Genomic DNA, 54,751 nt, shown 5'->3' on the forward strand with positions numbered 1-54,751 from the left:
GCCGGCCTCGGCACACATCGCCTCGACGGCGTTGGCATCGATGTCGACGGCGGCGACGATCTCGGTCTCGCCCTCGGCGGCCAGCTGGGCGAGCGCGGGCAGATGGGAGCCGCGCCCGATGGCGCCGGCGCCTACGACGGCGACCCGGATGCGCCGGCCGGTGAAGGGAGCCGCGGAAAGGGGCGTGCGGGGCATGGACGTGATCAGCACTCCTCGGGGCGTGTACCGACGATGGGCGCGCACCGTCGCCCGAATGCGCCGTACCCACACCCCGATGTGCGGGAGCAAGCGCTTTCTCCTGGGGAAACGTAAGCGGCGGTGCCCTGACCGGTCAACACCCCATGAGTGTCGGGCGCCGGATCACGGGGGCGTACCGGGGCCGAGCAAGCGCTAGCGACACCTCTCGGCGCCCGCACCACACACTCCTCACGCCGGGCGCGGGACGGGCGCACGCACCGGTCACCACCGAGCGACCATGCCCGCCGCGCCGCCCCTTCCACCACCATGTCGGCCGCTGCCCGGCGTCCCGGCGATGGGCCCGCCCGGCGTCGGCGCACCGCCACGCCTCCCCTCGCTGCCTTGTCATCGCGCCACCACCTCTCCACCTCGCCACCTCTCCACCCCGGCGCCCCACCGCCCGGCCACCGCGCCTGCCGTCATGCTCACCGCCGCCGCACCATCCGACGGGTGGACGCACCGGGCGGTCTGCGGCGCCTTCCGCCGTCCGCCGTCCGCCGCGTGCCGTCCGCCGCGTGCCGTCCGCCTTCCAGCGTCTGCCATCGCCGTCCCGCCGCGTCATTGCACTCCCGCGCCTCCCCCGCACCCCCGCGCCACTCGATGCGTCTTCCCATTCGGCAACAGGCCAAGCCACCACCTCCGCGCTCCCTCCCCGTTCCCTCCGCACCCCTTGCGCGCTCTGTCCGCCGCCCCGCCCCGCCCCCGTTCGTCACGGGCCGTGCTCGTCGTGCCCCGCAGCTGTCCGGTCCGCCGAACGGTTCGGTCGTCGCTACGGTCCCGGCCCAACCCCCTGTGTCCGCGCTGTCATACCGGCCCGCTACGCTGCCGTTGCACACGCATGATCACGCGCGCTCGCGCGTCCGCCAGCCCCTCTCTCACCTCTGGGACGCCGTACCTTCATGTCTTGGTTTGAATCGCTGGTCCTCGGCCTCGTCCAGGGGCTGACCGAGTTCCTGCCCGTCTCCTCCAGCGCGCACCTGCGTCTGACCGCCGCGTTCTCCGGCTGGCAGGACCCGGGAGCGGCCTTCACGGCGATCACGCAGATCGGCACGGAGGCCGCGGTGCTGATCTATTTCCGCAAGGACATCGGGCGGATCATCTCGGCCTGGTTCCGGTCGCTGTTCAACAAGGCGATGCGGCAGGACCACGACGCCCAGATGGGCTGGCTGGTGATCGTCGGCTCGATCCCGATCGGCCTGCTGGGCGTGACCCTCAAGGACCAGATCGAGGGCCCGTTCCGCGATCTGCGTATCACGGCAACGATGCTGATCGTCGTGGGCATCGTGATCGGCGTCGCCGACCGGCTCGCCGCGCGCGACGAGAACGGCGGCAAGCACCGCACGCCCAAGCAGCGCAAGACGCTGGAGAACCTCGGCATCAGGGACGGTCTGATCTTCGGCTTCTGCCAGGCCTGCGCCCTCATCCCGGGCGTCTCCCGCTCCGGCGCCACGATCAGCGGCGGCCTGTTCATGGGCTACCGCCGTGAGGCGGCCGCACGTTACTCCTTCCTGCTCGCCATCCCGGCGGTGCTGGCCTCCGGTGCGTTCGAGGTGAAGGACTCGGTGGGCGAGGGCCATGTGGCCTGGGGCCCGACCCTGTTCGCGACGGTGATCGCGTTCGCGTCCGGCTACGCGGTGATCGCCTGGTTCATGAAGTGGATCTCCAACAAGAGCTTCATGCCGTTCGTCTGGTACCGCATCGCCCTCGGCATCGTCATCATCGCCCTGGTCTCGGCGGACGTCCTCAGCCCGCACGCGGCGGAGTCGGCGGGCTAGCTCAAGAGCTCAGGCGGATCGTTCCGCCCCGCTCGCAGGGCGGCCGCGCGGATTCGCTTCTCACTCGGCGGCCGGGGTGCCCTGGTGGTAGTACATGCGCCAGCCCGTCGCCGTCAGGCGCCACAGGGAGGTGCGCCAGACGCGGCGGCCCCGGTGGTCGGTGAGGTACGTCAGGTGGACGATGTCCGGGGCCAGTACGGTCCCGGACATCTCGCTCACCTCGACCGGTGAGTCGGGGGACACCGAGCCGTCGCCGGTGACCGTGAGGACCGACGTCGTGTCCCAGCGTCTGCCGGACGCCCCGACCTCGGTGAACTCCGGGTCGAGCAGCGCCAGGACGAGGTGTGGAGAAGCACGTACCCCGGGGTCGAGGAGGCGCAACTCCGCGTCGATGGCAGCCTGCACCGCCCGCTGGTCGTCGTACGTCATACGGCGACCCTACGGGTGGCCGCCGTCCGGATCAGCCCAGTTCCAGCAGCAGGGCGGTGAGTTCGCCCGGCATGGTGATCATGCAGTCGTGGCCGGTGGGCAGTTGCCGCACCTGCTCGGTGCCGGGCACCTTGCGGCGGACGATGCCCTCGGGCACGCCGGCCGTGCAGTGGATGTGGGTCCGCGGGATCGTGTCCGCCGCGGGGTTGTCCAGGCGTACCGGCTGCTGGAGGCAGCGCACCGACTGGTCGGACAACAGGCTCCGCAGCCAGGCCGTGTCCGCCGGGTCGGTGACCCCGAACAGGCCGTACGGCGGCGGGAGTTCGGGCATCGGCGGGACCCGCCACCCGCTCTCGGACGCCAGCGCGCTCTCGATCAGGGCCCGGGACAGGGGCTGGACGTCGACCGCGCTCTCCCCGTGGTCCGGGACCATCGCGTCGAGGTAGACCAGGTGGCCGACGCGGTCGGGGACCCGGTGGGCGGCGGCGGAGACGACCAGTCCCGCGTAGCTGTGTCCCACGAGGACCACCTCCGTGAGGTCCTCTTCCGTGATCAGCCGCACGACGTCGTCGACGTGCGTGTCAAGGCCGACGCCGGGACCGAGCAGATGCGCCCGGTCGCCGTGGCCGGTGAGGGAAGGCGCGTACGCCCGGTGCCCCGCGGCCGTCAGCCGCGACGTGACCCGCTCCCAGACCTCCCCGCTGTGCCAGGCACCGTGTACCAGCAGATATGTGGACATGACCGTGCTCCTCAGGGTGCTCGTGATCGTTCGCCGAGCACGCTTCCGCGTCGGACCCGGCCGAGGCAGAGCCCCGCCGATCCTGGGGGTGACAGGACCAGGCACGGGAGCGGTGGGCCGGATTACGGTGGGGGGATGACCGGTGAACCGAACCTGCTGGGCGCGTACGTGCGGGCCCGCCGCGAGCTCGTCACGCCCGAGCAGGTCGGCATCCCGGTGCTCGGGGTACGGCGGGTGCCCGGTCTGCGCCGGGAGGAGGTCGCGATGCTCGCCGGCATCAGCGCCGACTACTACCTGCGCCTGGAGCAGGGCCGCGACCGCAACCCCTCCGTCCAGGTCCTGGAGTCCCTCGCCCGGGTGCTGCGCCTCGACGAGCACGCGACGGCGTACCTGCTGGGCCTCGGCGCCGGGACACCGCGCCGGCGCCGGCGCCGGTCCCGCCGGGAGACGGTTCCGCCCGGGGTCGCGCAGCTCGTCGCCGCGCTGCCGCTGCCCGCGCTGGTCGAGGGCCGCTACTTCGACGTCCTCGCCGTCAACGCCCTGGCGACCGCCCTGTCACCGCGGCTGCGGGTGGGCTCCAACCGGCTGCGGGACACCTTCCTCGACCCCGCCGAGCAGGCCCTGTACCCGGACTGGACGGACGCCGGCGCGGGCATGGTGGCCGGCTTCCGCAAGTCCGTCGGGGCGGACGCGGACGACCCCCGGGTCATCGAGCTGGTCGGCGAACTCTCCCTGTCCAGCCCGGAGTTCAGCAGGCTCTGGGCCCGCCACGACATCGCCGCGTGCGAGGGCGCCGCCAAGCACCTCGACCATCCCGGGGTCGGAGGCCTGTGGCTGAACCGGGAACGGCTGGGCGTCAGCGGGACGACGGGACAGACGCTCGTCGTCTACCACCCGGACCCGGGCAGCGACAGCGCCGAGAAGCTGGCGCTGCTCGCCTCGGCACTGCGCACCGCGTGAGCCGGACGCGCAGAGCGAGGACGCGCAGAGCGAGGACACACAGGGCAGGGCAGGGCAGCGCAGGGCTGGGGCAGGACCGGCGGACGGCCGGTCGGGCGGGCGAGTGGTCGAGCGGACTTGCCGAGTGGCCGAGCGGTCGGACGGACTGGCCTGGCGGGCGGGCGGACTTGCCGAGCGGCCGGGCGGTAGGGCGGACTTGCCGAGTAGCCGGGCGGCTGATCTCGGCCAACCCCTGGCGGGGCCGCTCCCGTTGGTGTCCGGGGCCGTCGTCACGGCCCAGGTGGGCACGAAGGCCCCGGCCAGCGGCTCCTGCGCCCGCTCGCGGCCGGACTGCCCGCCCGGCACATGCCACGGCCCGACCGCCCAGGGACCGTGTCACCCGTGACCAACCCCATACGGTCTGCGTAGCGGCCCGGTAGCGCACCGTCAGTTCTTGCCCCTACGCTGGAACGCATGTCCCCCGATTCCCGAACCCCTGGTTCCGTGCGTTCCGCGGCCGAGGTCAACGAGCACATCCGGGCGCTGTGGCTGCGAGCGGGCGGCACCCTGTCGGCCCAGGAGCGGTCGGAGTACGAGTTGTTGGTGGTCGAGTGGGCCGAGGCGATCCGCGAGCGGATCATCGAGGCGGCCTGACCGGCGGCGGGGTTCAGCGCCCGCCGGAGACCCGGAGCACCGCGCCCGTGGTGTAGGAGGCCTCCGGCGACAGCAGCCAGGCGATCGCGGCGGCGATCTCGTCGGGCCGGCCGGCCCGGCCCAACGGCGTTCCGGCACCGACCCGTTCGGCCCGCCCGGGTTCGCCCATCGCCGCGTGGATCTCCGTGTCGATCACACCGGGCGCCACCGCGTTGACCCGGACGCCGTCCGGGCCGAGTTCCTTGGCGAGGCCCACGGTCAGCGCGTCGACGGCCGCCTTGGTCGCCGCGTAGTGGACGTACTCGCCGGGGCTGCCGAGCGTGGCCGCCGCCGAGGACACGTTCACGATCGCACCGCTCCCCCGCGGCACCATCAGCCGCGCCGCCCGCCGCGAACACAGCAGCGTGCCCAGCAGGTTGACCTCCACGACCCGCCGCAGATCCTCGGTCGCCGCATCGGCCAGCCGCCCGAACGGGCTGGTCACGGCGGCGTTGTTGACCAGTCCCGTGACCGGTCCCAGCCGCTCCTGCGCGGTGTCGAAGAGCCGCTCCACGTCCGCTTCCGCCGCCGTGTCCACCGCTACGGCGACCGCCCGCGCGCCGGCCTTCCGCGCCCCCTCGGCGACCTCCTCGGCGGCGTCGGCGTCCCGGAGGTACCCGATCACGAGATCGTGTCCGTCGGCCGCGAGCCGCAGGCAGGTCGCGGCGCCGATACCGCGACTGCCGCCGGTGACCACCGTGACGGGACGTGCCATGCGAACCTCCTGGAACCGGACGGGAACCAGGATCCTACGGCCGTGGCAGCCCCCGCGCCGCGCCGCGCCACCGTCACCACGACCGCCCTCGGGCCCACGGCTCCACCGGACCGCGGCTCCCCGGGACCGCGGGTCGACGGGCCCACGGCTCCACGGGCCCACGGCTCCCCGGGACCGCGGCTCCACGGCCGCAGATGACGGCCGGTCGGCACGGCGACCCTCCGTCCTGAGGGCGAGGGGCGGGCGTTGGGCGGTCGGGGCGGGAGAGGTGCCGCCATCGCTCCCCGTGCGCACCGGAACGGAGCAGGCAGCCGTCCCGCCTCCTGACCCGGACCCCGGCGGCCCGTCCCCGGTGGTCGGCGGCGTTCGAACATCGCCGAATATCGCGCGCACCCCTTGGCTGTGTCCGTCCCGTGCCCAACACTGTGCCGATGACGCAGCGTGTGGAGCTCGCGACCGTGATGGACCGGCTGGCCGTGGACGAGGTGGTCACCGCGTACGCGGTGGCCGTCGACGACGGCGACTGGGCGGCGTACCGCGGACTGTTCACCGCGGACGGGCGGGCCGACTACCGGTCCGCCGGGGGGATCGAGGGGGACGCCGGACGGGTGGCCGGGTGGCTCGCGGAGAGTCTCGCGCTGTTCTCGATGCGGCAGCATCTGATCGTCAACCGGCTGGTGCGGTTCGGCGTCCTGGAGCACGACACCGGGGACACCGCCCGGGTGCGGGCCGACTATCTCAACCCCATGCGCTTCGCGGACGGCGACGCCGGCGCCACGGCCCCCGATCTCGTGTGCGGCGGCCGTTACGCGTTCACGCTGCTGCGCACCGCGGACGGCTGGCGGCTGCGGCAGGTCGTCGTCGAGGAGAAGTGGCGCAGGCTGCCCGCCCCGCGCGCGGCGGCCGTACCCGACTGAGCCCGCTCCCGTGCCCCCTGTCGGAGATCCCTCCCGGTCACGCACACTGGAGGGACCCGCAGGCAGGAGGCGACGCATGAGGACCGTCGAGCGCTGGCTGACCTCCCCGTGGCGGCGGTCCTGCGCCGGGGCGCTCGCCGGCGCCCTGCCCGTACTGGCCTTCCCCGCGCCCTCCCTGTGGTGGTTCGCCTACGTCGCGCTGGTCCCGTGGCTGCTGCTGGCCCGCTCGGCGCCGACCGGGCGGCGGGCGGCGTACGACGGCTGGTGCGGCGGGTTCGGGTTCATGATCGCCGTGCACCACTGGCTGCTGCCGAGCCTGCACGTCTTCATCTTCCTGATAGCGGGGCTGCTGAGTCTGCTCTGGGCGCCCTGGGGCTGGCTGGTGCGCCGGCTGCTCGGCGGTGTGCCCTCGCCGGGGCGCGGCGTGGTGGCGCTGCTGGTGCTGCCCTCGGGCTGGCTGCTGGTGGAGCTGGTGCGGTCCTGGCAGGGCCTCGGCGGACCCTGGGGCATGCTCGGCGCCACGCAGTGGCAGGTGACTCCGGCGCTGCGGCTGGCGTCGGTCGGCGGGGTGTGGCTGCTGAGCTTCCTGGTGGTCGCGGTGAACGTGGCCGTCGCCGTGCTCCTCGCCGTGCGCGAGGCCCGGGTGCCGGCGGTCGCCTCGCTGGTGGCCACGGCCGCCGCGACCTCCGCCGCCTGGGCGTGGTCGCCGCGCCCGGAGGTGACCGGTCACGTCCGGATCGCCGTCGTACAGCCCGGGGTCCTGGACGGCGGCGACCGCCGCTTCGACCGCGAGGAGCGGCTGACCCGGCAACTGGCCGAGCAGCACCCGGACCTGATCGTCTGGGGCGAGAGCAGTGTCGGCTTCGACCTCGGGGACCGGCCCGACCTGGCGAAGCGCATCGCCGCGCTGTCGCGGGAGACCGGCGCGGACATCCTGGTCAACGTCGACGCCCGGCGCTCGGACCGGCCCGGGATCTACAAGAGCTCCCTCCTGGTGGGCCCGGACGGACCGACCGGGGACCGGTACGACAAGATGCGGCTGGTCCCGTTCGGCGAGTACATCCCGGCCCGCTCGCTGTTCGGCTGGGCCACCTCGGTGGGCAAGGCGGCCGGCGAGGACCGGCGGCGCGGTAGCGGGCAGGTGGTGATGGACGTCGGCCACGGACTGCGCGTCGGCCCGCTGATCTGCTTCGAGACGGCCTTCCCCGACATGAGCCGGCATCTCGCGCAGGACGGCGCCGGGGTGCTGGTCGGGCAGTCCTCGACCTCCACGTTCCAGCACAGCTGGGCCCCCGAGCAGCACGCCTCGCTGGCCGCGCTGCGGGCCGCCGAGACCGGGCGCACGATGGTCCACGCCACGCTGACCGGGGTGTCCGCCGTGTACGGCCCGGACGGCGGGCGCATCGGCCCCTGGCTGGGCACGGACGCGAGCACCGCGCGGGTCTACGAGGTTCCGGTCGCGCACGGTGTCACGCCGTTCGTGCGGTTCGGGGACTGGCCGGTGGACGGCGCGCTGCTGGTGCTGGCGGTCTACTGCCTCGGCGAGGGGCTGCGGGCGGTCAGGCTGCGCCGGGGCGGCGCCCGACCTCTCGTACCACCCGCTCGCACAGTTCGTGAGTCGCCAGCGCGTCACGGGCACTGAGCACCTTGCCGGCGCGGACCGCGTCGAGGAAGGTCAGCACGGCCTGTTCCATACCGCGCTGCCGGGCGACCGGCACCCAGTCGCCGCGCCGCCGGACCGTCGGCTGCCCCTTGTGGTCGACGACCTCGGCGAGGTTCAGCACCTGGCGCTTGGTGTCCTGCCCGGAGACCTCCAGGATCTCCTCGGCGGAGCCGCTGAGCCGGTTCATCACGCCGATCGCGGTGAAGCCCTCCCCGGCCAGCTGGAGGACCACGTGGTGCAGCAGGCCGTCGGCGACGCGGGCGCGGACCGTCACGTCGTCGACGGGGCCGGGGGCCAGGAAGCGCAGGGTGTCGACGACGTGGATGAAGTCGTCGAGGATCATCGTGCGGGGCTCCTCGGGCAGCCCGACGCGGTTCTTCTGCATGAGGATCAGCTCGCGCGGATGGTCGGCGCACTGGGTGTAGCCGGGGGCGTGACGCCGGTTGAAGCCGACGAACAGCGACACGTTCCGTTCCTCGGCGAGCGCCACCAGGCGGGCGGAGTCGTCGAGCCGGTAGGCGAGCGGCTTGTCGACGTACGTCGGTACGCCGGCCTCGATCAGGCGGGTGACGATCTCCGGGTGGGCGCCCGTCGGCGCGTGCACGAAGGCGGCGTCCAGGCCCTGGGCGAGGAGTCCGTCGAGGGTGGTGTGGCGGTGGCCGGCGGGCAGGTGGAGGCTGTCGGCGACCCGGGCGAGGGTGGCGGGGGTGCGGGTCTGGAGGTGGAGTTCGGCCCCCGGCAGCGCGCCGAGCACCGGCAGGTACGCCTTCTGCGCGATGTCGCCGAGTCCGATGCAGCCGACCTTCACGGGTGCTCCCCTCGCGGTGGCCCACGCGTGCGGGTGCCTACGCGTGCGTGCCTGTGCGGAAGCATACGGGCGATATTCCGTGGTGGACCGGGCGGGGCTGCACCAGAATGCCGGGTATGACCACCGAACGCCGCATGCCCGCCGTCGACGCCCCCGAACGCACCATGCTGGAGGACTGGCTGGAGTTCCACCGGCAGACGCTCGCGGTGAAGTGCGAGGGTCTGACCGACGAGCAGCTCAGGACCGCCTCCGTGCCGCCGTCGCCGCTGACCCTCCTGGGGCTGGTGCGGCACATGGCCGACGTGGAGCGGTCCTGGTACCGCAGGGTGCTCACCGACGAGGACGCGCCGCCGCTCCACTTCAGCGACGCCGACCCCGACGGCGAGTTCCACCTCGGCGGGACGGAGACCTGGCAGGAGACGTACGAGGTCTGGCAGGCCGAGATCGGGGCGGCCCGGCGCCGCGCGGCCGGCTTCGGCCTGGACGACCTCTCCGAGGGCCGGCACCGCCGTACCGGCGAGCGGATCAGCCTGCGCTGGATCCACACCCACATGATCGAGGAGTACGCCCGGCACAACGGCCACGCCGACCTGATCCGCGAGCGCATCGACGGCGCGACCGGCGACTGACGTCAGCCGCGCGGGCGCCCGTCACACGTAGGGGGAACGAGATCACCCGGGCGGGTGCCGCAACGTCCGGTCGGCGGTGCCGATCCGCCCGCGGACCCAGCAGAGTTGCGCGGGTGCATCGAACGACGACCACCGCAGCGCTCCTGGTCACCGTGACCGTCTCGGCCCTCTCCGGGTGCGTGGCGGTCCAGCGTCCGGCCGCGCCCGGACCGCCGGCGGGTACGGCGGCCTCGCTGCCGTCGGTGCCCCGCCCGGACGGCAGCACCGAGCCGAAGGTGGTGCAGGCGCCGGTGAAGGAGGCCCTGGAGATGATGGGCCCGTCCCGCGCCCCGCACCGCCCCGCGGACCCGGCCCCGCACACCCCGGCGGCCCAGCCCCCGGCCCAGCCCCGTCGGCAGGCGCGGGAGCCGCGCGCCGCCGCCCCGCACCCCCACCCGCACCGGGCCCGCACCCCGGGCGCCGGCGCACCCGACGTCACCCGGTCCGTGCCGAAGGCCCCCGACGTGTGCGCCCTCGGCAGGCAGTACGGCAGCTGGCCCGCGGACAGCCCGCAGGCACGGATCTGCGAGCAGACGTACGGCCGTTGAGGCAGCACCCCTCCCGACGGCCCGCGGCACCCCTCGGCGGCCGGCTGCACCCCGCGGCACTCCACTGCTGCCCGCCGCGGCCCGCTCCTGCCCTGCCCGCCGCGGCCCGCCGCCGGTTCTACTCGGGCCGCTGTCGCGGCGGTCCCCAGGAGTCGCCGCCGGGTGTGCCGTCGTCCCCGAGCCGCAGCTCCAGTCGGCCGATCGCGGCCCGGACCCCGTTGCCGTAGCCGTCGTCGGCGAGGGCGCCGGCCGCGCCGCGGGCCCGGCGCAGATGGGTGCGGGCGGCCTCGGGGCGGCCGAGCTTGACGTAGTCGGCGGCGAGGTTCAGATGCAGGGAGGGGTAGAAGCCGCGCACCGCGCCCGGCTCCGCGGCCGTCTCCTCGGCCTCGTCGGCCGCCGACAACGCCCTGAGGTCCCAGGCGAGTTCGTCGGCCGGGTCGTCCTGGGTGTCGGCGAGGTAGTGGGCGAGGGTGCAGCGGTGCAGCGGGTCGCCGTTCTCGCCCAGCTCCGTCCACAGGTCGAGCAGGCGCCGGCGGGCCTCCTCGCGGTCACCGCCGTGATGCAGCATCACGACCTGGCCGATCCGTGTGAGCAGGGCATCCGGTGCCGTCCGCTCCTGTCGCTCCGCCACCGCGCCCTCCGCACTCCTCGCCCGACCCGTCCGACGCTAACGGCCGCCGGTCACTTCTTCGGGCTCATCCCCCGCGGCCCGCCGTGTCCCCCGCCCGCCTGTCCCAACGCCCGGGGCCGGGCCGCCCGCACGCCCCCTCCTCCCGGCCCCGGCCGGGCCGCCCCCTCGGTCCGGCCGGGGTCGATGACGGTGTCGGGGACGGGCTCAGCCCAGGTTGGGGATGCGCCAGTCGATGGCCTCGTGACCCTGGGCCGCGACCGCCTCGTCGATCTGGGTGAAGGGGCGGGAGCCGAAGAACTTCTTCGCGGACAGCGGGGACGGGTGCGCGCCCTGGACCACCACGTGCCGGGTCTCGTCGATCAGCCGGAGCTTCTTCTGGGCGTAGTTGCCCCACAGGACGAAGACCGCCGGGTCGGGGCGCTCGGCCACCGCGCGGATCACCGCGTCCGTGAACTTCTCCCAGCCCTTGCCCTTGTGCGAGTTGGCCTCGCCCGCGCGGACCGTGAGGACCGCGTTGAGCAGCAGCACGCCCTGCTGGGCCCACGGCATCAGGTAGCCGTTGTCCGGCACCTCCAGGCCCAGCTCCTCCTTCATCTCCTTGTAGATGTTGCGCAGGGACGGCGGGGTCTTCACACCGGGGCGGACGGAGAAGCACAGGCCGTGCCCCTGGCCCTCGCCGTGGTACGGGTCCTGGCCGAGCACCAGCACCTTGACCCGGTCGTACGGCGTCGCCTCCAGCGCGGCGAAGACCTGCTCGCGCGGCGGGTAGACGGGTCCGTTCGCCCGCTCCTCCTCGACGAACTCGGCCAGCTCCTTGAAGTAGGGCTGCTGCAGCTCGTCGCCCAGAACCCCGCGCCAGGACTCGGGCAGCATGGCGATGTCGGTCACGTCAACGTCCTCACGAATTGCGGTCACTTGCGGTTCCTGCTGATGCCCAAGAACCTACAGGCGACCACTGACAACCGGTGCCCGCTCCCGCCTCACCAACTGGTCTTGCGGTGCAGCTCCCACATCATCATGATCGTCGACGGGTCGAGCGCCCGTTCGCCGCCGGAGACGTCGTCGGTGGCCGCGACGTACTGCCGCCCCTGCCACAGCGGGATCAGCCGGGTGTCGTTGACGAGGATCTGCTGGGCGTCCTCGAATTGCTTGACGACCTCGGCGCGGTCGCTCTCGCGGCGGGACTCGGGCAGCAGCTTCCCGGTGATCACGGGTGCCGGGTAGGGCGTGCCGAGGGCGTTCTGCCGGCCGACGAACGGGGCGATGAAGTTGTCCGCGTCGGGGAAGTCCGGGAACCAGCCGCGTCCGAAGACCGGGTACTCGCCCTTCTGGTAGCCGACCACGTAGGTCTTCCAGGGCCGGGTCCTGAGGGTGATGGTGAACAGGCCCGAGTCCTCCAGCTGCTGCTTGAGCTCCTGGAACATCTGCCCGGTCTCGGAGCCGTAGCGGTCGCTGGTGTACCAGAAGGTGAGCGGGACCCGCTGGGTGATGCCTGCGTCGGCGAGGATCTTGTGGGCCTTGGAGGTGCTGGGGTCGCCGAAGTCGTCGAAGAAGCCGGTGGTGTGGCCGGTGAGGCCCGCCGGGACCATGGAGTAGAGCGGGTCGACGGTGTCCTTGTACACCTTGTGGGCGATGGCCGAGCGGTCGACGAGCTGGGCGACGGCCTTGCGCACGGCGGGCTGTTTGGCCCACGGGTCCTCGGGGTTGAACACCAGGTAGCTGATGTCGGTGCCGGCGCCGTCGACCAGTTGCAGGTCGGTGTCGGTGTGCCGTTGCAGGGCGACGATGTCGGAGGCGGCGAGGCCGCGGTAGGTGACGTCGATGTCCCCGGACCGCAGCGCTTTGACCATGGTGGCCGAGTCGTGGAAGTAGCGGATGGTCACCGCGTCGTTCTGCCGGTCGGCGAAGCCCTGGTAGTTGTCGTTGCGGACGAGTTCGGCCTTCTCGCCGTCCTGGTACGACTTGAGGGTGTACGGCCCGGAGCCGTGCACCGAGTCGTCCTTGCGCAGCGAGTGGGCGGGGTAGTCGTCGGGGTCGACGAGGGACATGGCCGGGGTGGCGAGGACGAACGGGAAGGTGGCGTCGGCCTTGTCGAGGTGGAAGACCACCTCGCGCTCGCCGAGCACCTGCACCCGGTCGAGGCTGCCGAGGAGTCCGGCGGGACCGCTGGGCGCGTTGATGGCGCGGATCCGGTCGATGGAGTACTTCACGGCCGCGGCGTCGAGCGGGTCGCCGTCGGCGAACTTCAGGCCGGAGCGCAGTTCGCAGCGGTAGGTGCGGTTGCCGGAGTCCGTGAAGGCGCAGCTGCGGGCGGCGTCGGGCTGCGGGGTGGTGGCGCCGTCGGGGTAGGCCAGCAGGGTCTGGTAGATGTTCCGGAACAGTTCCCAGGAGCCGTCCCAGGATCCGGCGGGATCGAGGGTGCTGGGGGCGCTGGTGGTCCCGACGACGATCGGCCCGCTGTCCCCCGCGCCGGCGCCGTCGAAGACGCCGCACCCGGCCACCAGGGATATGGACGCGACCGCAGCCGCTCTTCGCAGGCCTCGGTTCCGGTTGAACACGCGCACACTCCTCGATCCGCCGCACCAGGGGTCGGCGGCAGACCATACCGGAGCGTTGACCGCCTGGAACCACCCCGGAAACGCGGGCGTTGATCGAATGTGCTATGACGACGTTGTCATCCGCCTGTGCGCATCTCGTACGGCCGTCCGGGCGTCGTTTCCGTCGTCCCTGCGAGGAATTGTCTGTGACGAAGACGACACCCGGCGTGACGTGCCGCAGGTCCGGTCAGGCGACACCGGCGTTGAGGAAGATGCCGCCGTCCACGACGAGCGTCTGACCGGTGATCCAGTCGGACTGCCCGGAGGTGAGGAACGCGGCGGTGCCGCCGATGTCGGAGGGCACGCCCAGCCGCTTGAGCGGGTAGCCCGCGGCCGCCTCGGCCTCGCGGCCCTCGTACAGCGCCTCGGCGAACTTGGTCTTGACGACGGCCGGGGCGATCGCGTTGACCCGCACCCGGGGCGCGAACTCGTGCGCCAGCTGCTGGGTCAGGTTGATCATCGCGGCCTTGCTGATGCCGTAGGCGCCGATGAACGGCGAGGCCGAAAGGCCCGCGACGGAGGCGATGTTGACGATGGCGCCGCCGTTGTCCTTCTGCCAGGCGTGCCAGGTCTTCTGGGCGAAGCCGAGGGCCGAGACCACGTTGGTCTCGAACACCTTGCGGGCCACGTCCAGGTCGACGTCGGCGATCGGGCCGAACACCGGGTTGGTGCCGGCGTTGTTGACCAGGAAGTCGACGCGGCCGAACACCTCCATGGCGCGCTCGACGACCTCGGTCTGATGGGCCAGGTCGTGCGCCTTGCCGGCGATGCCGATGACCCGGTCGGAGCCGAGGCTCTCGACGGCCGCCTTGAGGGCGTCCTCGTTGCGGCCGGTGATGGCGACGCGGTCGCCACGGGCGACCAGGGCCTCGGCGACGCCGTAGCCGATGCCGCGGCTCGCTCCGGTGACGACGGCGACCTTGCCGGACGGCTCGGGCAGTTCAGTCATGTCCGTGATCCTCGATAGTCCCTGATGAGTCCCTGGAGAGTTCCTGGTGCCCGCTAGTCCAGCGGCCCGCCGGCCACGTACAGGACCTGGCCGGAGACGAAGCCGGCGGCCTCGTCAGTGAAGAACGCGATGGCGTTGGCGATGTCCTCGGGCTCGCCGACGCGCTGCACGGGGATCTGGGTGGCGGCGGCGGCCTTGAACTCCTCGAAGCCCATCTTGACGCGCTCGGCGGTGGCCTTGGTCATCTCGGTGGCGATGAAGCCGGGGGCGACGGCGTTGGCGGTGATGCCGAACTTGCCGAGCTCGATGGCGAGGGTCTTGGTGAAGCCCTGGAGACCGGCCTTGGCGGCGGAGTAGTTGGCCTGGCCGCGGTTGCCGAGCGCGGAGGAGGAGGACAGGTTGACCACGCGTCCCCAGCCGGCCTCGACCATGTGCTGCTGGACGGCCTTGGTCATCAGGAAGGAGCCGCGCAGGTGGACGCCCAGGACCGTGTCCCAGTCCGAGGCGGACATCTTGAACAGCAGGTTGTCGCGGAGCACACCGGCGTTGTTGACCAGGATGGTCGGGGCGCCCAGCTCCTCGACGATCCGCGTGATCGCGGCGGCGACCTGGGCCTCGTCGGAGACGTCGGCGCCGACCGCGATCGCCGTGCCGCCGGCCGCGGTGATCTTCTCGACGGTGTCCTTGCAGGCCGCCTCGTCGAGGTCGACCACGGCGACCGCGCGGCCCTCGGCGGCCAGCCGTACGGCGGTGGCGGCGCCGATGCCGCGCGCCGCACCGGTGACGACCGCTACCCGCTGCTCAGTGGTGGACATGGGTGTGTCTCCTCGCCCTTGAGAGAACCTGGTCTGCGGGGCCCGCCCGTGGCGCCCCGCCGCGGTGAGCGACCGCTTAGTACCTTCGACAGACGAGACGCTAGAAGCCCTGGCACCCGGTGTCAACGCCGCACCGCGCGGTGTGATCCATTACCTCACCAGGAGATCCAGCAGACGCCGTGTCTCGGCGGCCGGGTCGAGGGTGAGTCCGGTGTGCACGGGACCGGGCTGGACGACGGCGGACCGGGGCGCGACGAGCCAGCGGAAGCGCCGCCCCGGGTCGTCCGCCGCCGCGTGCCCGGCCGCCGCGCCGCCCGCGCAGACGGCCTCGACGGCGCCGAGCGCGGCCCGTACCCCGGCCACGTCGGCGCCGGGGTCCAGGGCGAGCAGCCGGGCCTCGTCGAGGTGGGTGCGGGCACCGACGTACGCCTTGGCCCGGCAGTAGACGACGACGCCCGCGTTGATGCACTCGCCGCGCTCCACGCGGGGTACGACGCGCAGCAGGGCGTACTCGAAGACGTCACGGTCGCCGCCCTGGCCGGCCCGGGTGATGTGGCGCTCGGTCACATGTCCGGCCATGTGGATGTGGGTCTCGCTCACTTGGCCCCCTCGGTGCCGGGCGCGGCACCCGTGATGCGCTCGTGGATGACGGCGGCCCGGGCGAGCAGCGGCCGGGCGTAGGTGCGGCGGAGGTCGTCGGGCGTGTCGAAGCCGGGTTCGCCGTCGAGCCAGACGTCCGGGATCTCGGCGGTGACCTCGGCCAGCAGGTCCTCGGTGACCAGGGGCGCGAGCGCGGCGGCGGCCGCCCGGACATCGGGGGCGAAGCGGGCGAGGGCGTGGTCGCAGGCGTCGTAGGGCCGGGCGGCGGAGGTGTCCACCGACGGCCAGTTGTGCTGCCAGATCATGGTGGCGCCGTGGTCGATGAGCCACAGGTCGCCGCGGTGCACCAGCAGGTTGGGGTTGCGCCAGGAGCGGTCGACGTTGTTGACCAGCGCGTCGAACCAGACGATCCGCCCGGCCTCCTCGGGGCCGACGGTGAAGGCGAGCGGGTCGAAGCCGAGGGCGCCGGAGAGGAAGTCCATGCCGAGGTTGGTGCCGCCGCTGCCGCGCAGCAGGTCCTGCACCTGCTGCTCGGGTTCGCCGAGTCCGAGCACGGGGTCGAGTTCGACGGTCACGAGCCGGGGCATCCGGAACCCGAGCCGGCGGGCGAGTTCACCGCAGACGACCTCGGCGACCAGTGTCTTGCGGCCCTGTCCCGCGCCGCTGAACTTCATGACGTACAGCCCGAGGTCGTCGCCCTCGACGAGACCGGGCAGCGAGCCGCCTTCACGCAGGGGCGTGACGTAGCGGGTCGCGGTGACCGCTTTCAACATCTTCCCAGGTCACCCGTTTCCTCGACTTTGCCCCGGAGCGAAGTGAGCATAGTAACCGGGGGTGATCACGGGCGAGGACCGCCCACGGCGCCGGCGCGGACCGGTGCCGTGGGCGGCGCGTGTCAGGACTCCTGGACGAGGACCGTGCCGGTGTCGTGTTCCTCGGCGTCGGACCCGGCCCGTTCCGCGCGGGTGCGGGGGGAGCGGGCCAGCAGGACGGAGAGGAGGGTCAGCGCCTGGCACAGGATGACGAAGCCGACGACGAGCCAGGGGCCGTCGGCCGCGGCGACGAGGGCGGTGGCGATGAAGGGCGTGGTCCCGCCGAGCACCATCACGTTCAGCTCACGGGAGAAGGCGATCGCGGTGAAGCGGTAGCGGGTCTCGAACAGCTCCGACAGGAACGCGGACTGCGAGCCGAGCATCGCGCTCTGCCCGACGCCGTACGCGATCGTCATGGCGATGACGATCAGGACCGGCTGCTTCGTCTGGAGCAGCAGGAAGTACGGCGGGATGTAGCAGGCGGTGAAGATCGCGCCGCCCGCCAGTACGGGCGTGCGCCCGACCCGGTCGGACAGCCGGCCGAAGAACGGTACGGCCGCGATGCTGCTGGCCAGGGCCACGACCACGCCGATGGTCGCCGTCGTGGCCGAGACGCCGAGGGTGTTCTTCAGGTAGCTCAGCGAGAACGTGTTGACGAGATAGCCGGCGACGTTCAGCCCGGATCCGCACAGCAGGCCCACGACCAGGTGGCGGGGGCGTTCACGCAGTGCCTGCACCACGGGGATCTTGCGGGCCTCGGGCTTCTGCTCCCCGCGCTGCTGGACGGCCTGCTTGGCCTGGACGAAGTCGGGGGTCTCCTCGATCCGGCGCCGGATGAACAGCGCCACCGCGAAGATGACGATGCTGGCCAGGAAGGGGATCCGCCAGGCCCAGCCCAGCAGGACGTTTTCGGGGATGGTGGCCAGTATGGAGAAGAAGCCGGTGGAGAGCACGAAGGCGGCACCGACCGAGGCCTGCGCGAAGGAGGTGTAGAACCCGCGCCGCGCCGCCGGTGCGTACTCGGCGACGGTGGTGACGGCACCGGCGAACTCCGCGCCGGCGCCCAGCCCCTGAAGGATGCGGGTGATCAGCAGCAGTACCGGGGCCCACGCGCCCACGGTGTCGTAGGTCGGCAGCAGCCCGACCGCGACGGTCGCCGCTCCCATCAGGGTGATCGTGAAGACCAGCACGGGCTTGCGGCCGACCCGGTCACCGATGTGGGCGGCGACGAGACCGCCGAGGGGCCGGACGAAGAACGCGACCGCGAAGATCGCGAACGAGGCGAGGGTGCCGGCCACGGAGCTCTGGCTGGGGAAGAACAGCGGCCCGAAGACCAGGGCCGAGGCCACGCCGTAGAGCGCGAAGTCGTACCACTCGATGACCGTGCCGATGGAGCTGGCCACGACGACGCGTCTGATGGCCTGCTGCTCGATGACTGGGGAGGTGGGCGTGTGTGACATGAGGACTCTCTTCAGTATCGCCTTGCGGGTTTCGTCTTTGAAGTGCAGTGCGATGCCGCGATTCGGGATGTGCGGCTCTTGGGGGCGTGCCCGGGGGATGGGTCCGGTGCGCCGGGTGGTGCCGGGCGGCCGGTGGCCGGTCTCGGCCGGTGCCGGTGCCTGTGCGGCGGGGACGGGAAGGAGCGGGTCGGCGGCTGCCGACGGCCCGGTGGACGGCCGCGGTCGCGAGCCGTCGTCCCGATGTCGTCCTGGGGACGTCTGTCGTCCTGGGAACGTCCGCGCGTCGACGAGTGGGGTCGTCCTCGGCGGTGGGGGGCGGGATCGGCCCGACCGGCCGGTGCGCCCGTGACGTGGTGCGGAACAGGGTGCGGGCGTCAGTGCACGGGCGTCACCGCCTCCCGCAGCCGGGGCAGGGCGGCGGGGTCCGCCAGGGCCGAGCCGACCGCGACGGCGCGACATCCGGCCGCCAGGAACGCGGCGGCGTTGTCTGCGTCGACACCACCGGTGGCGACGAAGTTCACGTGGGGGAACGGGGCGAGATGCGCGGTGATCCAGGCCGCTCCGAGCTGCTGCGCCGGGAACGCCTTGAGCCAGGTGTGCCCGGCGGCCAGGGCGGCGGCGATGTCGGTGGCGGTGGCGACCCCGGGCAGATGGGGCAGGCCGGCCTCGGCGGAGGCCTCGACGACCTCCGGATGCAGGCCGGGGGCCACGGTGAAGGCGGCGCCGATCCGCTGCACGTCCCGCAGCCGGGCGGCGGTGGTGACCGTGCCCGCGCCGACCTGCCGGCCGTGGTCGCGGGCGGCGTCGACGGCGGCTTCGAGCGACGGCAGGGCGGCGTCGTCCTGGACCGGTATCTCCACGAGTTCGACGCCGAAGTCCCAGGCCCGGCGGCAGAGTTCGACGGTGCGAGCCGGATCCTGGCCGCGGAAGATCCCGATCACGGGGGTGGCGGCCAGGTGCCGGGCGAAGAAGTCGGAGCCGGTGGCGGTGGCGGTCATGAGGTGTTTCCTTTCCAGCCCAGCCTGGTGCTGATGCGCTGGGCAGCCGAGCGGAACTCGTCGATGTGGGAACGGAGTTCGGTGAGCGGGGCGACGGCGGACAGGGCCGTCACGGAGATGCCGTGGGTGACCTTGCCGCGGGCGTCGAAGACGGGCAGCGCCACGCAGTTGATGTAGCCCTCGTGCTCGCCGTCGTCCTCGGCCCAGCCCCGTCCGCGGGTCAGGGTCAGTTCCTCGGCGAGGGAGTCCCGGTCGGTGTGGGTGGTCTCGGTGTAGCGTTCGAAGGTCGCCTGGTCGAGGATGCGTTCGCGCACCGCCGGGTCCTGGTAGGCGGTGATGACCTTGGCGACGCCGGCGGTGTGGATCTGGGCCGGCAGGCCGATGCGCGACCCCATGGCGACCGTGCCGCGTCCGTCGACCTTGTCGATGTAGACGACGCGGTCGCCCACGAGTTCGCCGAGGTGCACCGTGTGCCCGTACCGCTCGGCGAGTTCCTGGAGGATCGGATGGGCCAGCGCCCTCGCCTCGACCTGGTCGAGGGCGAGCTGGCCGTAGGCGATGAGCTGGAAGCCCATGGCGTAGCGTCCGGTGGGGTCCTTGCGTACGAAGCCGGCCTCCTCCAGGGTCTGCAGGAGCCGCAGGGCCGTCGACTTGTGCACACCGACGCGTTCGGCCACCTCGTTGAGGGTGCGTGGGGTCTGCGAGACGAAGCCGATGATGTCGATGGCGCGGGCGACGGTTTGCGACATGGGTGTCCTCAGTTGCTGACTCGGGCGCTGCCGGCGGACTCGTCGTCCAGCAGGGCGACGACCTGACCGGCTGCCGGGAGGGTGACCAGGTCGGAGGCGGAGGCCAGGACCTGCGCGGCAGCGTAGTGACCGAGCCGCAGACGCAGGGTTTCATGCCGGCCGTCGAGCCAACCGCTCAGCCATCCCGCCGCGAAGGCGTCCCCGGCGCCGACCGGGTCGACGACCCGGACCCGGCGGGAGGGCACCCGGGTGGCGCCGCCCGGGGTGAACTCGACCGCTTCGACGGCCGCGTCCTTCACGACGAGGTGGCCGGGCCTGTCGATCAGGGCGCGCACGCTGTCCGCGTCGGTCGTGCCCCACAGGGCCGCGGCCTCGTCCCGTCCGACGAAGACGATGTCGCTGCGCTGCGCGAGGTCGTAGAGCGTCTCGGCGGCGCGCTCGGCGGTCCGCGCCCCGCCGGGTTCGTCCTCGGCGCGTCGCCACAGCACCGGGCGGTGGTTGACGTCGAAACTGACGACCGCACCGGGCCAGGGACGGTCGCGGACGATGTGCCGGACCAGGTCGGCGCAGCTGTCCGAGAGGGCGGGCAGGACGCCGGACAGATGCACCACGCGCGGCCGCACCCGGTTCCAGTGGGCGAGGTCGGCGGTGCTCATGCCGGTGGCCGCCGAGCCGCTCCGGTAGTAGAGGACCTTGGTGCCCTGGGGGGTGGGGTCCTTGAAGTAGACGGCGGTCGGACGGTCCTGATCGCGGCGTACGAGGGTGGTGTCGACGCCGTGGCCGGACAGGACGGAGGTGACGATGTCGCCGAGTCGGTCCTGGCCGAGCGCCCCGGCCCAGTGGGTGCGGTGGCCGAGTTCGGCCAGCAGCGCGGCCACGTTGGACTCGGCGCCGCCGGGGTGCAGGCCGAAGGCGGAGTCGGCGTCGAGGCGGCCGCCGTCCCGGGGGGTGACCATCACCATGGTCTCGCCGATGGCGAGGACGTCGGTGGACTCCGAGGGGGTGGTCTCCGTGGGGGTGGTCTCCGTGGAGGTGTTGTTCATCGGGCGGCAGCCGATGTCCCGGCGCGGACCACGTTGCACAGCGGTTGTCCGGTGGCCATGCGCCTGAGGTTGTCGGCGACCTCCTGCGCGCGGTCGCGGTAGGTGTCCTGGGCGGTGGCGGAGTAGTGGGGTGTCATGATCACGTTGGTCAGTTCGTGGAACGGCAGCGGGGAGGCCGGGGCCGGCACGGGCGAGGCGGGCGTCGTCCACACGTCTAGGGCGGCGGCGCCCAGGCGCCGGGTGCGCAGGGCGTCGTACAGGCTCTGTTCCCGGACGAGGGCGCCCCGGCCGACGTTGACGAGGATGCCGTCGGGTCCGAGCAGGTCGAGTTCGGTGGCGCCGATCATGTGGTGGGTGGTGTCGTCCAGCGGGCAGGCGAGGACCAGGACGTCGCTCTCCCGCAGGAGTTCGGGCAGCGCGTGCGGTCCGTCGGTCCAGGCGAAGTCGGGGTCGTCGGCGGTGCGGGCCGTGAGGGAGCGGCGGATGCCGATCGGGCGCATGTCCACGGCCGCGGCCAGCCGGGCTATGGAGCGTCCTATGTGCCCGAGTCCGACGATGCCGACGGTGGTGCCGGGCAGCGTGTGGAACGCGGGCGCGTCGGGGTCGACGAGCCGGCTGTGCCAGCGTCCCCGGCGGAGTTCGGCGTCGTGCCAGAGCAGTCGGCGGCGGGCCGCGAGCACGGTCATCAGGACGTGCTCGGCGACGGACCGGCCGTGTCCGAAGGCGTTGGCGACCGTCACCGTGCCGGGCAGTCCGGCCCAGGCGATGTGGTCGGTTCCGGCCGCGGTGACCTGGAGGAACCGCAGCCGGTGGCCCGCTTGTGCGGCGAGCTCCGAGGGGAAGAACACGCTGACGCAGGCGTCGGCGTCGGCCAGGGCGCCGTTCGGACGGGCGAGGTCGGCCAGGGGGACGAAGCGGGTGTCGATCCCGTGGTCGGCGAGGGTGGGGTCCTCGCGCAGCCAGGGCCAGACGTTCTCGTCGGTGACCAGTGCCGTCAGTCGTTCGCTCATGCCGTCGCCTCCGGGGGCGGGTAGGCGCTGGTGTCGACGTACATGCGGTTGTGGACGGGGGTCAGGACGAGTTCGTTGACGCACACCTTGGCGCGCAGGCCGGCCAGCCAGCCGACGGCCTCGGCGACGTCGTCGGGGTCGAGCATGCGGGCCATCTCCTCCTCGGGCGGCGGGACGGGGCGGGTGCGCAGGATGTCGGTGGCGACCTCGCCGGGGCACAGGTGGGTGGCCCGGATGCCGGAGCGCCCTTCCTGGTCGTTGAGGGTCTGCACCAGAGCGCCGAGCGCGGTCTTGCTGGCGCTGTAGGCGGCGCCGGCGGCCGACATGTACTGCCATCCGGCCCAGGAGGAGACCACGACGACCTGGCCGAAGGCCGCCCGCCGGAATCCGGGCAGCACGGTCAGCACACAGCGCGTGACGGCGTTGAGGTTGGTGTCCACGACCCGGTCGAAGTCGGCGGGGGTGAGGTCGGACCACCACCGGTTGCGGACGTTGGTGCCGGCCGAGCAGACCAGGAGCTCCAGCGGACCGTCGAGCCACGCGGTGATGTCGGCGTACGCGGTTTCCAGCGACTCGGGGTCGGTGACGTCGACGGGCACGGCGCGGGCCGTGCCGCCCTGGTCGGTGATCCCGCGCACGACCTGGTCCAGGAGTTCCCTGCGGCGGCCGGAGACGGCGACGGCGTATCCGTCGCGGGCCAGCCGCTCGGCCGTGGCCCGGCCGATGCCGCTGGTGCCGCCGACGACCCAGGCGCCCACGGCTCTGGAAGGAGTGGAGGGGGTGACTGTGGACATCGTGCTCAGCTTCCGTTGCGGTTCGGGTCGATGAGGATCTTGACGCTGCCCTCGCCGCGGCCGGCGGCGTGGAAGGCGTCCTCGCTCCGGTCGAGGGGGAAGGTGGCGACGGGCAGGGCGGCCAGCCCGAGTTCGTCCTTCTCCAGCAGGTCGATCGCGGTGAGGAAGTCCTCGCGGGAGTACACGCGGGTGCCGACCAGGCGCTGTTCGGCGAAGTTGATCCCCCGCAGGTCGACGGCCGGGGGCTGTTTGTGGACACCGGCGATCACGACGGTGCCCTGGATCCGCGCGGCGTCGGTGATCTGGAGAGGGACCGACGCGTGGCCGGCGGAGTCGAAGGCGATGTCCGCGCCGTCGCCGCCGGTGAGTTCGCGGACCCGCCGCGGGGCGTCGGGCCCGGCGGGCAGCACGGTGAAGCCGCGTTCCTCGGCCGTGCGGCGGCGCCAGTCGTTGGGCTCCACCAGGATGACCTGTCCGGCGCCCCGGTGCCGGGCCACCAGAGCGGTGAACAGGCCGATGGGGCCCGCGCCGAAGACGGCCACGGAGTCCCCGGCCCGCAGGCCGGAACGGGCGACGGCGTGGACGGCGACGGCGAGCGGTTCGGCCAGGACGGCGAGCTCGGCGGGGACGGAGGCGTCGACCGGGTGGGCGGCGGCCGCCCGGACCAGGACGTACTCGGCGAGACCGCCGGGCTCGTCCACCCCGTAGAGACCGAGGTGGGCGCAGACGTGCGAGTTGCCCGACGCGCAGGGCCGGCAGGGCGGTGTGACGTCCCGGTCGGGGCAGGCGATGAGCGGACGGACGGCGACATGGGTACCCGGCCGGAGCCCGGTGTCGTCGGCGGCCCGCGCGACGATCCCGGCGAACTCGTGGCCGATGATCACGCCGGGCCGGGCCCGGGCGTGTTCGCCGCGCCAGATCGCGAGGTCGGACCCGCAGATACCGACCCGGGTCACCTTGACCAGCACCCAGCCCGGTCCGACCGGAGGAACGGGCACCGTGTCCTGGGCCAGTTCACCGGGTCCGGCCCACCTGATGGCTTGCATGGTCTGTGTGTTCACTGCCAACCGCCTTCTTGATGTGCAGCCACCACGTGATCGGGGATCCGGAGGACCCGGAAAGAAATGATCATGTTGCAATATTTGCAACGCTGTAGCAGCATATGCAAAAACTAGGTTGCTTCTGCTTAACATGTCAACGGGCCGAACGCGTGGATCCACCGCGTCCCGCGTCACCGGTCCCCTCCCCCGTCACGGCACAGCCACCTAGCAACGAGGTTTCACGTGGAGATCGCCAGCGTCGAAGCACGTCACGTCCCCCGCTCCATGTGGGGCAACTTCTGGCAGCAGCAGAAGAGCGTCCGCGGGCCGAGCCCGATGAACGAGTTCCCCCGCCGGGGCGACGGCTGGTCCTGGTACACCTGGCCGCAGGGCATCGTCGTCGTCCGGGTCACCCTCGCCGACGGCACCTCCGGCATCGGCTACTCCGAGGACGGCATCGGCGCGGCCACGCTGATGGTCAACGCCCACCTGGGCCGCATCGCCACCGGTCTTGACGCCACCGCCACCGAGCAGATCTGGGAGCAGATGTACCGCTCCTCGATCGTGTACGGCCGCAAGGGCGCCGCGATCGAGGCGATGAGCGCCATCGACATCGCGATCTGGGACGCGGTCGGAAAGTCCGCCGGCCAGCCGGTGTACAAGCTGCTCGGCGGCCCGTCGGGCAAGAGCGTGCGCGCCTACGCCAGCAAGGTGCAGCCCGATGACGACCTGCGCGAGGTGCGCCGGATGGCCCGGGACTACGCCGATCGCGGCTACACCGGCGTCAAGGCCAACTTCCCCTTCGGCCCCGCCGACGGACGCGCCGGACTGCTGGCCAACCTGCGCTACGTCGAGGCGATCCGCGACGAGCTCGACGACCACATCGAGCTGATGAGCGACGCCTACATGGGCTGGGACCGCCCCTTCGCCACGGCCATGCTACGAGGCCTCGCGGGCCTGGGACTTCGCTGGGTGGAGGAGCCGCTCATCCCCGACGACATCTCCGGCCACGCGATGCTGCGCGATCTCGGACTGGTGCCGATCGCGACCGGCGAGCACGAGTTCACCCGGCACGGTTTCCAGCAGCTGCTGGACGCCGGTGCCGCCGACGTCCTGCAGCCCGACGTGCACCGGGTCGGCGGCATCACGGAACTGCGCCGGGTGTGCCAGATGGCTTCGGGTTCGGGCATCGAGGTGATCCCGCACGTCTACTCCGCCGCCACGCTGCACGTGGTGCTCTCCCAGCCGAACTGCGGCTGGATCGAGCACCTCACGAACCCGTCGCACTGGGGCCTCGACCAGCGTGTCGACTCCCTCTTCCTCGGTGAGCCCGCCGTGATCGACGGTACGCCGGAGCTGCCCTCGGCGGCCGGCATCGGCCTGACGATCAACCCGAAGGCCATGCCGGAACTGGCCGACTGGCAGGACTGACCGCGCACGCCCGGTCGCGGGCGCCTGACGGCAGTCGGTCTGCCGCATGCGCCCCGGGGCGCCGGTCCGGCCGGTCCGGCGCCTTCATTTTCCCGCTCCGGTGCCGGTCGGTCAGGGCCTCGTCCGGGCCGACAGCGAATCGACAGCGCTGTTTTACCGGGGTCTCATGTCGGGGTGGTCACTATCTGGATGCCGTCTGAACAGGTGGTGCGTGAAGACCGTACCCCTGGACGGATCAACCAGAAGCCCCGCGGAAGGGAACCCCTCACATGACCAGCGCACCGCTCAACCCCTCAGCCGGACCGGCCCGCCGTACCGTCATGGCGGCGGCCGGGGCGGCGGGGCTCGCCGCCGCGCTGACCGCCTGTGGATCGTCGGACGACACCTCGTCGGACACCACGAACAACGGGGCCGGCTCGACCACCCAGGACAGCAACGGCTCGGGCGGTGCCGCCGACACCTCGACCGCCGCGGCCGGCGGCACCGCGCTCGCCAAGACCACGGACATCCCCGAGGGCGGCGGCACGATCTACAAGGACCAGGCCGTGGTGGTCACCCAGCCCACGGCGGGCACCTACAAGGCGTTCGCCACGAAGTGCCCGCACGCCGGCTGCCCGGTGACCAGCGTGGCCAACGGCGCGATCGTCTGCCCCTGTCACGGCAGCGAGTTCTCCATCGAGGACGGCAGCGTGAAGAAGGGCCCCGCGACCACGGGTCTGGCGGCCACGAACATCACCGTCTCGGGCGACCAGATCACGCTGGCCTGACGCTCAGGCCCGCCGACGCGGGCGTTTGAGGCAGCCGAGCACCTCGTCCGTGGTCGCGACCGTGGCGACCAACGCGAGGGTGTTGCGGACCATCGCGGGCGTGTAGTCGGAGGGCACTCCCGCGATGGCGTCGGCCGGGACGACGGCCGTGTAGCCCCGGTTGACCGCGTCGAACACGGCGTTGGGAACGGCCACGTTGGCCGAGACACCGGTGACGATCAGAGTGCGGCAGCCGAGGTTGCGCAGCAGCGGGTCGACGTCGGTGCCCTGGATCGGCGACAGCCCGTGCAGCCGTCGTACGACCAGGTCCTCCTCCGAGACCTCGATCGGGGGCGCGACGCGTACCGCCGTGGTGCCGGTGAGCTGCTGGACCGGGAGGCGTTCGGCGGCGCGGAACAGACGGGCGTTGCGGTTCGCGCCCCGGCCGTCCGGACGGCGTTCGGCGACGGCGTGGATGACCTGGACGCCGGTGTCGTGGGCGGCGGCGACCAGCCGGGCGATATTGCCCAGCGCCCCCGAGGAACGGGCCTCGCGGGCGAGTTCGGGCAGCGCGCTGTCCGGGCCGACCACACCCTGCTGGCACTCGACGGTGAGCAGGACGGTGCTCACGGGATCGAGGAGTTCGACGAGCCGTTCGTTCGTCGGCATGACGCCCCCTTCCGCCTTGGTTCGGGGCGGGCGAGACTAACCACCATCGCGCGGGAACGGAAGAAGAGGGGGCCGCATGACCGTCACTCAGCGCCGGGGCCGGAAGATCATGATGACGCCCGGGGAGCTGGACGAGTTCCTCACCAGTCAGCGCACCTGCCGGGTCGCGACCGTGTCGGCGTCCGGGGCCCCGCACGTGAGCGCCCTGTGGTTCGCCTGGGACGGCACCTCGCTGTGGCTGTACTCGGTGGTGCGCAGCCAGCGCTGGAAGGACCTCACGCGCGATCCGCGGGTGGCCGTGGTGGTCGACTCCGGTGAGGAGTACGACCAGTTGCGCGGGGTGGAGCTGCGGGGGACCGTGGAGTTCGTGGGCGAGGTGCCGCGCACCGGCGAGCTGCGCGCCGAACTCGACACCATCGAGACGCTGTTCGCCCGGAAGAACTTCGGCCTGGACGAGATGCCGCACGACGGACGGCACGCCTGGGCCCGGCTGACCCCGACGAAGATCGCCTCCTGGGACTTCCGCAAGCTCGGCTCGGCCTGAGGGCGGGCGGAGTACAGCCGGAACAGGCATGTGCGGAGAATCCGGACATCCTCGCCCGGCGGGATCCACGGGAGTACGCCGTGCGCGAGAGCGGATCGGCCGGTGTGAGCCCTACCGGTCGGCGGGAACCGCCGGCCCCCGGGCGATCAGGACGTCGGCTTCGCGGCGCCAGCCGAGGGAGGAGTAGAGGAGCTGGCCCTCCTCGCTGGCGATGAGAAGACCGGTACGGGCGCCCTGGGCCACGGCGGCCTCCGCCAGCGCGCTCATCATGGCGCGGCCCAGGCCGCGTCGCCGGTGCGCCGCGTCCGTCTCGATGCGATCGGCGATCGCGTCGGCGCCGACCACGGCGATGGTGCCGCGCGCCGCCACCTCTCCGGAGGAGTCATGGAGGGAGACGAACGTGACCGGTCCCTGCGTGCGGACCTCGCGCGTGTACGGCGCGGCGGGCGCGTGCTGCGGGTGCCCGGTCAGATCGGTCGTCATGAACCACTCGGACCGGTGGAGCAACTCCAGTCCGGCGGCGCGGACGACGGCTTCGACGGCGCCCGGGCGCAGCGTGGGCACCGTGAGCCAGGTGGTCTGCTTGGCGGCGGCGACGGCTGCCGCCAGCCGGGCCAAGGACTCGGGCTCCTCGTCCGCGCGCAGCGCGAACACCTCGACCTCGCGGCCGGGTTGGTCGCACTCGGACCGCAGGCCGTCCCCGGCGGACTCGACCGGCTCGGCCTCGGGCAGGGAGCGCGCCACGGTCCAGCCGTTCAGCCAACGTCGTATCAGCTCTGGTTCGATCTTCGTCATCCGCCGATTAGAGCACGACCGCAACCGGTGGACCGGCGAATGACCGTCCCCCGTCGGCCACCGCCGCCAGGCGACTTCACCACCCGAGCGGTGCGCCCCCGTCACAGCCCCTGAGCTCGGTGTTTGACCTCGGCGGTTCACCTGACCCGCGATGGCAGGTGTTCCTCCGCAGATTCGGTCTTGACCACACCTTCCGGCTGTTCAAGCAGCCCCTGGGCCGGACCGTCCCCAAGGTCCGCGATCCGCACACGGCCGACCTGTGGACCTGGCCGATCATCGCCGCCCATACCCGACTCCGTCTCGCCCGGCCCCTCGCCGAGGACCTCCGCGGCCCTGGGAACGGCCCGCCGAGCCGCGTCGGCTCACCCCCGCCAGGGTCCGCCCGGGGGTGAGGAGCAACGGTGAGTGCCCTCTTGTCTGCCCCCGCATGTCTTGTGTCCCGATGGCGGGAGGCAACAGGGTGAGATGCTTATGCCGAGCCATCCGAGGGGGCACGCCTTGCACGAGCACGAGCGCATGCACAGGGAATCGACCGGAGGGGCACCCGCCAGGGCACCGCGGCGGTCTGCTCCGATCGGCCCAACCGGTGACCTGCCGCGGACAACGGCCGGCCCCCTGGGCTCGTCGGCAGTGACCGTCCTGCAGCGCATGGCGGGCAACGCCGCGACAACGCGTGCGCTGGCGGCCGACCGCGGTCGGCCGCCACGTGCCACGGACCCGACCGTCCAGCGCGCCGAGAACGACAACGCCGGCGGGAGCACTACAGCCGGCGCGGCGGAGGCGAAGAGCGTTGCCGAGGGCGAAGTCAAAAGTGTCGGCCCGGGCGGCACGATCACCTATCCCTCGGTCACGAGCTGCTTGACCATCACCGTCTACCTCCGGGACGGCGGCAAGGTCGGCGGTCATGCCAGTCTGTTCAAAGCGTCCGGTGGCATGTACTCGGACCAGATCCTGCCGGCGATAAAGGCACAGGTGGGCAAGAGCAGGGTGGAGAGGATCGACGTCAGTGGTGCCATCTCGTCGTGGAACCCCGCGTACTTGAAGACTGCCATCGAGAATTCCAGCTCGGTCCCGGAGCAGAGGAACGACCCGGACGGTATCCGCGAGGTCGTGTCCAGCGCCTTGGGCCGACAGGCGAAGAAAGTCTCCGTACAGGAGACTCCGGACGGCACGCTGACCAGGTGAGAGGGCGAGAGCCTGCCGCCCTCCGGCCGCTGGGGCACGTCCCGGCATCCTCCAGCTCCTCCCTGAGCTTGGTCATTGACCTTGGTCGACGTCCGCGCCGGTCGACTCGGTGCGCGAGGACCACAGCCACACCGGTTTCGGGCCGCGGTCGCCGGGCAGGTGCACGCCCTTCAGCCGGATCAACGTGCCGACGCGGCGCCAGCAGACTGTCCAGCGGCGAGGCTCTTCACCAGCGGCCTTTCCTTCACGCGACGTTGCTCGACACCTCGCAGCGTGAAGAACGGCCGCCCTGCTGTCCCGGGAAAGACCCAAGACCAGCGGGTCAGGTGAACCGCCGAGGTCGAACACCAGGCTCAGGGGCGGGTTCAGGCGATGCCCTCCGCGGCGCCGCGGAGCGCTTCCACCGCCGCCCTGATCGAGGGGCGGCGGTCGGCGTCGGCCCGCCAGACGACGTACACATGGCGGCGCACCCGTTGCAGCAGCGGCACCATCACCACGCCCTCGGGCACCGGGTGACGGCCCAGCAGCGGGGCGATGCAGACCCCCAACCCGGCCGCGACCAGGTTGAGTTGTGTGTGCGTCTCGGCCGCGCGATGGCCCACGATCGGTTCGACACCGCGTGAGCGCAGCGTGAACATCAGCCACTCGTGGCAGAACTCGCCCTCGCCCCAGGTGATCCACTCGTCCTCGGCGAACTCCCCCAGGTCCACCTCGTCCCGGTCGGCGTGCCGGTGTCCGACCGGCAGGGCCACCTCGGCCGGGTCGTCCAGCAACGGCGCCTTGACCAGCCCGTCGGGCAGCGGCATCGGCTTGTTGTACCAGTCGAGGACGACGGCGAGGTCGAGGTCGCCGCGGACGACCCCGGCGATGCCGCTCTCCGGTTCCAGCTCGCTGGAGCGGACCCGAAGCGCCGGGTGCCGGGCGCGCAGCGCGGCGAGCGCGGCCGGGAACAGACCGCGGGCGGCGGTCGGGAACGCCGACAGCCTCAGTTCGCCGACGACCTGGCCGCGGTGCGCCTCCAGGTCCGACTGGGCCAGCTCGACCTGGGAGAGGATGCGGGCCGCGTGCTCGGCGAGCAGCCGGCCGGCGTCGGTGAGCCGGACGCCCCGCCCGTTCCTGGCGAGCAGCTGCTGGTCGACCTCGCGTTCCAGCTTGCCCATCTGCTGCGACACCGCCGACGTGGTGACGTGCAGGGCGTCGGCGGCACCGCTGACGGAGCCGTGCCGGGCGAGGGCGTCGAGGGTGCGCAGGCGCTCCAGGTTCAACATGTAAGCGATTCTAAGAGGTACCGCGCGCGAAATGTCGATTGTGCTACGAGGTCGGGCTCCCGCATGGTGGAGTCCATGAGCACCGTGACCGCCACGGCCGGCAAGCCGGCCCTGGGCCTCGACCGTCCCCGCCCCCGCCTCGACTGGCGCCTCCGCTTCGGCGCGCTGTCCCTGATCTGGGGCTTCAGCTTCCTCTTCATCAAGGTGGGCACGGAGGGCTACGCGCCGTTCCAGGTCACGCTGGGCAGGCTGGTCTTCGGTACGGCGGTCCTGGTGGCGGCGATGGCGGTGAAACGGGAGCGGCTGCCGCGCGGGGCACGCACCTGGGCCCATCTGACGGTCGCGGCCTTCCTCCTGAACGCGCTGCCGTTCTCCCTGTTCGCGTACGCGGAACTGACGATCCCCTCCACGCTGGCCGGGATCTGCAACGCGACCTCGCCGCTGTGGGGCATGGCGCTGTCGCTGGTGGCCCTGTCGGAGGACCGCCCGACCCGGGTCCGGGTGGCCGGGCTCGGGCTCGGGTTCCTCGGGGTGCTGACGGTGCTGGGCGCCTGGGAGGGGTTCCACGGGCTGGACGCGACGGGGGTGGCGATGGCGCTGCTGGCGTCGCTGAGCTACCCGATCGGCTGGATCTACGTACGGCGGACACTGGCGGGACAGGGGCGGTCGCACCTGTCCATGACCGGGGCCCAGCTGCTGCTGGCGACGGTGCAGCTGGCCGTGGTGACACCGCTGTTCACGTCCTTCCCGGGGCGGGTGTCCTGGGTGCCGCTGCTGGCGATCGCCGCGCTCGGGACGCTGGGGACGGGGCTGGCGGTGCTGGTGCAGTACGGGCTGGTCGCGGAGGTGGGGCCGACCACCGCCCAGATGGTCACCTACTTCATCCCGGTGATCGCGACGGCCGCGGGGGTCGCGGTGCTGGGCGAGTCGCTGCGCTGGAGCACGCCGGTGGGCGCGGGCGTGGTGCTGGCCGGAGCGGCCCTCACCCAGGCCCGCCCCAGGAGACAGCGACCCCAGAGCCAGAGCCAGACCGAGACCCAGCCTCGACCCCAGGCCCAACCCCAGATCCGGGGCCAGGCCCAACCCCAGGCCCAGGCCCGGACCCAGGCCCAGCCCCAGGCCCGCACCGAGCACCCCGGCTAGGCCCGGAGTACGCACCCCGGCCGACCCCCGGACCACGCACCCCGGCTAGGCCTGGACGCGTCCACGGGTCGGGGCCGTCGCCGCCGCGATCGCCTTCGCCAGGGAGCCGGTCTCCCCGGGGGTCAGCGTCGAGACCGTGACGCGGATGCCCGGCCCGGTCGCCAGGCGGTAGCGCGCGCCGGGAGCGACCGCCCATCCCTCGTGCAGCAGGCGGGACACCACGCCCGTCTCGTCGGGCACCGGGACCCAGACGTTCATGCCGCTGCGGCCGTGCGCCTCGACGCCGAGGCCGGCCAGCGCGCCGATCAGGAGGTCCCGCCGGGTCCGGTAGGCGGCGGCCGCCTCCGGGCCGTTCACCGCGCCGTCGGCCCACAGCCGGACCACCGTGCGCTGGAGCAGGCGGCTCACCCACCCCGGTCCCAGTCGCTGGCGGCCGCGCACCCGGTCGACCGTGACCTCGTCGCCGGTGAGGGTGGCCAGCCTCAGGTCGGGGCCGTAGGCCTTGGCGACGGAGCGGACGAAGGCCCAGTGCCGGGTGCCGCCCGACAGGGGGTGCAGGGGGAGGTCGACGATGCCGTGGCCGTGGTCGTCCTCGATCAGCAGGGTCCGCGGGTGGGCGCGCAGGACGGCGCGCAGCGCACGCGCGCGTGCGGCGCTCACCGCGGCGCCGGTGGGGTTGTGCGCGCGGGCCGTGACGACGAGGGCGCGCGCCCCGGACTCCAGCGCCCGGCGCAGTTCGTCGGCGCGCGGGCCCTCGTCGTCGACGGCGACCGGGACGGTGCGCAGTCCGAGCGCGGGGATCAGGTCGAGGGTGCGGCCCCAGCCGGGGTCCTCGACGGCGACCTGGTCACCGGGCCTGAGGTGGGCCAGCAGGACGCGTTCGACCGCGTCGAGGGAGCCGGAGGTGACGGTGAGCGGCCCCTCGGGCACGCCGTCGGCGGCGAGCGCGGCGCGCGCCATGCGCTCCAGCTCCGGATCGACGGGTTCGGCGCCGTACAGGACGGGGTCGCGGTCCGCCTCGGCCGCGACGGCCGCCAGGGCCTGGGCGAGGGCGGGCAGCAGCGCGGGGTCGGGGTTGCCGGAGGACAGGTCGCGCACGCCGGCCGGGACGTCGACGTCGACCTGGTCCCGGCCGGTGGTGGCCGGCTTGGGCCGGACCCGGCTGCCCCGGCGGCCGTCGGTCTCGATCACCCCGCGCTCGCGCAGGGTGCGGTAGGCGGCCGCGACCGTATTGGGATTCACCCCGAGCCGAGTCGCCAACTCCCGCATCGGTGGAAGCAGTTGTCCCGGCTCCAGCTCACCGGAACCCACCGCGCGCTCGACGCTGGCCGCAATCTCCGCTGCGCCGCGCCCTTCGATCGGATATTCTCCTAGCACAAAGCAGATTATGCACTAGTGCAATGGAGATTCGCCAATGGAGACCACCACGACCGCCGGCCGGGGGACCGTGCCGGTGCGGCCGGACACCTACCCCCGGACCGGCCGCACCGTCCCCACCCGCGCCGCGGAACGGGCGTCGTACGACAGGGAGCTGGTGCACTCGATCCTCGACGAGGGGTACGTCTGCCACCTCGGCTTCGTGCGCGACGGCGCGCCGGTGGTGCTGCCGACGCTGTACGGCCGGGTCGGCGAGGTGCTGTACGTGCACGGTTCGACCGGTTCACGGCCGCTGCGGATGACCGGCCAGGCGGGCCCGGGGCTGCCGGTGTGCCTGACGGTCACCCATGTCGACGGCCTGGTGCTGGCCCGCTCGGCCTTCCACCACTCGATCAACTACCGCTCCGTGGTGGTGCACGGCGTGGCCCACCAGGTCACCGACCCCGAGGAGCGGCGCCTCGCGCTGGACGCGCTGGTCGACCATGTGGTGCCGGGCCGCTCCGCCGACTCGCGCCCCGCCGACAAGAAGGAACTGGCCGCGACCTCGGTGATCCGCCTCGACCTGAACGAGGTCTCCGCGAAGACCCGCACGGGCGACGCGAACGACGAGCCCGAGGACATGGAACTCCCCTACTGGGCCGGGGTGGTCCCGCTGCGGAAGGGCCTCGGCGTCCCGGTCGGGAACGGCGACCTGGCGGCGGACGTCCCGGTGCCGCCGTACCTGACGCGGGCCTGAACCCGTGGCACGGCGCGGGGCGCGGTCCGGACGGCCCGCTCCCGCGGCACGGCGGGGGGGGCGGTCCGGACGGCCGGCTCCCGCGGCACGGCGCGGGGCGCGGTTCAGACGGCCGGCTCCCGCAGCGCGCCCTCGCCACGCGCCAGGGGCTCGGCCGAGCCCTTGGCGGGCGCCGAGGACTGTGCGATGAACGCCCCGACCAGCACGACCGCCCCGCCGATCACCTGGGGCGCCGACAGGTGTTCCCCCAGCAGCACCCAGGCCAGGACGGTCGCCACGACCGCCTCCAGACAGGCCACGACCCCGGCCACCTGCGGGGACAGCCGGCGCACCGACAGCACCCCGGTGACGTAGGCGACGACGGTCGCGATCAGCACGATCCACACCAGCAGGACGACGGCCGGGACCGTCGTGCCGTTCATCCGGGCCGGGCCCGCGAGCACCGACCAGTCCATGCGCCACGGCCGGGCCACCACGGTCAGCAGGCCCGCGCCCACCAGCAGCCCGTACGCGATCACGCCGAGCGGATCCGCGCCGCCCTCTCCCCCGCCGTGGTCGGACAGCACGAAGTACCCCACCTGGCAGCAGGCCGCCCCCAGCGCCAGCAGCAGTCCCAGCGCGTCGAAGCTCAGCCCGGACCACACCTCCACGACACACGCGAGGCCGCCGGCCGCGAGGACGACGCCGAGCGCGGCGGCGCGGGTGACTGGACGGCGCTGCACGAACCTGACCCAGCCGAGCACCAGCGCCGGAGCGAGGTACTCCACGAGCAGCGCCACGCCGACGGGTATCCGGGAGATCGCGGCGAAGTAGCAGGCCTGGACACCGGCGACGGCGAGCAGGCCGAACCCGAGGAGCAGCGCGGGCCGGCGGCGCGGCAGGTCACGGTGGCGGACGGCGAGCGGCAGCATCACCAGGGCGGCGCCCGCCACCCGCAGCCACACCACGTGCAGCGGATCGAGCCCCGCCTCGATCAGGGGCTTGGCCGCGACGCCGGAGCCCCCGAAGGCGAGTGCCGAACCGAGGGCGAGGGAGAGCCCGAGGCCCTTCCCTTGGCTGTTGTCAGAGATGCGCACCGGCACATGATGGCAGCGGTCGACATGAGCGTCACCCCCTTTGACCCCTGTCTCAGCGACTGGACGTGCGCCGCCGTGTCTCCGCGTCCCGTGTCCCGTCGTCCCCGTGGTCCCTGTGGTCCCCGTCGCCCCCGTCGATCCGCAGGGCGAGTGCGCGGGCGGCCACTCCGGCCCGTTCCAGCACCTCGACGGCCCGGGCCCCGGGGTCGACGACCAGCCCGGCGAGCAGGTCGGTGCCGTCGGCGTGTTCCTCGCCGCGGCGCCGGGCGCGGCTGCCCGCGTACTCCAGGGCGGCCGCGGCCACCGGCGACCAGGCGCCGTCCGCCTTCGCGTCGGGGCGGGGGACGACGGGCAGCGTGCCGGAGTTCTCGACCCCGCTCTGCCAGCGCAGGCCGTAGCCGATGCTGCGCTGCACGAGGTAGCCGAGCAGGCGGGCGAGCTGCGGGGCGTCGCCGACGGCGGCACGGACCTCGGGGTCGTACTCGATCAGCGAGTGCAGCAGATGGGCGGTGTCGACCTGCCGGTCCCCGTCCCGTACGGCCCGGCGGCGGGCACCGGCGACCACCGCCGCCAGCTCCGCTCCGAGCCCGGCTTCGTCGTCCGCGCGGACACGGCCCTGGTCCTGGGCCGGCTGGCGGGGAATACGGGGTTGCACACCCCCTACCTCATCAACCCCGGGGGCACGAGTCATCGCCGAGGGGGAGCATCTTCGCGTCCCACGCAGAGTGGAGCCGTGCGGCGGGAATCTCCTCCTTGCGGATGAGATCAGGCCGATTCGCCCCGACCGGCGCGCGCCGCCTTGCGGCGCGCCCGGCACGCAACCGCCGCGCACCGGTCCCACGTCTGTCTGTGACATGGAGAGCGGGTGCGGTTGCTGGCTGGTCGCCCTGCCGGCGGTCGACGGCAGACAGTACGTGTACCGGGTGTACGCCCCGAAGGAGGCGCTGCTCGCGGACCTGTTCTGGGACGCGTGGCACTGCCACGACGAGAGCGCGTTCCCGCGGGCGTGGGACCTGTTCGACGCGGCGGAGATACGGCGCGTGGACTCACACATTATCTGACGGTTCATCAGTATTGAATGTTCGAGGCCCTGCGGCTACGTTCCGCGACACCGTAGCCCGATACGAAGGGGTGGTCGCATGGCCGAAGTCAGCGCGGAGGCACGCATCCAGGCACCGGCCGAGAAGGTGTGGGCACAGCTCACCGACTGGCCGGCGTACGGGGAGTGGAACGCGACCCACACCAATTTCCCCAAGGGCGGTCCGGAGACCCTGGCGGAGGGCGGGACGTTCCAGGAGAACATGAAGCTGATGGGCTTCCCTGCGGAGGTCGAGTGGACCGTCGAGGAGCTGGAGCCGGCGCGGGTGCTGGCGATCCGCGGCAAGGGCCCGATGGCGGTGATCGTCGCGACGCGCTACACGCTGACCCCGGACGGGGACGCGACGGTCGTGCGGATCGACGGCGAGTTCACGGGCGCGGCGGTGTCGCTGATGGCGGGCAAGCTCAAGGACTCGGCGACGGCGGCCCTGAACGAGTCGCTGCGCAAGCTGGGCGCACTGGTGTCCTGAGCGGCCCGGCGCACGCGTGAGGGCGTCCCGCGGATCACTCCGCGGGACGCCCTCGCGTACGTCGCTCAGTCCTCGTCGGCGAGGATCAGGTACAGCTTCTTGCGGGCCTCGTTGATGACGGCCAGCGCCTTCTCGCGCTGTTCCTTGCTGCCGGTCTTCCAGACCTGCCCGAAGGCCTCCATCAGACCGAAGCCGGCCTGGCGGATCTCGCTCAGGGCCTCGAAGTCGACCCCGCGGGAGGCCTCCTCCCAGGGGGCGTCCGGCCCCTCGTCGGCGACCGTGCGGCCGCTCTCGGTGAGGGAGAACAGCTTCTTGCCGCCCTCGCTCTCGCTCGTGATCAGGCCCTCGTCCTCCAGCAGCTGGAGGGTGGGGTAGACCGAGCCGGGGCTCGGCTTCCACGCACCGCCGCTGCGCTCGGCGATCTCCTGGATCATCTCGTAACCGTGCATCGGGCGGTCCTTCAGCAGGGCCAGGATCGAGGCCCGTACGTCACCGCGCCGCGCCCTCCCCCTGCCGCCGCCACGCCCTCGCGGCCCCCAGGGGCCCGGTCCGAAACCGGGACCACCGGGACCGAAGCCGGGGCCACCCGGGCCGAAGGGCCCGAACGCCGCGCGGCGACCGTCACGTCCGTGTCCGTGTCCACGCTCGAATCCGTGGGAACGCATAACCATCACTCCATTCATTCGCTGATCTGTCGCGTATCGTTCGCGATGGCTCAACGATATATCGGAGAACTTCAGATGACAAGCCCCTCCGGAGAGAGCCCCGTGGCTGATCACGGGCCCTCGATCGATCCGCGCCGGCTCGGGACCGGACGGGTGCCGCCACTCCGCCCACCCCTGCCGGGTCGTGGGAAGCCGCGCCCCGGCAAAGGGCAGAAGGGCGCCGTCGACGTCCGGGAAGCGCAGCGGGCGACCCGTGTCGCCGGTCACGGGCGGGCCTCGTGGGTCACCTCGGTCAGGGTGGTCGTGATCAGGGTGCGCAGCCAGCGGTGGGCGGCATCGCGGTCGTGGCGGGCGTGCCAGGTCAGTACGGCGGAGACCGGCGGGGCGTCGATGGGCAGGGCGTAGGTGCGCAGCGGTGCCGGCAGCGCCCGGCCGCCGAGCAGCGCGGGGGCGACGGTGACGAGGTCGTGGTCCGCCACGGTCCGCAGCGCCAGCGCCAGGGTGGGCACGGTGAACGCGACGCGCCTGCGCAGGTTCCGGGCCTCCAGCAGGTCGTCGACGCGGTCCCGGGTGCGGCCCCGGCGGGAGACCACCACCTGGGGCAGGACGGCGAACCCGGCCCAGGTGGACGGGTCGTGGGGCAGGCCGGGGCGGCCGACGACGGCGAGCGTGTCGGTGAGCAGGGTCGTCGAGCGCGTGTCGGCGTGCGGCGGGGTCTCGTCGGTGATCCGGAGGTCGACGTGGCCGCGGCGCAGTTCGTCGACGGTGGTGGTGTCCGCCTCGCCGAGCACCCGCAGGCAGACGCCGGGGGCGGTGGCGGCGAGCGGGCCGGCCAGCCGCGGAAGGAGGGCGCCCGCGACGACGTCGTTGCACTGGAGGGTGAAGGTGCGCTCCAGGGTGGCGGGGTCCACCTCGGCCGTCGGCGAGAGCACGACCTGGGCGCGGGTGACGAGCTGGTGGACCTCGTCGCGGATCTGCTCGGCGTACGGCGTGGGCAGCATCGCCCGGCCGGAGCGGACGAGGATCTCGTCCCCCGTGGCCTTCCTGATCCGGCCGAGGGTGCGGCTCATGGCGGGCTGCGACAGCCGCAGCCGGTCCGCGGCGGCGCCGACGCCGCGTTCTTCGAGCAGCGCGTCCAGCGCGACCAGGAGGTTCAGATCCAGATGCATGGGAGTAATGCTATTCATCAGAAGTATGCATTTGAAGTTATGCGACCCGCCCCCTTCACTGGACATCACTGGACACCGGCGCAGGACGGCGCCGGAACCGAGGGGAGCGAACGATGCGTACCGTGATCGTCGGGGGCGGGCTCGTGGGGCTCACGACCGCCGCGTCCCTCAGGTCGGCGGGACACGAGGTGACCGTGCTGGAGCAGGCCCCCGAGGTGCGGGCCGCCGGCGCAGGCATCGGACTGTGGCCCAACGCCCTGCGCGAGTTCGACCGGATCGGCGTCGGCGGCGCGGTCCGCGCCCTGGGCCGCGAGATCGACACCTGGTTCCACGACGCGGCCGGACGCCTGATACGGGCCGCCGGTTCCGACGCGCGCGACCACCGCTTCCTGCTCGTGCCCCGTCCCGCCCTGAACGGCCTGCTCGCCGACGCGGCGGGCCGGGACCGGATCCGGCTCGGCGCCCGCGCGAGCGGCTACACCGAGGACGGGACGGAGGTCGTCGTCCGCCTCTCGGACGGCTCGGAGCTGCGCGCGGACCTGCTGATCGGCGCGGACGGCGTGTACTCCCGGGTGCGCGCCCGACTGGTGCCCGGCAGTGACGCCGTGCCGCACGGCGGCCACTACGCCTGGCGCGCGCTGGTGCCCGCCGGGAACGAGCGGCCCGAGGGCACGGTGCTCACGGTCGGTGCGGACCGAACCCGGGGCGGCTACGCGCGCGTGTCGGACGGACGGACCATGTGGATGGTCAACCAGTTCGAGGCGGGTCCGCTCACCGGCACCCGGCGGGACCGGGCGCTGCTGCGCGCGCGGAACCTGGCCGCGGCGGGCTGGCACGACGACCTGCTGCGGATGATCGCCGAGACCCCCGAGGAGGCCGTCCTGGAGAACCGGATCATGTCCGTCCCGCCGCTGGAGCGCTGGACGGGCGAGCGGGTGGCGCTGATCGGGGACGCGGCGCACGGCCTGTCGCCGCACATCTCGGCGGGCGGCACCCTCGGCATCGAGGACGTGGGCGTGCTGCGCGCGTGCCTGGCGGCGGAGCCGGACACCGCGAAGGCGCTCGCGCGGTACGAGGCCGAGCGCACCGCCCGTTTCGAGGAGGTCCGCGCGCACGCGGACGCGGTGGAGCGGGCCGCCGGCGCCGAGGAGTTCGCGGAGCGGTACGCGGCCTTCAGCCGCTGGATGCTCACCACGGCACCCACCGGCTGAGCCCGGACGGGACGGCTCCAACTGGGACGTTGCATGACCATGCGGTCTCATGCATAATCTTCCTATGTCCAAGGTCCTCACCTCCCTTCCCGCCGGCGAGCGCGTCGGCATCGCCTTCTCCGGCGGGCTCGACACCTCGGTCGCGGTCGCGTGGATGCGCGACAAGGGCGCCGTCCCGTGCACCTACACCGCCGACATCGGCCAGTACGACGAGCCCGACATCGCCTCGGTGCCCGGCCGTGCGCACACCTACGGCGCCGAGATCGCGCGCCTGGTCGACTGCCGGGCCGCGCTGGTCGAGGAGGGCCTGGCCGCACTGACCTGCGGCGCGTTCCACATCCGCTCGGGCGGCCGGTCCTACTTCAACACCACCCCGCTGGGCCGGGCGGTCACCGGCACGCTGCTGGTGCGGGCCATGCTGGAGGACGACGTCCAGATCTGGGGCGACGGCTCGACCTTCAAGGGCAACGACATCGAGCGGTTCTACCGGTACGGGCTGCTCGCCAACCCGCACCTGCGGATCTACAAGCCCTGGCTGGACGCGGACTTCGTGACCGAGCTGGGCGGCCGCAAGGAGATGTCCGAGTGGCTGCTCGCCCACGGGCTGCCCTACCGGGACAGCACGGAGAAGGCGTACTCCACGGACGCCAACATCTGGGGCGCCACGCACGAGGCGAAGACCCTGGAGCACCTGGACAACGGCATCGAGACCGTCGACCCGATCATGGGCGTGCGGTTCTGGGAGCCCGAGGTCGAGATCCTTCCCGAGGACGTCACGATCGGCTTCGACCAGGGCCGGCCGGTGACCGTCAACGGCAAGGAGTTCGAGACCGCGGTCGAGCTGGTCATGGAGGCCAACGCGATCGGCGGCCGGCACGGGCTCGGCATGTCCGACCAGATCGAGAACCGGATCATCGAGGCCAAGAGCCGGGGCATCTACGAGGCGCCGGGCATGGCGCTGCTGCACGCGGCGTACGAGCGGCTCGTCAACGCGATCCACAACGAGGACACGGTCGCCCAGTACCACAACGAGGGGCGGCGCCTGGGCCGGCTCATGTACGAGGGCCGGTGGCTGGACCCGCAGGCGCTGATGATCCGCGAGTCGCTCCAGCGGTGGGTCGGCGCGGCCGTCACCGGTGAGGTGACCCTGCGGCTGCGGCGCGGCGAGGACTACTCGATCCTCGACACGACGGGCCCTGCGTTCAGCTACCACCCCGACAAGCTGTCGATGGAGCGCACCGAGGACGCCGCGTTCGGTCCGGTCGACCGGATCGGTCAGCTGACCATGCGGAACCTGGACATCGCCGACTCCCGCGCGAAGCTGGAGCAGTACGCCGGGCTGGGCCTCATCGGCTCCGCCAACCCGGCGATCGGTGCGGCGCAGGCCGCGGCGACGGGTCTGATCGGCAGCATGCCGGAGGGCGGCGCCGAGGCGATCGCCTCCCGTGGCGAGGCCGCGCCGGACGCCGACGAGCTGCTGGACCGGGCCGCCATGGAACTCGGCACGGACTGAGCGTGCCGCCCAGAAGGGCCGACCCGTACACCGGGTCGGCCCTTCTCGTTGCCGTAGGTACCCGGGCAGAGGCGCCGTCGGCCCGGGGGATCGCACGGGCGCCGTCGGCCCGGGGGATCGCACGGGTGCAGTGAGCCCGACGGATCGCACGGCGGTGCGGCGCCGTCGTGGCCGGGCGGGCGGTTCCCCGCGCCCCGGGCGGGGCGGTGCGGCCCCGTTCGGTGGAAATCGGGCCAGAGTTCCCGGATTGGCCTTGGCCGTCCGCGAGGGGGACGCCCTAGCTTCGGGGCATGCGGATTCGAATCGTTGACGCCTTCGCCGAGCGGCCGTTCGCCGGGAACCCCGCCGGGGTCGTCCTGCTCGACGCCTTCCCCGACGAGCGCTGGATGCAGAACGTCGCCATGGAGGTGAACCACGCCGAGACCGCCTTCGCGCACCCCCTGCCCGAAGGCGGCGACGCCGACTGGGCGTTGCGGTGGTTCACGCCGGTCACCGAGGTGGCGATGTGCGGACACGCCACGCTGGCGACGGCCCATGTGCTGCACACCACGGGAGCGCACGCGGGACCCGTGCGGTTCGCCACCCGCAGCGGGGTGCTGATCGCGTCGGCCGGGGCGGACGGATCGATCACCCTCGACTTCCCCACCGCCCCGCTCACCCGCGTCGACGCGCCCGCCGGTGTCGCCGGGGCGCTCGGGGCCGAGCCGGTCGCCGCCATCGACACCGGGCCGAACATCGGGGACCTGCTCCTCGAACTCGACGACGAGAAGACCGTCCTCGGGCTCTCGCCCGACCACAGGGCGCTCGGCGCCTACTCCGAGCGCGGGATCATCGCCACCGCCCGCGCCGAGGACCCCGCCAAGGGCTACGACTACGTCTCCCGCTGCTTCTTCCCGAACGTCGGCATCGACGAGGACCCGGTGACCGGCAGCGCGCACACCGCCCTCGCCCCGCACTGGTCCGGACGGCTGGGCCGGGACGACCTGACGGGGCTCCAGGCCTCCCGCCGTACCGGGCTCGTCCGCACCGGGCTGCGCGGTGACCGCGTCCTGCTGACCGGGCGCGCGGTCACCGTCGTCGACGGGGAACTGTTCACGCCGTAGGCAGCCAGCCCACCTTGCCGGCGAGCAGCGCGTAGCCGACGAACGCGCCGATGTCGAGCAGGGAATGCGCCACCACCAGCGGGCCGACCCGCCCCCACCGCCGGTACAGGTAGACGAAGACCACGCCCATCACCATGTTGCCGACGAAGCCGCCGATCCCCTGGTACAGGTGGTACGAGCCGCGCAGTACCGAACTGGCCACCAGAGCCGCCCCCGCGCTCCACCCCAACTGGTCCAGCCGGCGCAGCAGATAGCCGACGACGATGACCTCTTCGAGAATCGCGTTCTGCATCGCGGAGAGGATCAGCACGGGGTACTTCCACCACACGTCGGGCAGCGCCTCCGGTACCACCGTGAGGTTGAAGCCGAGGCCGCGAGCGGCCAGGTAGAAGGCGATCCCGGTGCTGCCGATCACCGCCGCGACGCCCGCTCCGCGCCCCAGGTCGGGCCACGGGCGGGTGCGGTCGAAGCCGAGTGTGCGCAGGCTCGCCCCCTCCCTCAGCAGGAGGTGGGCGACGAGCAGCACGGGCACGAGCGCGCTCGCGATGCCGAAGAGCTGCCAGGCCAGATCAAGCCAGGGGCGGCCCGGCGCGGCGGACGCGTTGAGGGTCGCCGCCTGGTCCTTGAGCCCGCCCGGTTTGGTGACCGATCCGACAAAGCTGATCAGGGCGGACACTCCGCTCGCACCGAGCGAAAGGCCCAGAACGAGCAGGGTCTCGTCCCGGAAGACGCGTCGCGTCGGCCGCTCCCGCGGATAGGAATCCGCCACCGTGTCCGCCTCCACCTGCACTCCTGCCTCCAGTTGGCCAATCCCGCCCCATGCCCATCTTCGCCCCGCTAGTGTCTCGAAAGCACTTACGAAAGCAGTGCGCGCCAGGCTGTCGGGGGACAGGGGAGGGGCACCACCGTCATGGGACGTCACAGCTTGCCCGATCAACACCGGGCGGGCGCGGCCGACCCCCGTCCACGTGCCCACCGCCGCACGGTGGCCGTCGCGACCGCCCTCGTGCTCGTCGTCGCCGGGGGCACCGCCGCGGCCGTGCGGAGCGGGCTGCTCTCCTTCGGCACGTCCTGCCAGGACGACCCGGTGCGGATGGAGATCGCCGCCTCCCCCGACCTGGCGCCCGCGCTGACGGCGGCGGCCGACCGGGCGCGCGAGCAGAACGTCACCTCCGACGGACGGTGCATCGCGGTCACGGTCGACGCCGAGGAGTCGTACAAGGTGACCGACACCCTCCGGGCGGGCCGGAAGCCGGACGCCCAGGTGTGGGTGCCGGACTCGTCGCTGTGGCTGGACCGGGTCGCGGCGGACGGTACGGCGACCCAGGTGACCTCGGTCGGCGAGGTGGCCACGACGCCGGTCGCGGTGGCCATGGTGCCGACGGCCGCCAAGTCGCTGGGGTGGCCCGACAAGACGTACAGCTGGCTGGAGCTGGTCGGCGCCGCGATGCAGGACGACTCGCTGAAGCTGGGCGCGGCCGATCCGGCGCGCAGCGCGACGGGCCTGCTCGCGCTGACCCAGCTCACCACGGCGGCGGCGAAGGTGAAGGGCGGGGCCACCCAGGGCGCCGCGATGATGAAGACCCTCTCGCAGCGCATCTCCGACACCGACGCGCAGGTCGTCGACACGTTGCCCCGCGACTCCTCCGGCACCGAACAGGGCAACCCCAAGCGCAACCAGGCGCTGATCCTCACCGAGCAGGCGGCGTACGCCCACAACGCGAAGGCCGGCTCCGGCAGCCGGCTCGACCTCTTCTACCCGAAGGACGGCTCACCCGCTCTCGACTACCCCTACACCCTGGTCGACGAGCCGGAGCTGAGCACCGACGAGAGCCGGGCGGCGCTGCGGTTCATGACGTACGTGCAGCAGCCGGCCCAGCGGAAGCTGCTCGCGAAGGCCGGTTTCCGCACGGACGACGAGAGCGTGCCGGCGGACCTGGTCGACCAGGCCGGCGGCGGCGGTCCGCAGCCCTACGACGAACCCGCCGTGGAACCGGCCTCCGACACGGCGGTGCGGGACGCGCTGGGCACCTGGACGATCACCGTGCAGAGCGCCCGCATCACCACGGTGGTCGACGCGTCCGGGTCCATGTCCGAGCCCGTGTCCGGGAGCCGTTCGCGCATGGACGTCACCAAGGCGTCCCTCCTCCAGGCCCTCGCCACCTTCACCCCCGAGGACGAGATCGGCCTGTGGGAGTTCGCCACCAAGCTGGACGGCGACAAGGACTACCGCGTCCTGGTCCCCACCGAGCGGCTCGGCGACCGCAAGGGCGACGGCACCCAACGCGACCTGCTCTCGGCGGCGTTCAGCGACCTCCAGCCCGTCCCCGGCGGCGCGACGGGTTTGTACGACACGACGCTCGCCGCGTACCGGGAGGCGACGTCCGGCTATGCCTCCGGCAAGTTCAACGCCCTGGTCATCCTGACGGACGGCGCGAACCAGGACCCCGGCAGCATCTCCCGCACCCACCTCGTCTCCGAGCTCCGCAGGCTCAGCAACCCGGAGAAGCCGGTCCCCCTCATCGTCATCGCGGTCGGCCCGGAGGCCTCCAAGGAGGAGGCCCAGCAGATAGCCGAGGCCACCGGCGGCTCCGGCCACCAGGTCGACGACCCCGCCCAGATCCACACGGTCATCCTCCAGGCGATCGTGGCGGCGGGCGCGAGCAGCAGCACGTCCTAGCAACACGGCGTCCCGCGAGGGGCGTGGGAGACCGGGCCGCCCGTCCCGCCGCCCCCGGCAGTCCGCCGGCGCTCACCCCGACAGCGCCGGCTCCGGCAGCCCCACCGGCCAGGTGTGCACCGGCTCCCCCGCGTTCATCAGCTCCGCGTACCGCCGGGTCATCGCGGCCAGCGCCGCGTCCCTCGGCATCCCCCGCTCCAGCGCCCGCCGGAACGTCGCCGCCTGCCAGGACGCCCCGTTCACCCGCCGCCGGCAGCGTTCGTCGATCACGCCGAGGTAGTGGTCGCGGTCCGCGGCCTCCACTCCCCACGCCTCGAGGCCCGCCTCCGCCAGCGGCAGCAGCTCGTCGCGCACCAGTGTCACCGCGTCCACCTCGGTGGTGCCCCCGCCGTAGCGGCCCCGCCGCGGCCAGACCAGCCGTGCGTCGATCCCGTCCCGGCACGCCGCGTCGAAGTTCGCCTCGGCCACGGCGAACGGCAGCCGTGTCCACACCGGCCGGCTCTCCTCCGCGAGGGCGCGGACCAGGCCGTAGTAGAACGCCGCGTTGGCGATGACGTCGGTGACCGTGGGCCCGGCCGGCAGCACGCGGTTCTCGACGCGCAGGTGCGGGACGCCGTCGGCGATGCCGTAGACCGGCCGGTTCCAGCGGTACACCGTGCCGTTGTGCAGGACGAGTTCGGCGAGCTTGGGCACCCCGCCCGCGTCCAGCACGGCCAGCGGGTCCTCCTCGTCGCAGATCGGCAGCAGTGCCGGGAAGAACCGCAGGTTCTCCTCGAACAGCTCGTACGCCGAGGTGATCCAGCGTTCGCCGAACCAGGTGCGCGGCCGTACGCCCTGCGCCTGGAGCTCCGGCGGGCGGGTGTCGGTGGCCTGGAGGAACAGCGGGGGCCGGGACTCGCGCCACAGTTCGCGGCCGAAGAGGAACGGGGAGTTGGCGCCGACCGCGATCTGCGGGGCGACGGCCGCCTGCGCCGCGTTCCACACGTCGGCGAAGCGGGCCGGGGTGACCTGGAGGTGCAGCTGTACGGAGGTGCAGGCGGCCTCGGGGACGATCGACTTCGAGGTGCACACGAGGTGCTCGACGCCCTCGATGTCGAGCCGGAAGTCCTCACCCCGGGCGGCCACGATCTGGTCGTTGAGCAGGGTGTACCGGTCGACCTCGGAGAGGTTCGTGGAGACCAGGTCGTCCCGCTCCAGTGTCGGCAGGATGCCGATCATCACGATGCCCGCGTCGACCTCGCCCGCCTTGCGGTCGGCGTACGCCAGCGAGGTCCGGAGTTCTTCCGCGAGCCGGTCGAATACCCGGCCGCCGAGCCGGTGTGGGGCTATGTTGACTTCCAGGTTGAACATGGCGAGTTCTGTTTGGAAATCGCGGCTCGCGATACGTTCGAGAACCTGTCCGTTCAGCATTCTCGGCATGCCGTCGGTGCCCGCGAGATTCAATTCGATCTCGACACCCATCAGATTCTTGGGCCGGTCGAACCGCTTCTCCACCAGCAGCCGCTCCAGCCCCGACAGACAGCTGTGGAGCTTTTCGCGGTAGCGCTGGCGATCGGACAGGTCGAACCGGCCCGCCACGACCTTCTCCCCCATCGAAGCGTCCCTCCTCGATCGGGCGGGCCGAGGTTCCGGCCGCCGGTGTCCCGGGTCCAGGAGTGATGATGCCCAGCGGAGGCGATCGATAACGTCCCGCGCGGGCCCGGCACCCGCTACGCTGTCGAAATGTGTCCTGTGGCACATTCACGGGGCATGGCGCAGCACGCAACTTCAAGTGCCCCGATCCGCTCGTGAAAAACGCCGACGACATTCGGCCGACCGCGAGAACGGAATATCCCGAGGCCGGCGTGGAGCGCGGGTCCGGAAATCGGGAGGATTCCCACAAATCAACGACCGAATTGCACCTTGCGCTGTTCTGTGAAACGGCCCGGTGAAACTCCGCCTGAACGGGTGTCGTATAAACTCCGCGAACAAGGCAGAAGGCTGGCGCCCACGGTCCTGGTTCCTGCCGTCTGGGTGACGTGCGGCAGACAACGGCCGCACCTCTCTTCTCCGAACCGGGCCCCCGCCTCTCTGACCCCCCGTGAGCTGACAGCGCCGTCCGCCCCCGCCCTCGCGCCGCCGCGCCTGTCGAATGAGAGGCGACCCACCATGCCGTTGCTATTCCCCCCTGCCCCCGCGCCCGCACTGCGTTCCGTCCTCACCGCCCTCGGTTCCCCCACCGCGGTCCGTGAGGCCCGTACCCCCGCCCTGCGCGCCGCGCAGGGCCCCGCGATCCCCGAACTCCCGCTGCCCGTGCACGTACTGGACCGGATCACCCCGGAGGGCGTGTCCGCGACCCGGCTGACCGGCTGGCGCTTCCTGATCCGCTGCGGCGACCGGGCGGTGGCCGCGGCCGAGACGATGCTCACCCCGGACGGCTGGACGTTCTCGCACTTCTTCGAGGGGCCCTGGATCACCTCCACCGAGCGGGCCCTGCACCAGGCCGAGGCCCTGCAACAGACCTACCAGCCACGCCTGCTGTCCGTGCCCGCGCTCTACATGCTGACCCTGTGGCTGCACGGCGACCACACGGCCGACGGCGCCGAGGGCCACCCCGCGGCGAGCGACCTGCTCGTCCCGCTGGCGCCCGCCCCGCCGGGCATCGCGGCCCACCGGCCGCACCTGGTCGCCGAACTCCTCCCGGTGCTGACCCACCGGGCGACCCCGGCGCCCCTCCTCGTCACCCCCGCCGTCACCGCCGCCCTCACACCAGGCGTCACCCCCGCCGTCACCCCCGCCTGAGCCCCGCGCCGCCGTACCCCGCCGTACCCCGCAGTTCCCGAAGGGGCGACGGGGTACGTCCGGGTGCCCGTGAGCCGGGAGAGCACCGCCTCCACCGCCCGGACTAGCCCCATCCGGCCATGCGAAACCATCCGAATCGACGGTCCGGTGGCGGTGAACCGACCGCGCGGGTGACGCGTCTCCAACCTGTGAGAAGCGGTGCAGCGAAATCCCTGCGGAAGCACGCCCGGAGGGCAACACTGGTTTCGACCGACTCATCATCACGGGGACCGACATGACCACGACCGAGCGAGAGACCCCACTCATGTGCCAGCACCAGCCGCCGTGTCCGACCGCCGAATCCGCCGACCGGGAGTCCGCCCGTCTGGTGGCGCACCACCCGGAGCAGGGCTGGAGCCTGCTGTGCAACGGCGTTCTGCTGTTCGAGGACACCGGTGAGCTCCTGCCCGACGGCAAGATCATCGCGCCGCACCGCCCGCTCGGTGCCGGTCGCGTCGCGACCGCCGTCTGAGCGAACGCCGTCCGAGACGGAACACGCACCACCCCGGGCGGCCCCGCCGCTCCGCCCGGTGACTTGAGGGGCCGGACGCACAGACACGGTGCGCACCGGCCCCGACGCATGTCCGAGGCCGGCTACCCGGTGTAGCCGAGTGCTGAGCGGAGCGCGAAGTAGGCGGGTTTGGGGGCGAGTTGCTCGTCCCAGGGCAGGGCCGCGCCCTCGCCGGGGAAGAACGCCGGGATCCACGAGTACTTGTCCGTCCAGTCCCAGACGGTGATGCCGACGCATCCGCGCACCGCGAGGCAGGCCTCGGTCAGGTCGGCGTACCAGGCCGCCTGCTCGGCCAGCTTCTCGTCGGTGGCGGGCAGTTGCATCCGGATGTCCACCTCGGTGAGCGCGGTGTCCAGGCCGAGGCGGGAGAAGCGCCGCAGGTTCTCCTCCAGGGTGCCCGGATAGCCGTACTGGAGGGCGAGGTGGGCCTGGAGGCCGATGCCGTCCAACGGGACCCGCTCGGCCCTGAGTTCCCGGGCCAGCCGGTAGTAGGCGTCGCTCTTGGGGCCGGTGGCCTCGATGTTGTAGTCGTTGAGGTACAGCTTGGCGTGCGGGTCGGCCTGGTGGGCCCAGCGCAGCGCGTCCGCGATGTAGCCGGGGCCGAGCGTCTTATACCAGAGGGTCTCGCGGTAGGTGCCGTCCTCGTTGAACGCCTCGTTGACCACGTCCCAGGAGTAGACCCGGCCCCGGTAGTGCCGTACCTCGGTCTGGATGTGCTTCTTGAGCACCGCCCGCAGTTCGGTGGCCGTCCACTCGCGGGAGGTCAGCCAGCCCGGCAGCTGGCTGTGCCAGACCAGGGTGTGGGCGCGGACCCGCTGGTGGTTGCGGTGGGCGAGGTCCACGATCTGGTCGCCGGCGGTCCAGTCGAAGACGCCCTGTTCGGGTTCGGTGGCGTACCACTTCATGCCGTTGCCCGGCGTGATCATGTCGAACTCGCTGCCGAGCAGCGCGGTGTAGGCGGTGTCGGTGAGTTCGGGGTTGTCGGTGGCGCTGCCGAAGTAGCGGCCGTGGCGCTGGGCCAGTTCGGCGAGGGTGGGCTGCCGTTCGTGGGCCTGGGCGGCCGGGCCGGTGGCGATCCCGGCGGCCACGAGCACGGCCGCGAGGGCACCGGCGAGTCTGAGACGTGCACGGGACATCGTGCGACTCCGATCAGTAGGGGATCAGCCCTTGGTGGCGCCTGCGGTGAGGCCGCCGACCAGCTGGCGTTCGGCGACCGAGTAGAAGGCCAGGGCGGGCACCATGGCGAGGACGAGATACGCGAAGACGCGGGCGTAGTCGGTGGCGTACTGGCCCTGGAACTGCTGCACGCCGATGGGGATGGTCCACCACTTGGACTCGTTGAAGACCAGCAGCGGCAGGAAGAAGTTGTTCCAGCTGGTGACGACCGCGAGCACGGAGACCGTGCCGAGGGCCGGGCGGGCCATCGGCAGCAGGATCCGCCAGAAGAACGCGAACGGCCCGCAGCCGTCGAGGGTGGCCGCCTCCTCCAGCTCCCCCGGGATCTCCCGGAAGAAGCCGCGCAGGATCATGATGGTCATCGGCAGCCCGAACGCGGCCTGCGGCAGGATCACGCCCAGCGGGTTGTCCAGCAGGTCCATCGAGCGCAGCAGCAGGAAGAGCGGCAGCGCGGCCACCGCGAAGGGGAACATCAGCCCCATCGTGAACACGGTGAAGAGCACTTCGCGCCCGCGGAAGGCGAACCGGGCGAAGGAGAAGGCCGCCAGCGCCGACACGGCGACCACGAGCACCGTCGTGGCCACCGCGATCAGCGTGCTGTTGCCGACCAGCCGCCAGAAGGAGCCGGAGCCGAGGATGTCGGTGTAGTTGGCGGTGACCCAGGAGCGGGGCAGCCCCACCGGGTTGGCGGACAGTTCGTCGGTGGACTTGAACCCGGACAGCGCCGCGTACAGCACGGGTACGGCCATCACCGCGCCGACCAGGACGAGGACCAGGTGCGTCGGCAGGGTCCGCGCGCTCCTGCGGTCGCTCATGCGCCGTCTCCCCTCATGGTGGTGGTGGCGCCGGCCAGGTCGCGGCGGAGCACGAACCGCTGGTAGGCGAGGGCGAAGACGAGGCTGACGGCGAACATGGCGACGCTGATCGCGCTGGCGTAGCCGACCTGGTAGCGCTTGAAGCCGTACTGGAACATGGTCACGGCCATGGTCTCCGAGTGGTGGTCGGGGCCGCCCGCGGTGATCACCCACACCAGGTCGAAGAGCTGGATGGAGCCGATCACCGACAGGAAGACGCTGATGCGCAGGGTGGGCGCGAGCAGCGGCAGGGTGACATGGCGGAAGCGCTGCCAGGGCGAGGCGCCGTCGACGGTCGCGGCCTCCGTCAGCTCGGCCGGGATGGACTGGAGCCCGGCCAGGTAGAGCATCATGTGGAAGCCGAAGTACTTCCAGGTCATGACCAGGAAGAGGGTGGCCATGACGGTGGAGGGGTCGGAGAACCACTCGCCGCCGAGGCCGTCGAGCCCGACGGCGCCCAGCACGTGGTCGGCGAGCCCCTGGCCGGGGGCGAAGAGCATGCCGAAGAGCACACCGGTGATCGCCTCGGAGAGCACGTACGGCGCGAAGAACAGCATCCGGTAGACGGCCCGGCCGCGGATCCGCTGGTTGAGCAGGACCGCCATGGCGAGCGCGAACGGCAGTTGCAGCGCCAGCGACAGCAGGACCAGCAGCAGGCAGCGCCACAGGTCGCCGAGGAAGACGTCGTCCTGGAAGAGCCGGGTGAAGTTGTCGGTGCCGGTGTAGTCGGAGGGCATGCCGAAGCCGCCCCAGCGGAAGAAGGAGGCGTACAGCGCGAACAGGATCGGCAGCAGGACGAGCACGCCGAACAGCACCAGGGCGGGCAGCTGGAAGCCCATCGCGGTGAGCCAGTGCAGCAGGCGGCGCCGGGAGCGGGCCCGGCCCGAGGGCGGGAGCGGCTGCGGGGAGGCGTCCGCTCCCGACCGCGTGCCGGGCAGGTAGGTCGAGGTCATCGGGCGGCCTACTGCTCTTCCTTCGCGGTCTTGGTGATCGCCTGGGCGACGTCCTCGGGCGACTTGGACCCGGCGATCAGCCCGGCCACGCTGTCGTTGACCTGCTGGCCGACGGCGGGCGCGTACGCCTGGTCGAGGTAGAGCTGGAATCCGGTGGCGGCCTTCAACTGGGTCTGCACGAGCTTGAGGTTGGCGTCGGTGAGCGCGCTCTCGGCGGCCGGTACGACGGGCAGCACGCCGGTCTTCTTCACCAGTTCCGCGTCCGTGGCCTCGGAGGCGAAGAACTTCAGGAAGTCGACGGCGGCCTGCGGGGCGCCGGCGCGCAGCGCGTGTCCGCCGCCGCCGCCGAAGACCTCGGTGACGGTGCCCTTGCCGCCCTCGACGGCCGGGAAGGCGAAGAAGCCGAGGTCGGCGCCGACGCCCTTGCCTGCGTCGGCCTCGACGACCGGCGCCCACTGGCCCATCAGCTCCATGGCGGCCCTGCCGTTGCCGACGGTGGCGGCCTGGCCGGTGGGGCTGGAGTAGGCGGCGCCCAGGAAGCCCTTCTGGAACGGCTCCAGGGCGACGAGGTCCTTCAGGCGCTGTCCGGCCTGGACGAACCCGGCGCCGGTGAAGTCCTTGTCGTCGTTCGCCTTCTTGAGGGCGTCGATCCCGGCGGTGCGCATGGCGAGGTAGGCCCAGTAGTACATGCCGGTCCAGCTCTCCTTGCCGGCCAGGGCGAGGGGGGTGACACCGGCGGCCTTCAGCTTCTTCACCGCGTCGAGGAAGGCGCTCCAGGTGGTGGGCGGTGCGCTGACGCCCGCCTTCTTGAAGAGCGCCTTGTTGTACCAGAAGCCGACCATGCCGATGTCGAAGGGGATGCCGTACGTCTTGCCGTCCAGGATGTACGGCTCCTTGGCGACCGGGAGGAGTCCTTCGGCCCAGGCCTTGGTCGGGTCGGTGAGGTCCTCGACCAGCCCGGCGTCGACCTGCTGCCGAAGGACGCCGCCGCCCCAGGTGTGGAAGATGTCGGGGAGCTTCCCGGAGGCGGTCAGCGCGGTCATCTTCGTCTTGTAGGCGTCGTTCTCCAGCTGGGTGATCTTTATCTTGACCTTGGGGTTCTGCGCCTCGAACTTCTTGGCGAGGGCCGCCCACACGCCCTTCGTCGGGTTGGTCGTGGAGATGTTCCACCACTCGATGGTGGTGATCCCCGACGACCCTCCGTCGGAGTCGCCGCCACAGCCGCTGAGTGCGGTCATACCCAGACCGGCGGCCGCGGTGGCCGCCAGGAAACCGCGACGGGACAGTGCGGGGTCGCCCATGATGCGCTCCTCGGGGTACGGGACGACCGGCGCCGTCCTGGTTCGCTGGGGTGCTTCGAATCTTTCGGACACGGCGCGACGGCCGCCGTCCCGTCCCAGGGAGCGCGATTCGCCGCACATCGTTGATCATCCGAGCCAACGGTCGATCGAAACATTCGGCATTTTCACCGAACGTTCCGAACGGCGACTTTAGAAAGGCGGATCAGGAGCGTCAAGGTGTCGCGCATCAGCTGATGGGCGTGTACGCGAACCAGTCGAAGGCGGCGCGGCCCTCGGTGACGTACATGCCGATCACCCGGCCGGTGAACCCGCCCGCCACCTGCGTGGACAGATAGCGCCCGTCCAGTTCGGCCAGCCGGACGGCGCCGGCGGGTGTTTCGACCGAGAGGATCACGGCGTCGGGCCCGGCGGGACGGACCCCGGCCGGGCCGTCGGCCTCCGGCCCCTCGGCGGCCGTGGCGGCGGTGGCCGCGGGCGGTGGCACCCGGTCCGTGCGCGTCTCGATCACGAGGGTCAACGGGCCCGCCGGCACCGGGTGTTCGGCGATCCGCTGCCGCAGCGGCCCGATCCGCGCGACCACGCTCACCACTCCCGCGCCCACCTCTAGGTCGTAGTGGTGCGCCTCGTCGATGCGGACCGAGAGGCCGGCGCGTGCCGTACCGGGGTCGAGCAGCGCGGCGGCACGGCAGTCGGGGTGCTGCTGGCGGCGGCCGAGGAGGGTGTGGCCGGGGCGGTCGAGGCTGTCCCCGGTGGCCGTGAGCGTCAGCCACCCGGGCCGCTCGGTCAGCGACCAGGAGCCGTCCGGGCGGCTGCGCGGGGAGATCCACTGCGGTGCGAGCACCGTGCCCGTGAAGTCGTCGCGCACGGGCGGCTGTTCGAGCGGGTGCCAGACGTCCGGCGCCCGGTGGCGCTCACGCACCGGTCCCATGCGCGGCCAGCCGTCCACCCATTCCACCGGGGCCAGGAAGGTCTCCCGGCCGAGGACGTGGAACTCCGGGAACCAGCCGCGCGGCCGGGTTCCGAGCAGCACCGCCCACCAACTGCCGTCGGCCGCCCGCACCAGGTCGGCGTGCCCGGTGCACTGGACCGGCTCCCGGGTGCCCCGGTGGGACACCAGCGGGTTGTCCGGCGCCGGCTCCCAGGGGCCGCGCGGGGAGCGGGCGCGCGCCACCGACACCCCGTGCCCGAGCGCGGTGCCGCCCTCGGCGACCAGCAGGTACCACCACTCCCCCACCCGATACAGGTGCGGCGCCTCGGGATCGCGCAGCCCGGTCCCCGACCACATCGGCAGCGGCCCCTCCAGGACCTTTCCGCTGCGGGTGTCGATCCGGGCGACGGCGACCCCCGCCACGGCGCACCAGCAGTCGCCGTTCTCGTCCCAGGCGAGGTCGGGGTCGATGCCGGGCAGGTCGATCCGGACCGGGTCCGACCAGGGACCCTCGGGGCGCTCGGCGGTGACGAGGAGGTTGCCGCCGCCGCTCACATCGGTCGTGACGACGTGGAAGAGCCCGTCGTGGTACCGGATGGTCGGCGCGTAGACCCCGCCGGAGGCCGGGGTGTCCGCGGGCAGCGCCAGCTGGCCGGGCCGGTCGAGGACGTTGCCGATCTGCCGCCAGTGCACCAGGTCCCTGCTGTGCAGGAGCGGGACGCCGGGGAAGTACTCGAAGCTGGAACAGACCAGGTAGTAGTCGTCCCCCACCCGGCACACGCTCGGGTCGGGATGGAAGCCGGGGATGACCGGGTTGTCGTACGTCCGCATGCGCGCGCCCTCCCGAGGCCGCCGTGCCGAAAGTTTCGGCGAGGTCGGCGAACCTTACGGGGCGCACTGTAGAAGGGCGGTCCGGGACCGACAAGAAGCGCTCTCAGAGCGTCAGCCGGTAGGGCAGCAGGCACACCACGACGTCGGTGCGGGCCCGCAGGACGGTCGCGAGGAGGAGGCCGCGCTGGTTCTGGAGGATCTCGTAACGGCGGTGCCGGGGCTCCACCTCCGGGATGAGGACGGCCACCTGACGGCCGTCCGCCGCCGCCCGCTGGACGTACTCGACGATCGGCTGCACCAACGACCGGTGCGGGCTGTCGACGATGTCGAGCCGGACCCCGGGGTTCCACCGCTCCCAGGCCTGCGCCAGCGCGCGGGACCGGTCGGGGTCCGCGTGCACCGCGACCGCGACCACCTCGTCGCCGAGGGCGAGGGCCGCGCCCAGGGCGTGCCGGGCGAGCTTGCTGACCTCGCCGACCGGCACGATCACCAGACTGGCGGTGCGCCGGGGCGGCGGCTGCGGAATCCGTCCCAGCCCCAGCTCCTCCCCGACGGCGGTGTAGTAGCGCTCGATGCGGGCGAACAGCAGCATCATCAGCGGTACGGCGATCACCACCACCCAGGCGCCCGCCAGGAACTTGGTGAACAGCAGGATGACCCCGGCCAGGGTGGTGAGCAGGGCGCCGGTGCCGTTGACCAGGGCGCGGCGCCTCCAGCCGGGCGGCCGTCCGGTCGCCCAGTGCCGGACCAGTCCGGTCTGGCTGAGGGTGAAGCCGATGAAGACGCCGATGGCGAAGAGCGGGAGCAGCCGGTGGGTGTCGGCGTCGGTCGCGGCCAGCAGCAGCGCGGCCAGCAGGGCGAGGGCGAGC

56 protein-coding genes and 1 pseudogene (2 of these 57 cut by a window edge) are annotated in these 54,751 nt (G+C 72.4%); 22 read left to right on the forward strand and 35 right to left on the reverse strand.

The annotated features are described in order from the left end of the window. Positions 1-195, reverse strand: partial view of a Gfo/Idh/MocA family protein gene (locus ACZ619_RS21220; protein WP_469601016.1) — the start only. Its footprint begins 963 nt before the window's first position; the window shows 195 of its 1,158 coding nt (coding positions 1-195); the start codon lies at positions 193-195; the stop codon falls past the left edge of the window. A gap of 941 nt (positions 196-1,136) precedes the next feature. Between ACZ619_RS21220 and ACZ619_RS21225 the strand changes: the two genes are divergently transcribed. Beyond that, positions 1,137-2,012 carry an undecaprenyl-diphosphate phosphatase gene (locus ACZ619_RS21225; protein WP_469601019.1) on the forward strand — a complete coding sequence of 292 codons (876 nt, stop codon included), beginning with the start codon at positions 1,137-1,139 and terminating at the stop codon, positions 2,010-2,012. A 60-nt stretch (positions 2,013-2,072) separates the two neighbouring features. On the opposite strand, the gene ACZ619_RS21230 is transcribed toward ACZ619_RS21225, so the two are convergent. Then, a complete protein-coding gene (locus tag ACZ619_RS21230) occupies positions 2,073-2,441 on the reverse strand; it encodes a nuclear transport factor 2 family protein (protein WP_469601022.1) in 369 nt (122 codons plus the stop codon). 31 nt (positions 2,442-2,472) lie between these two features. Further along, positions 2,473-3,180, reverse strand: coding sequence for an alpha/beta fold hydrolase (locus ACZ619_RS21235; protein ID WP_469601024.1), 708 nt, complete (start codon positions 3,178-3,180; stop codon positions 2,473-2,475). 135 nt (positions 3,181-3,315) lie between these two features. Here ACZ619_RS21235 and ACZ619_RS21240 point away from each other — a divergent pair, with 135 nt between their 5' ends. Further along, positions 3,316-4,140: a helix-turn-helix domain-containing protein gene (locus ACZ619_RS21240; protein WP_469601027.1), complete on the forward strand. Its 825-nt coding sequence runs from the start codon at positions 3,316-3,318 to the stop codon at positions 4,138-4,140. Positions 4,141-4,593: 453 nt separating this feature from the next. Beyond that, positions 4,594-4,773, forward strand: a complete 180-nt coding sequence (locus ACZ619_RS21245) for a hypothetical protein (RefSeq protein ID WP_469601030.1) — start codon at positions 4,594-4,596, stop codon at positions 4,771-4,773. A 13-nt stretch (positions 4,774-4,786) separates the two neighbouring features. On the opposite strand, the gene ACZ619_RS21250 is transcribed toward ACZ619_RS21245, so the two are convergent. Beyond that, positions 4,787-5,527: an SDR family oxidoreductase gene (locus tag ACZ619_RS21250; RefSeq protein ID WP_469601033.1), complete on the reverse strand. Its 741-nt coding sequence runs from the start codon at positions 5,525-5,527 to the stop codon at positions 4,787-4,789. A gap of 431 nt (positions 5,528-5,958) precedes the next feature. Between ACZ619_RS21250 and ACZ619_RS21255 the strand changes: the two genes are divergently transcribed. Beyond that, positions 5,959-6,444 carry a nuclear transport factor 2 family protein gene (locus tag ACZ619_RS21255; RefSeq protein WP_469601035.1) on the forward strand — a complete coding sequence of 162 codons (486 nt, stop codon included), beginning with the start codon at positions 5,959-5,961 and terminating at the stop codon, positions 6,442-6,444. Between the two features lie 76 nt (positions 6,445-6,520). Next, complete coding sequence (lnt, locus tag ACZ619_RS21260; protein ID WP_469601038.1) at positions 6,521-8,086, forward strand: apolipoprotein N-acyltransferase; 1,566 nt, start codon at positions 6,521-6,523, stop codon at positions 8,084-8,086. Here lnt and ACZ619_RS21265 read toward each other — a convergent pair. Beyond that, entirely contained in the window at positions 8,004-8,915 is a 912-nt protein-coding gene (locus ACZ619_RS21265; protein ID WP_469601041.1) for a Gfo/Idh/MocA family protein, read from the reverse strand. The two genes, lnt and ACZ619_RS21265, sit on opposite strands and share 83 nt — an antisense overlap. Before the next feature lie 116 nt (positions 8,916-9,031). On the opposite strand from ACZ619_RS21265, the gene ACZ619_RS21270 reads away from it, so the two are divergent. Beyond that, positions 9,032-9,544 (forward strand): DinB family protein, encoded by a 513-nt coding sequence (locus ACZ619_RS21270; RefSeq protein WP_469601044.1) that lies wholly within the window; start codon positions 9,032-9,034, stop codon positions 9,542-9,544. Positions 9,545-9,657: 113 nt separating this feature from the next. Further along, positions 9,658-10,131: a hypothetical protein gene (locus ACZ619_RS21275; RefSeq protein WP_469601046.1), complete on the forward strand. Its 474-nt coding sequence runs from the start codon at positions 9,658-9,660 to the stop codon at positions 10,129-10,131. A 118-nt stretch (positions 10,132-10,249) separates the two neighbouring features. On the opposite strand, the gene ACZ619_RS21280 is transcribed toward ACZ619_RS21275, so the two are convergent. From ACZ619_RS21280 to ACZ619_RS21345, 14 genes are all read right to left on the reverse strand, one after another. Continuing rightward, positions 10,250-10,762 (reverse strand): hypothetical protein, encoded by a 513-nt coding sequence (locus ACZ619_RS21280; protein WP_469601048.1) that lies wholly within the window; start codon positions 10,760-10,762, stop codon positions 10,250-10,252. A gap of 204 nt (positions 10,763-10,966) precedes the next feature. Continuing rightward, positions 10,967-11,650, reverse strand: a complete 684-nt coding sequence (ung, locus tag ACZ619_RS21285) for a uracil-DNA glycosylase (protein ID WP_469601051.1) — start codon at positions 11,648-11,650, stop codon at positions 10,967-10,969. A 92-nt stretch (positions 11,651-11,742) separates the two neighbouring features. Beyond that, positions 11,743-13,320, reverse strand: a complete 1,578-nt coding sequence (locus ACZ619_RS21290; protein WP_469601053.1) for an ABC transporter substrate-binding protein — start codon at positions 13,318-13,320, stop codon at positions 11,743-11,745. A 226-nt stretch (positions 13,321-13,546) separates the two neighbouring features. Continuing rightward, positions 13,547-14,308 carry an SDR family oxidoreductase gene (locus ACZ619_RS21295; RefSeq protein ID WP_469601056.1) on the reverse strand — a complete coding sequence of 254 codons (762 nt, stop codon included), beginning with the start codon at positions 14,306-14,308 and terminating at the stop codon, positions 13,547-13,549. Between the two features lie 53 nt (positions 14,309-14,361). Then, entirely contained in the window at positions 14,362-15,123 is a 762-nt protein-coding gene (gene fabG / locus ACZ619_RS21300; protein ID WP_469601059.1) for a 3-oxoacyl-ACP reductase FabG, read from the reverse strand. 150 nt (positions 15,124-15,273) lie between these two features. Continuing rightward, positions 15,274-15,723 carry a DUF3037 domain-containing protein gene (locus ACZ619_RS21305; RefSeq protein ID WP_469601062.1) on the reverse strand — a complete coding sequence of 150 codons (450 nt, stop codon included), beginning with the start codon at positions 15,721-15,723 and terminating at the stop codon, positions 15,274-15,276. Further along, the gene (locus ACZ619_RS21310) at positions 15,720-16,496 is read right to left on the reverse strand and encodes a HipA family kinase (RefSeq protein WP_469601064.1); all 777 of its coding nucleotides are present in this window, start codon (positions 16,494-16,496) and stop codon (positions 15,720-15,722) included. The genes ACZ619_RS21305 and ACZ619_RS21310 overlap by 4 nt, the downstream gene beginning before the upstream one ends. Before the next feature lie 122 nt (positions 16,497-16,618). Beyond that, positions 16,619-17,995, reverse strand: coding sequence for an MFS transporter (locus ACZ619_RS21315; RefSeq protein ID WP_469601066.1), 1,377 nt, complete (start codon positions 17,993-17,995; stop codon positions 16,619-16,621). A 374-nt stretch (positions 17,996-18,369) separates the two neighbouring features. Then, a complete protein-coding gene (locus ACZ619_RS21320) occupies positions 18,370-18,993 on the reverse strand; it encodes a bifunctional 4-hydroxy-2-oxoglutarate aldolase/2-dehydro-3-deoxy-phosphogluconate aldolase (protein ID WP_469601069.1) in 624 nt (207 codons plus the stop codon). Next, positions 18,990-19,742, reverse strand: a complete 753-nt coding sequence (locus ACZ619_RS21325; RefSeq protein ID WP_469601071.1) for an IclR family transcriptional regulator — start codon at positions 19,740-19,742, stop codon at positions 18,990-18,992. Before ACZ619_RS21325 ends, ACZ619_RS21320 begins: the two co-directional genes overlap by 4 nt. 8 nt (positions 19,743-19,750) lie before the next feature. Next, positions 19,751-20,785, reverse strand: a complete 1,035-nt coding sequence (locus ACZ619_RS21330) for a sugar kinase (RefSeq protein WP_469601073.1) — start codon at positions 20,783-20,785, stop codon at positions 19,751-19,753. Continuing rightward, on the reverse strand, positions 20,782-21,795 hold the full coding sequence (locus ACZ619_RS21335) for a 2-hydroxyacid dehydrogenase (RefSeq protein ID WP_469601075.1): 1,014 nt from the start codon (positions 21,793-21,795) through the stop codon (positions 20,782-20,784). Before ACZ619_RS21335 ends, ACZ619_RS21330 begins: the two co-directional genes overlap by 4 nt. After that, positions 21,792-22,589 carry an SDR family oxidoreductase gene (locus ACZ619_RS21340; protein WP_469601076.1) on the reverse strand — a complete coding sequence of 266 codons (798 nt, stop codon included), beginning with the start codon at positions 22,587-22,589 and terminating at the stop codon, positions 21,792-21,794. Before ACZ619_RS21340 ends, ACZ619_RS21335 begins: the two co-directional genes overlap by 4 nt. Before the next feature lie 5 nt (positions 22,590-22,594). Beyond that, positions 22,595-23,635, reverse strand: a complete 1,041-nt coding sequence (locus tag ACZ619_RS21345) for a zinc-dependent alcohol dehydrogenase (protein WP_469601079.1) — start codon at positions 23,633-23,635, stop codon at positions 22,595-22,597. A 237-nt stretch (positions 23,636-23,872) separates the two neighbouring features. Between ACZ619_RS21345 and ACZ619_RS21350 the strand changes: the two genes are divergently transcribed. Together ACZ619_RS21350 and ACZ619_RS21355 are read left to right on the forward strand one after the other, a co-directional pair. After that, the gene (locus tag ACZ619_RS21350) at positions 23,873-25,060 is read left to right on the forward strand and encodes an enolase C-terminal domain-like protein (protein WP_469601082.1); all 1,188 of its coding nucleotides are present in this window, start codon (positions 23,873-23,875) and stop codon (positions 25,058-25,060) included. 269 nt (positions 25,061-25,329) lie between these two features. Beyond that, the gene (locus ACZ619_RS21355) at positions 25,330-25,827 is read left to right on the forward strand and encodes a Rieske (2Fe-2S) protein (protein ID WP_469601086.1); all 498 of its coding nucleotides are present in this window, start codon (positions 25,330-25,332) and stop codon (positions 25,825-25,827) included. 3 nt (positions 25,828-25,830) lie between these two features. Here the strand turns inward: ACZ619_RS21355 and ACZ619_RS21360 are convergent, their stop codons facing one another. Next, complete coding sequence (locus tag ACZ619_RS21360) at positions 25,831-26,475, reverse strand: cysteine hydrolase family protein (protein ID WP_469601087.1); 645 nt, start codon at positions 26,473-26,475, stop codon at positions 25,831-25,833. Between the two features lie 76 nt (positions 26,476-26,551). Between ACZ619_RS21360 and ACZ619_RS21365 the strand changes: the two genes are divergently transcribed. Continuing rightward, positions 26,552-27,019 carry a pyridoxamine 5'-phosphate oxidase family protein gene (locus ACZ619_RS21365; RefSeq protein ID WP_469601090.1) on the forward strand — a complete coding sequence of 156 codons (468 nt, stop codon included), beginning with the start codon at positions 26,552-26,554 and terminating at the stop codon, positions 27,017-27,019. Positions 27,020-27,130: 111 nt separating this feature from the next. Here the strand turns inward: ACZ619_RS21365 and ACZ619_RS21370 are convergent, their stop codons facing one another. Beyond that, the gene (locus ACZ619_RS21370) at positions 27,131-27,814 is read right to left on the reverse strand and encodes a GNAT family N-acetyltransferase (protein ID WP_469601092.1); all 684 of its coding nucleotides are present in this window, start codon (positions 27,812-27,814) and stop codon (positions 27,131-27,133) included. A gap of 143 nt (positions 27,815-27,957) precedes the next feature. Between ACZ619_RS21370 and ACZ619_RS21375 the strand changes: the two are divergent. Together ACZ619_RS21375 and ACZ619_RS21380 are read left to right on the forward strand one after the other, a co-directional pair. Then, positions 27,958-28,247 (forward strand): annotated as a pseudogene (locus ACZ619_RS21375) (NF041680 family putative transposase); the annotation flags it as partial. A 215-nt stretch (positions 28,248-28,462) separates the two neighbouring features. Beyond that, positions 28,463-28,999: a hypothetical protein gene (locus tag ACZ619_RS21380; protein ID WP_469601095.1), complete on the forward strand. Its 537-nt coding sequence runs from the start codon at positions 28,463-28,465 to the stop codon at positions 28,997-28,999. 365 nt (positions 29,000-29,364) lie between these two features. On the opposite strand, the gene ACZ619_RS21385 is transcribed toward ACZ619_RS21380, so the two are convergent. Beyond that, positions 29,365-30,267, reverse strand: coding sequence for a LysR family transcriptional regulator (locus tag ACZ619_RS21385; RefSeq protein ID WP_469601097.1), 903 nt, complete (start codon positions 30,265-30,267; stop codon positions 29,365-29,367). 75 nt (positions 30,268-30,342) lie between these two features. Here ACZ619_RS21385 and ACZ619_RS21390 point away from each other — a divergent pair, with 75 nt between their 5' ends. After that, the gene (locus ACZ619_RS21390) at positions 30,343-31,410 is read left to right on the forward strand and encodes a DMT family transporter (RefSeq protein ID WP_469601099.1); all 1,068 of its coding nucleotides are present in this window, start codon (positions 30,343-30,345) and stop codon (positions 31,408-31,410) included. A gap of 45 nt (positions 31,411-31,455) precedes the next feature. Here the strand turns inward: ACZ619_RS21390 and ACZ619_RS21395 are convergent, their stop codons facing one another. After that, the gene (locus ACZ619_RS21395; RefSeq protein ID WP_469601102.1) at positions 31,456-32,787 is read right to left on the reverse strand and encodes an aminotransferase class I/II-fold pyridoxal phosphate-dependent enzyme; all 1,332 of its coding nucleotides are present in this window, start codon (positions 32,785-32,787) and stop codon (positions 31,456-31,458) included. A gap of 37 nt (positions 32,788-32,824) precedes the next feature. On the opposite strand from ACZ619_RS21395, the gene ACZ619_RS21400 reads away from it, so the two are divergent. Then, positions 32,825-33,523, forward strand: a complete 699-nt coding sequence (locus ACZ619_RS21400) for a pyridoxamine 5'-phosphate oxidase family protein (protein WP_469601105.1) — start codon at positions 32,825-32,827, stop codon at positions 33,521-33,523. Between the two features lie 104 nt (positions 33,524-33,627). Here ACZ619_RS21400 and ACZ619_RS21405 read toward each other — a convergent pair whose 3' ends face one another. Both ACZ619_RS21405 and ACZ619_RS21410 read right to left on the reverse strand, forming a co-directional pair. Then, positions 33,628-34,605: an EamA family transporter gene (locus ACZ619_RS21405; RefSeq protein ID WP_469601108.1), complete on the reverse strand. Its 978-nt coding sequence runs from the start codon at positions 34,603-34,605 to the stop codon at positions 33,628-33,630. A 46-nt stretch (positions 34,606-34,651) separates the two neighbouring features. Next, positions 34,652-35,254 carry a hypothetical protein gene (locus ACZ619_RS21410; protein ID WP_469601111.1) on the reverse strand — a complete coding sequence of 201 codons (603 nt, stop codon included), beginning with the start codon at positions 35,252-35,254 and terminating at the stop codon, positions 34,652-34,654. Positions 35,255-35,453: 199 nt separating this feature from the next. Here ACZ619_RS21410 and ACZ619_RS21415 point away from each other — a divergent pair, with 199 nt between their 5' ends. Further along, positions 35,454-35,660 (forward strand): hypothetical protein, encoded by a 207-nt coding sequence (locus tag ACZ619_RS21415; RefSeq protein ID WP_469601114.1) that lies wholly within the window; start codon positions 35,454-35,456, stop codon positions 35,658-35,660. Positions 35,661-35,738: 78 nt separating this feature from the next. After that, positions 35,739-36,167, forward strand: coding sequence for a type II toxin-antitoxin system Rv0910 family toxin (locus tag ACZ619_RS21420; protein WP_469601116.1), 429 nt, complete (start codon positions 35,739-35,741; stop codon positions 36,165-36,167). A 65-nt stretch (positions 36,168-36,232) separates the two neighbouring features. Here the strand turns inward: ACZ619_RS21420 and ACZ619_RS21425 are convergent, their stop codons facing one another. After that, the gene (locus tag ACZ619_RS21425) at positions 36,233-36,832 is read right to left on the reverse strand and encodes a PadR family transcriptional regulator (protein ID WP_469601117.1); all 600 of its coding nucleotides are present in this window, start codon (positions 36,830-36,832) and stop codon (positions 36,233-36,235) included. 263 nt (positions 36,833-37,095) lie between these two features. Then, positions 37,096-38,001: a LysR family transcriptional regulator gene (locus tag ACZ619_RS21430; protein ID WP_469601120.1), complete on the reverse strand. Its 906-nt coding sequence runs from the start codon at positions 37,999-38,001 to the stop codon at positions 37,096-37,098. 113 nt (positions 38,002-38,114) lie between these two features. On the opposite strand from ACZ619_RS21430, the gene ACZ619_RS21435 reads away from it, so the two are divergent. From ACZ619_RS21435 to ACZ619_RS21445, 3 genes are all read left to right on the forward strand, one after another. Next, positions 38,115-39,212 carry an FAD-dependent oxidoreductase gene (locus ACZ619_RS21435; protein ID WP_469601122.1) on the forward strand — a complete coding sequence of 366 codons (1,098 nt, stop codon included), beginning with the start codon at positions 38,115-38,117 and terminating at the stop codon, positions 39,210-39,212. Positions 39,213-39,276: 64 nt separating this feature from the next. Next, a complete protein-coding gene (gene argG / locus ACZ619_RS21440; protein WP_469601124.1) occupies positions 39,277-40,725 on the forward strand; it encodes an argininosuccinate synthase in 1,449 nt (482 codons plus the stop codon). Positions 40,726-41,015: 290 nt separating this feature from the next. Next, positions 41,016-41,828: a PhzF family phenazine biosynthesis protein gene (locus ACZ619_RS21445; protein ID WP_469601127.1), complete on the forward strand. Its 813-nt coding sequence runs from the start codon at positions 41,016-41,018 to the stop codon at positions 41,826-41,828. Here ACZ619_RS21445 and ACZ619_RS21450 read toward each other — a convergent pair. Next, positions 41,818-42,618 (reverse strand): CPBP family intramembrane glutamic endopeptidase, encoded by an 801-nt coding sequence (locus ACZ619_RS21450; protein ID WP_469601129.1) that lies wholly within the window; start codon positions 42,616-42,618, stop codon positions 41,818-41,820. The two genes, ACZ619_RS21445 and ACZ619_RS21450, sit on opposite strands and share 11 nt — an antisense overlap. A gap of 120 nt (positions 42,619-42,738) precedes the next feature. Between ACZ619_RS21450 and ACZ619_RS21455 the strand changes: the two genes are divergently transcribed. Continuing rightward, on the forward strand, positions 42,739-44,508 hold the full coding sequence (locus ACZ619_RS21455) for a substrate-binding and VWA domain-containing protein (RefSeq protein ID WP_469601132.1): 1,770 nt from the start codon (positions 42,739-42,741) through the stop codon (positions 44,506-44,508). Between the two features lie 72 nt (positions 44,509-44,580). On the opposite strand, the gene ACZ619_RS21460 is transcribed toward ACZ619_RS21455, so the two are convergent. Further along, positions 44,581-46,101: a glutamate-cysteine ligase family protein gene (locus ACZ619_RS21460; RefSeq protein WP_469601134.1), complete on the reverse strand. Its 1,521-nt coding sequence runs from the start codon at positions 46,099-46,101 to the stop codon at positions 44,581-44,583. Between the two features lie 555 nt (positions 46,102-46,656). On the opposite strand from ACZ619_RS21460, the gene ACZ619_RS21465 reads away from it, so the two are divergent. Continuing rightward, a complete protein-coding gene (locus tag ACZ619_RS21465; protein WP_469601136.1) occupies positions 46,657-47,289 on the forward strand; it encodes a hypothetical protein in 633 nt (210 codons plus the stop codon). A gap of 304 nt (positions 47,290-47,593) precedes the next feature. Continuing rightward, positions 47,594-47,800 carry a DUF5999 family protein gene (locus ACZ619_RS21470; protein WP_469601242.1) on the forward strand — a complete coding sequence of 69 codons (207 nt, stop codon included), beginning with the start codon at positions 47,594-47,596 and terminating at the stop codon, positions 47,798-47,800. A 122-nt stretch (positions 47,801-47,922) separates the two neighbouring features. On the opposite strand, the gene ACZ619_RS21475 is transcribed toward ACZ619_RS21470, so the two are convergent. The 6 genes from ACZ619_RS21475 to ACZ619_RS21500 form a co-directional block, all read right to left on the reverse strand. After that, entirely contained in the window at positions 47,923-48,975 is a 1,053-nt protein-coding gene (locus ACZ619_RS21475; RefSeq protein ID WP_469601138.1) for an endo-1,4-beta-xylanase, read from the reverse strand. 24 nt (positions 48,976-48,999) lie between these two features. Further along, positions 49,000-49,830, reverse strand: coding sequence for a carbohydrate ABC transporter permease (locus ACZ619_RS21480; protein ID WP_469601141.1), 831 nt, complete (start codon positions 49,828-49,830; stop codon positions 49,000-49,002). Continuing rightward, the gene (locus ACZ619_RS21485; protein ID WP_469601143.1) at positions 49,827-50,822 is read right to left on the reverse strand and encodes a carbohydrate ABC transporter permease; all 996 of its coding nucleotides are present in this window, start codon (positions 50,820-50,822) and stop codon (positions 49,827-49,829) included. The genes ACZ619_RS21480 and ACZ619_RS21485 overlap by 4 nt, the downstream gene beginning before the upstream one ends. Positions 50,823-50,830: 8 nt before the next feature. Continuing rightward, entirely contained in the window at positions 50,831-52,123 is a 1,293-nt protein-coding gene (locus tag ACZ619_RS21490; protein ID WP_469601145.1) for an extracellular solute-binding protein, read from the reverse strand. Positions 52,124-52,349: 226 nt separating this feature from the next. Further along, complete coding sequence (locus ACZ619_RS21495; protein WP_469601147.1) at positions 52,350-53,882, reverse strand: glycoside hydrolase family 43 protein; 1,533 nt, start codon at positions 53,880-53,882, stop codon at positions 52,350-52,352. Between the two features lie 103 nt (positions 53,883-53,985). After that, a protein-coding gene (locus tag ACZ619_RS21500) for an APC family permease (RefSeq protein WP_469601149.1) crosses the window boundary here: on the reverse strand, positions 53,986-54,751 show its final stretch. Its footprint extends 1,052 nt past the window's final position; 766 of the gene's 1,818 nt are visible here — the last part of the coding sequence; its start codon lies beyond the right edge, outside the window; it ends in the stop codon at positions 53,986-53,988.

It is taken from the genome of Streptomyces sp. NPDC104367 (assembly GCF_055583825.1).

Excerpts from the sequence above, each read along its gene's own strand:
- ACZ619_RS21225 (WP_469601019.1), top strand. The coding sequence starts at position 1,137 with ATGTCTTGGTTTGAATCGCTGGTCCTCGGCCTCGTCCAGGGGCTGACC.
- ACZ619_RS21230 (WP_469601022.1), bottom strand. The coding sequence starts at position 2,441 with ATGACGTACGACGACCAGCGGGCGGTGCAGGCTGCCATCGACGCGGAG.
- ACZ619_RS21235 (WP_469601024.1), bottom strand. The coding sequence starts at position 3,180 with ATGTCCACATATCTGCTGGTACACGGTGCCTGGCACAGCGGGGAGGTC.
- ACZ619_RS21240 (WP_469601027.1), top strand. The coding sequence starts at position 3,316 with ATGACCGGTGAACCGAACCTGCTGGGCGCGTACGTGCGGGCCCGCCGC.
- ACZ619_RS21245 (WP_469601030.1), top strand. The coding sequence starts at position 4,594 with ATGTCCCCCGATTCCCGAACCCCTGGTTCCGTGCGTTCCGCGGCCGAG.
- ACZ619_RS21250 (WP_469601033.1), bottom strand. The coding sequence starts at position 5,527 with ATGGCACGTCCCGTCACGGTGGTCACCGGCGGCAGTCGCGGTATCGGC.
- ACZ619_RS21255 (WP_469601035.1), top strand. The coding sequence starts at position 5,959 with ATGACGCAGCGTGTGGAGCTCGCGACCGTGATGGACCGGCTGGCCGTG.
- lnt (WP_469601038.1), top strand. The coding sequence starts at position 6,521 with ATGAGGACCGTCGAGCGCTGGCTGACCTCCCCGTGGCGGCGGTCCTGC.
- ACZ619_RS21270 (WP_469601044.1), top strand. The coding sequence starts at position 9,032 with ATGACCACCGAACGCCGCATGCCCGCCGTCGACGCCCCCGAACGCACC.
- ACZ619_RS21295 (WP_469601056.1), bottom strand. The coding sequence starts at position 14,308 with ATGACTGAACTGCCCGAGCCGTCCGGCAAGGTCGCCGTCGTCACCGGA.
- fabG (WP_469601059.1), bottom strand. The coding sequence starts at position 15,123 with ATGTCCACCACTGAGCAGCGGGTAGCGGTCGTCACCGGTGCGGCGCGC.
- ACZ619_RS21310 (WP_469601064.1), bottom strand. The coding sequence starts at position 16,496 with ATGTTGAAAGCGGTCACCGCGACCCGCTACGTCACGCCCCTGCGTGAA.
- ACZ619_RS21315 (WP_469601066.1), bottom strand. The coding sequence starts at position 17,995 with ATGTCACACACGCCCACCTCCCCAGTCATCGAGCAGCAGGCCATCAGA.
- ACZ619_RS21320 (WP_469601069.1), bottom strand. The coding sequence starts at position 18,993 with ATGACCGCCACCGCCACCGGCTCCGACTTCTTCGCCCGGCACCTGGCC.
- ACZ619_RS21325 (WP_469601071.1), bottom strand. The coding sequence starts at position 19,742 with ATGTCGCAAACCGTCGCCCGCGCCATCGACATCATCGGCTTCGTCTCG.
- ACZ619_RS21330 (WP_469601073.1), bottom strand. The coding sequence starts at position 20,785 with ATGAACAACACCTCCACGGAGACCACCCCCACGGAGACCACCCCCTCG.
- ACZ619_RS21335 (WP_469601075.1), bottom strand. The coding sequence starts at position 21,795 with ATGAGCGAACGACTGACGGCACTGGTCACCGACGAGAACGTCTGGCCC.
- ACZ619_RS21340 (WP_469601076.1), bottom strand. The coding sequence starts at position 22,589 with ATGTCCACAGTCACCCCCTCCACTCCTTCCAGAGCCGTGGGCGCCTGG.
- ACZ619_RS21345 (WP_469601079.1), bottom strand. The coding sequence starts at position 23,635 with ATGCAAGCCATCAGGTGGGCCGGACCCGGTGAACTGGCCCAGGACACG.
- ACZ619_RS21355 (WP_469601086.1), top strand. The coding sequence starts at position 25,330 with ATGACCAGCGCACCGCTCAACCCCTCAGCCGGACCGGCCCGCCGTACC.
- ACZ619_RS21360 (WP_469601087.1), bottom strand. The coding sequence starts at position 26,475 with ATGCCGACGAACGAACGGCTCGTCGAACTCCTCGATCCCGTGAGCACC.
- ACZ619_RS21365 (WP_469601090.1), top strand. The coding sequence starts at position 26,552 with ATGACCGTCACTCAGCGCCGGGGCCGGAAGATCATGATGACGCCCGGG.
- ACZ619_RS21370 (WP_469601092.1), bottom strand. The coding sequence starts at position 27,814 with ATGACGAAGATCGAACCAGAGCTGATACGACGTTGGCTGAACGGCTGG.
- ACZ619_RS21380 (WP_469601095.1), top strand. The coding sequence starts at position 28,463 with ATGGCGGGCAACGCCGCGACAACGCGTGCGCTGGCGGCCGACCGCGGT.
- ACZ619_RS21385 (WP_469601097.1), bottom strand. The coding sequence starts at position 30,267 with ATGTTGAACCTGGAGCGCCTGCGCACCCTCGACGCCCTCGCCCGGCAC.
- ACZ619_RS21390 (WP_469601099.1), top strand. The coding sequence starts at position 30,343 with ATGAGCACCGTGACCGCCACGGCCGGCAAGCCGGCCCTGGGCCTCGAC.
- ACZ619_RS21400 (WP_469601105.1), top strand. The coding sequence starts at position 32,825 with ATGGAGACCACCACGACCGCCGGCCGGGGGACCGTGCCGGTGCGGCCG.
- ACZ619_RS21415 (WP_469601114.1), top strand. The coding sequence starts at position 35,454 with ATGGAGAGCGGGTGCGGTTGCTGGCTGGTCGCCCTGCCGGCGGTCGAC.
- ACZ619_RS21420 (WP_469601116.1), top strand. The coding sequence starts at position 35,739 with ATGGCCGAAGTCAGCGCGGAGGCACGCATCCAGGCACCGGCCGAGAAG.
- ACZ619_RS21425 (WP_469601117.1), bottom strand. The coding sequence starts at position 36,832 with ATGCGTTCCCACGGATTCGAGCGTGGACACGGACACGGACGTGACGGT.
- ACZ619_RS21430 (WP_469601120.1), bottom strand. The coding sequence starts at position 38,001 with ATGCATCTGGATCTGAACCTCCTGGTCGCGCTGGACGCGCTGCTCGAA.
- ACZ619_RS21435 (WP_469601122.1), top strand. The coding sequence starts at position 38,115 with ATGCGTACCGTGATCGTCGGGGGCGGGCTCGTGGGGCTCACGACCGCC.
- argG (WP_469601124.1), top strand. The coding sequence starts at position 39,277 with ATGTCCAAGGTCCTCACCTCCCTTCCCGCCGGCGAGCGCGTCGGCATC.
- ACZ619_RS21445 (WP_469601127.1), top strand. The coding sequence starts at position 41,016 with ATGCGGATTCGAATCGTTGACGCCTTCGCCGAGCGGCCGTTCGCCGGG.
- ACZ619_RS21455 (WP_469601132.1), top strand. The coding sequence starts at position 42,739 with ATGGGACGTCACAGCTTGCCCGATCAACACCGGGCGGGCGCGGCCGAC.
- ACZ619_RS21460 (WP_469601134.1), bottom strand. The coding sequence starts at position 46,101 with ATGGGGGAGAAGGTCGTGGCGGGCCGGTTCGACCTGTCCGATCGCCAG.
- ACZ619_RS21465 (WP_469601136.1), top strand. The coding sequence starts at position 46,657 with ATGCCGTTGCTATTCCCCCCTGCCCCCGCGCCCGCACTGCGTTCCGTC.
- ACZ619_RS21470 (WP_469601242.1), top strand. The coding sequence starts at position 47,594 with ATGTGCCAGCACCAGCCGCCGTGTCCGACCGCCGAATCCGCCGACCGG.
- ACZ619_RS21475 (WP_469601138.1), bottom strand. The coding sequence starts at position 48,975 with ATGTCCCGTGCACGTCTCAGACTCGCCGGTGCCCTCGCGGCCGTGCTC.
- ACZ619_RS21480 (WP_469601141.1), bottom strand. The coding sequence starts at position 49,830 with ATGAGCGACCGCAGGAGCGCGCGGACCCTGCCGACGCACCTGGTCCTC.
- ACZ619_RS21485 (WP_469601143.1), bottom strand. The coding sequence starts at position 50,822 with ATGACCTCGACCTACCTGCCCGGCACGCGGTCGGGAGCGGACGCCTCC.
- ACZ619_RS21490 (WP_469601145.1), bottom strand. The coding sequence starts at position 52,123 with ATGGGCGACCCCGCACTGTCCCGTCGCGGTTTCCTGGCGGCCACCGCG.
- ACZ619_RS21495 (WP_469601147.1), bottom strand. The coding sequence starts at position 53,882 with ATGCGGACGTACGACAACCCGGTCATCCCCGGCTTCCATCCCGACCCG.